Origin of the sequence: Sphingobacterium thermophilum (genome assembly GCF_039541675.1) — a bacterium.
Lineage (GTDB): Bacteria > Bacteroidota > Bacteroidia > Sphingobacteriales > Sphingobacteriaceae > Sphingobacterium > Sphingobacterium thermophilum.
On sequence record NZ_BAABGR010000044.1, the window covers coordinates 1 to 57671 of the forward strand.

A 57671-nucleotide genomic window follows, 5' to 3' on the forward strand; every position below is an offset into this window, starting at 1 on the left:
TAAAATCTGAACTATTCTATCTCAAAAAGTACCATGAAATCGATGAACTTAAACGGGATATAAAGAACTACATTGAATACTATAACAACGATCGAATAAACCTCAATCTAAAAGGAATGAGCCCGATAAAATATCGAGCTCATCACATAGACAATTAATTTTTAACTTTGTCCAACTTTTAGGGTGCACTTCAATCAGCTTTACCTCTCTTCATATTGAAATACTACAAAATTACTCTTCTGAAGCAATCTCCTCATCCACAATGATGCGACCGCAGTGCTCACAGATAATCATCTTCTTGCGCAGACGGATTTCAGACTGCATCTGTGCTGGGATTTTGTTGTGACAGCCAGAGCAGCTATCACGCTCGATAGAAACAACCGCCAAACCGTTACGAAACGAACCGCGAAGCTTGTTGTAAACTTTGAACAAACGCTCTTCAATATTTTTGCTTGCTTCCTCCGCTTTTTGCAACAAAGCATCTTCTTCGATTTTAGTCTCAGCAGTGATAGTCTCTAACTCTTGCTTTTTGACTTCCAATTCTTTTTGAGCGAACTCTAAGTTGCTTTGTGTCTTTTCGTAAGCTTCAGTCTTGTTTTTGATCTCGAATTCTGCTTCACGGATACGTTTTTCACACACCTGAATTTCAAGACCCTGGATTTCTATTTCTTTTGAAATAGCATCATACTCACGGTTATTTTTAACCTCGTTCAACTGTGCTTCGTATTTTTTGATCGCCGCCTGAGCGTCTTTGATCATATTTCTACGCTTCACAATTGAATCTTCTAAATCATCTAATTCCGTTCTGATTTTACCAAGACGAGTTTCTAACCCAGCAATTTCGTCTTCTAGGTCAGCTACTTCCACAGGCAATTCGCCACGTACTTGACGGATTTTATCTATTTTGGTGTGGATCGATTGTAATGCCCACAACGCTTTTAATTTTTGTTCTACGGTTTGTTCCATTAACTGTAGTATTTTATTGGATTTGTATCTATCTCTGTCAATAGGACAGCAAAGTTAACAAATTTTTTCCGAATTATATCCAATAATAATTCTTGTGTAAATTGTTCTGACTCAAAGTGTCCTATATCGGCAATGATAATATCATCTTCTGCGTCGAAGAACTCGTGATATTTGTAGTCTGCCGTTATGAAAATGTCGGCGCCAGAACGTTTGGCCTCTCCCAGAAGAAAGCCTCCAGCTCCACCACATACAGCTACGCGGCTTATTTTTTTGTTCAGCAGCTTGGTGTGGCGTATGACCTTAAGGTTGAGCTTCTGCTTCAGGTAAGCCAAGAAATCTTGTGCATCCACCGCTGTCTCTAAGTTTCCGATCACGCCGGCTCCCACATATTGTAATTTATTGTCCAGCGTAACGATATTGTAGGCTACCTCCTCATAAGGGTGAGCCGCCAACATGGACACCACAACTTTACGTTCGATATGTTGTGGAAAAACTACCTCAATTTTAGTCTCTTCGACACGCTCCTGAGTACCCACCTCTCCTATTGCGGGATTCGCGCCCGCCAATGGTCTAAAGGTTCCATAGCCCGCTGTATTGTAACTGCACTGATCGTAATCACCAATACTGCCGGCCCCTGCTTCGAAGAGCGCCTGACGCACATCCTCCACGTTTGCACGTGGAACATATACAGCCAGCTTCTTCATAATGCCTGATTTGGGGCTCAAAATAGCTGCATTTAAAAGCCCTAGCTTTTCGGCAATCTTTGTGTTTACTCCACCTAAGACATTATCCAGATTAGTATGGATAGCATACAGCGCGATATCGTTTTTTATAGCTTTAATAACCGTGCGCTCTACATAGGTTCTGTTGTTGAATCTCTTCAATCCTTTGAATACTATAGGGTGATGAGAAATGATAAGATTACATCCCTTGCGGATGGCTTCATCTACCACTTCCTCCGTACAGTCCAAGGAAATCAAAACCTTATTTACCTCATCGTCTGGATTTCCTACGATTAAGCCCGAGTTGTCATACGACTCTTGATAGGCTAAAGGCGCAACACTCTCCAGATAGGATGTTATATCTTTTATCTTCATGCAATCTACTTTAACTTATCCTTCTTCTACACCATTTCTCAACAGTTCGCGATGTTCTTTTACTTTAAGGAAATAAAGAAAAAGAGCGACCATGTTTAAGATAAAAAGCACAAACCCAATGAACATGGGTAGCGGAAAATTGTAAACTAAAAACGTGCCAGCAAAGAAAAAACCCATCTTCTGGGTCGGATTCTCTTCTACTGCCTGCTTTCTGTCGTAAAATTCATTGTTCAACGAATCCGTAAGTCTCCTTACTACCACGAAATTCCAATATATATTGAAAAAGGGGAGCAACAGAAACCACACCTGCCCACGAGCAAGACATCGGTTTTCTTCTTTAATCAGCTGCAATGTCGAATCTGCCATCATGCAGAAAAGAATTAGCAGCACCAATCTTATCACAAAAGCCAAAAAAATGTAAGGAGCGTAAGGTAATATAGCTTGAAATTCGGGACTATTGAGTATCTCTTCCATTACTTCTCTTCTAACAATATAGCTACTAACTCATTAAGCTTATCAATCTGCGGATTATGGGAAGCTTCCAACTCCACTATTTTCCAGTTTCTTTCTTTTGCCTTCTGATAAAAACGATAAAATTCGTCTTTTTCTTTACCTCCCTTATCGGATTCGTAAGTGAAAACATATGTTATGGGAAGTTTAGAAAGTCTGTCCATCGAAAAGTTCAGCGGCTGAATGAAACTTGCCAGGGGATGAGGCACATCGCGTGGTGTTTTTGTCGTATCCCTAACCCAAGCTGGAACGACTCTACCTCCTTCTATGGCAAGGGAACGCTGGGTATTGGATTCATCCATGCCCATGCTCTGCACTAATGACTGCCCTTCGCCAGGAACAACAGCGTCCAGATATACTATCTTTTTTATCCTTTCAGGGATGCTGTCCGCCACCCCGGTCACCACCATACCGCCATAGCTGTGTCCCACGAGGATTACCTCTTTGAGATCTTCAAAAAGAATGGTATTTACCACATCTTTAATGTGTGTTTTAAGATCTACAGACTCCGTATAAAGGTGATGTCTTTCGCCAAGCCCTGTCAAGGTTGGTCTGTACACCACCTGCCCTGCTGCTTGCAGTTGCTGCGCAGTTTTCTTGAACTGCCAGGCGCCACCCCATGCGCCATGCACGATAACATAGGTAGACTGTCCCTGAGCCCCTCCCAAGGTTACAATCATCAACACCAGGGTAAGAAAATATTTTAAACGCATAAATAAAAATACAAATACTTATGCAAACAATAAAAATATCGCCGGAATCTTATGTAAATCGACACTACTACTTTTCCATTCTGCTACCGTCTTTGTTAAGATAGTTTGATTGGGAGCGGTAAGGTTGGCTGCCACACACAATTTGGTAGAAGGCTTGGCCACACGCAAGAGCTCCGCTAACAGTTGATTGTTTCGGAAGGGTGTTTCAATGAATATCTGCGTCATCCTTTCTCTCATGCTTTGTACCTCGAGTTCCTTGATTTTACGTGTTCGTTCCCCCTTATCGATAGGCAGATATCCATGGAAAGTGAATTTTTGTCCATTGAAGCCTGAAGCCATCAAAGCAAGCAGAATAGAACTGGGTCCCACCAAAGGAATTACCTGTATCCCCCGGCGATGGGCCTCCATAACCACCTCTGCTCCCGGATCTGCTACAGCAGGACATCCGGCTTCCGACATAAGGCCTAAATCTTTACCTTTCAACACGTTGGCAAAAACTTTATTATAATCCACCCCCTCACGGGCATGCTTTCCATAGTCATGCAGGATAAGCTGGCTTTGAGGGATGGCCAAGCCCGCAGCTTTCAAAAACTTACGTGCCGTCTTCTCATTCTCTACAACATATTCGTCAATCTTATTGATGATGTCATGGTGAATAAGCGTATAGGACAGTTTCTCCGCCCCTTCTGCCAAGGGCACCGGAATTAAATAAAGTTTGCCTTTTTGCATAATATGCAAACCTAAAAAGAAATATCGACAAATGAGGGTTAAAAATATTTGGGTTTGGTAAAAGGTGTGGCTTTAGTATGTCCAAAAGGAACTCCAATGGAAAGCTCATGTGTCCCGCCATTCATCCCCGCAATCCTGTTAAGATTGTATTCAAAAGAATAACCTATCCGCAGCTTCGAAGGGGTATGAAACTGCAACAACAAAGCTATAGAACGGAATGTGCTGAACTTCGATAAAGTCTCTTCACTGTAATTACGACCGAAGAGTTTGGTTCTTGTACGATATGCCATGCCCACCCAAAATTTCTCATCAAAAATGGCCATAACGTTGACATCTAAGGACGTAGGGGTCTCCAAGTCATCTTTTATCAACAAACTGGGTCTGAACACCCACCCCGCATACATAGGAAGGGCTGCTCCCACCATAAAATAGGCGTGCGTATTCCTATACAGCCCTTCTAAAGAATTTTGATTGAACACAAAGTCCTCTCTGCTGTCAGCATCAGAAAAGAGGTCATACACCGCTATACCAACATACCACGATGGACTATAATAGAACGCTCCTAGCCGAATGTCGGGTCTCCATGTTGTGATAATTCCTTGCGGAACATATGGATCTTCTTCATCTATATAGGTTAATTCCCGACCATTAAGACTATATTGTGTCCATCCTCCTGCGAAGCCCAGACTTAGCCTTTGGGAATCTTCGGCATCAACCTGCAGGCGTAGAGCATAATTCACAAAAAAAGACGACGCCGATTGTACTCCTATCTTATCGTAGCTTAACACTACCCCTGCTCCATGCCGCTTATATTCTCTATCCAGAATGCCATCTACCGACAGGTAACCCGACCGTGGTGCACCCTTCACGGAAGTCCACTGGCTTCTCAATCCCACCTGTCCGTACCAATCTTCCTTATACCCTGAATATGCAGGGTTAACACTTGAGGCATTAAATACATGTTGTGCAAAAGGAATATACTGTTGTCCATTTCCCGACTTTGGAAAGGATAACAAAACAAGAATGCCACAAACCGCCAGCCCCAAAAATCTCATGAATACTTAGTTTATAATTGATATACTATCAAATATACTATTATTACAGCAAGATTGGTAACAAACAAAAGCGGCAGTATCTTGATACTGCCGCTTCGTGTATGAATGGTTTTTACTTTTATGCATAAGCTTCTACAGGAGGACACGAACAGATCAGCATACGGTCTCCCTGAGATTCATTCACACGACCTACCGACGGCCAGAATTTGTTAACCTTCAAATAAGGAAGTGGATAAGCCGCCAACTGGCGTGAGTAAGGACGATCCCACTCGTCCGCAGAAACTACCGCTGCTGTATGTGGTGCATTTTTCAATACATTGTTTTTCTGATCTACCTCTCCGGCTTCTACGGCCGCGATTTCTTGGCGGATAGCGATTAAGGCATCACAGAATCGATCTAATTCGGCTTTGGATTCAGACTCTGTAGGTTCTATCATCAATGTTCCGGCCACAGGGAATGAAACTGTAGGCGCATGGAAGCCGTAATCCATAAGACGCTTAGCAATGTCAGCCACTTCGATACCTACATTTTTGAATGCCCTACAATCCAAAATCATCTCATGTGCACAACGCCCGTTTGCTCCTGCATACAATACAGGATAATGCTGCTCCAAGCGCGCTTTGATATAGTTAGCATTCAAAATCGCTGTTTTTGTTGCTTCTGTAAGTCCTTCTGCGCCCATCAAAGCAATGTAGGCATGCGAAATCAACAGAATAGATGCAGAACCGAAAGGAGCTGCCGACACCGCTGTGATTCCTTGTTCCGAAGAAACGTTAACCACGGCATGGTTTGGCAAGAAAGGAACAAGATGCTCAGCCACGCCTATAGGACCCATACCAGGACCACCACCACCATGAGGGATACAGAACGTCTTATGTAGGTTCAGGTGACATACATCGGCACCGATAAATCCTGGACAGGTAAGACCTACCTGTGCATTCATATTGGCACCGTCCATATACACCTGACCGCCATTTTCATGGATGATATTACAGATTTCTATAATAGACTCTTCAAATACGCCGTGAGTAGATGGATAAGTAACCATCAATGAGTTAAGGTTGGCAGCATGCTCTGCAGCTTTAGCTTTCAAATCCTCCACATCGATATTACCTTTATCATCTGTCTTTACAACCACTACCTTCAATCCTGCCATAGAGGCCGAAGCTGGGTTTGTTCCGTGAGCTGAAGCAGGAATCAAACATACGTTACGGTGACCTTCTCCACGGCTTTCGTGATACGCACGAATCACCATCAACCCTGTATATTCTCCTTGTGCTCCCGAGTTGGGCTGGAAAGACATCTTAGCAAAGCCAGTGATTTCACACAACCAGTCGTTCAACTCATTGATAAGCTGCATGTAACCCGACACCTGATCTACCGGAGCAAAAGGATGCAACCTTCCGAAGCGTGCCCATGTTACAGGAACCATTTCCGTAGTGGCGTTCAGCTTCATAGTACATGATCCCAAAGGAATCATAGAATGACACAACGACAAATCTTTGGCTTCTAAAGATTTGATGTAACGCAACATCTCGTGCTCCGAATGGTACGAGTTGAAGACAGGGTGTGTCAGATAAGAAGAAGTACGAATCAATTCCGCAGGGATCGAGGATCCTAACTCTTTTTCTAAGCTTTCCCAATCCAATTCATCCAAGGTTTTTCCTTTGATTTTGGCAAAAACCTTAACAATAGTCTGAATATCTTGGTACGTCGTTGTCTCATCGATAGATATTCCTACCACACCATCATTGTAGTAGAAGTTCATCTCATTATTGAGTGCTTCAGCCTTTAACGTTCCTGCTTGCTCTCCAACATTGAAACGTAACGTATCGAAATAAGTTTTATTAGTTTGTTCGTAGCCCAAAGCTTGAATGGCTTTGTCTGCTAGCTTTGTCAAGTCGTTGATACGTGTGGCGATATTTTTTATGCCTTCTGGGCCGTGGTAAACAGCGTAGAAAGAAGCCATGATGGCCAAGAGAGCCTGAGCCGTACATATGTTTGACGAGGCTTTATCACGGCGGATATGCTGCTCACGTGTCTGCAAGGCCATACGCAATGCATAGTTGCCACTAGAATCTGTCGTCACGCCGATAATACGTCCTGGAATATTTCTCTTATAAGCTTCTTTCGTAGCGAAAAATGCGGCATGAGGACCTCCGAAGCCCATAGGAACGCCGAAGCGCTGCGAGTTGCCTACCACTACGTCAGCACCCCATTCTCCCGGAGGAGTCAACAAGGCCAGCGCCATCAGGTCGGCAGCAACACATACAGTAATATCTTTAGCATGTGCAGCTTCCGCTAAATTTTTATAATCGGAAATGGTACCGTCTGCTGCAGGATATTGCACAAAAACAGCAAACACATCGTCCGCCAAATTGGCTTCCGCAACATCTGCAATACGCAATTCAATACCGAAAGGAACCGCTCTCGTCTTCAACACATCTAAAGTTTGCGGGAACACATTCGGCGACACCAAAAACACATTAGCATTTTTGTTTTTGCGTGCAGCATAAAGCATATACATAGCTTCCGCCGCCGCCGTAGCCTCATCCAACAGTGAGGCGTTGGCTATCTCTAAGCCGGTGAAGTCTGAAATTACTGTTTGGAAGTTGAGTAATGCTTGTAATCGTCCTTGCGCAATCTCCGCCTGATATGGCGTATATTGGGTGTACCACCCTGGGTTTTCAAACACATTACGCTGAATAACTCCAGGCAATACGACATCATAATAGCCCTGACCAATGTAAGATTTGAAAATTTTATTTCTTTCTGCGATTTGGGCAATCTTCTCTAGGTAAGCTACCTCACTCAGTGGCTGAGGAAGATTCATCGCTTTTCTTCTGATTTGAGCCGGAACAGTCTGTTCGATCAACTCTTCTAAAGAAGCTACACCAATGACCTTTAACATTTCCTCGGTCTGTGCAGCGTCCGGACCATTATGACGATCCTGAAATTTTTCTTGATAGTGTACGTTACTCATTACGCTTTATAATTGCAAGAACTTCTATTTAACTCTCTGAAAACAAACTATTTTCTTTTGAAAAGAATTTTATTGAATGCGCAAAGATACTCATTTTTAGACACTTTTCCGGACGATAAGTTCTATAACCAAATATTTTACAGAGCTATTAACCACTCTCCGATTTTATTATAAAAAATTTAGGGCTAAATGGGCATTTTTTAAAATATTTTACGCATTCCTTCCTTCTATAGAAAGGTTTTCAATTCTTTCCTTATAAGAAAAAAATATAGCGTTAATTACGTAATTTAGTGATATCAGAAATACCGATTATATGCTTAAACTTAACGTAAAAAATGAAACATCAACCCTTAAGAAAGTTGTTTTAGGCATTGCTAATAGCAATGGACCTACACCTACACCCGAAGAGGCTTACGATCCAAAATCGCTCGAACATATCTTAGCTGGCACATATCCTCTGGAGCAAGATATGGTAGCGGAAATGACAGCCTTTGAGAAAGTATTGAAAAAATATGGTGTTGACGTACTGCGCCCTAGAATTATCCCCAATCTCAACCAAATCTTTACCCGAGATATAGGCTTTGTCATCGACGATTGCTTTATTAAGTCCAACATCTTACCGGACAGAGCTGAAGAATGGAACGCCATAGATTATATCATAGAGCAAATCGATAAAAGCAGGTTTATCATCCCTCCTGAAGAAGTACATATCGAAGGAGGAGATGTCATCCTTTGGAATGAATATATTTTCGTGGGATGCTATTACGGAGAAGATTATTCATCCCTAAATACTGCTAGGACCAATCGTGCGGGGGTAGAGTTCTTAAAAGAGCTTTTCCCTCACAAAAATGTAATAGACTGCGACTTGATAAAATCTATGACCGACCCAAGGGCCAATGCCCTACACCTCGATTGTTGTTTTCAGCCGGTAGGATACGACAAAGCCATCGTCTTCAAAGGGGGCTTCAGAGATCAAAAAAGCTATAACATTATCCGGGAAATTTTCGGTGAAGAAAACCTTTTTCATATTTCAGCAGATGATATGTACGAAATGTACTCCAACATTTTCTCCATCTCCCCACAAGTGGTGGTTTCTGAAAGAAACTTCCATAAACTTAACACATGGTTAGAAAGTAACGGGTTAATTGTGGAGAAAGTGCCGTACTACGAAATAGGAAAGCAGGAGGGACTATTACGCTGTTCTACTTTACCTTTAGTTCGGGAATCATGAAGCAGACAACATCACACATTTTAATGGTAAGGCCGGGCTCTTTCAGAACCAACGAAGAGACGGCCGTAAATAATTTTTTTCAAGACCAAACAAACGAAGAAAAAAATGCTAATGGATTGGCACAACAGGAGTTCGACAACACGGTAGATATTCTCAGATCTGAAGGAATTGAGGTCTTCGTCCTTCAAGATTCGGGAGAATACGACACTCCAGACAGCTTATTTCCTAACAATATCATTTCTTTTCACGGTGATAGAGCTATTCTCTACCCCATGTTTGCGCCCAACAGACGGCGCGAACATCTCTTACAACCTTTAGCCTTCCTGAAAAGTCAAGGAATCAGCTATTCCGAAGTGTTGGATTACACTCCATTTGTAGAAGAAAACCTCTTTCTAGAAGGTACCGGGGTGCTTGTCCTTGACAGGATAAACCGAATCGCCTACTGCTCACTCTCCGAACGGGCTAACGAAGAGCTCGTACATCTATTCTGCAAAGACAACGAGTATATCCCTATCATATTTCACGCTACACAGCTGATAGATAACAAAAGAGAACCCGTCTACCACACCAATGTGATGATGGCATTAGGGACAAGTTTCTGCGTAATCTGTCTCGACAGCATCTTGGCCGAACAAGAAAAAAGCAAAGTCATACAGGCTTTAATCAACACGAATAAAACCATCATCACTATCTCCGAAGCGCAGATGAATCATTTCTGCGGCAATATTCTGGAGCTACATAGCATTGATGGCCAACCTCTTATAGTAATGAGCGAACAAGCATATAAAACTTTCACCAAAGAGCAAAAAGATCAACTATCTCTCTTTGGTAAAATAGTCACAGCCCCCATCTATACCATAGAACGGCTCGGGGGCGGCTCACTTCGCTGTATGATAGCTGAAATTTTCTAAGCAAATCTTAAGGATTAAGGGGTAACAATTTTATCCAAACCTTTATATAACGGTAAAGAAAGACGTTATTAACCCTTTAAACTTTAAGACTATGAAAAAGATGTTACCAATACTCGGAATTTTATCACTCTTCATCGGATTTGTCTCTTGTTCTAACGACACCGTGACAGAGCCCATCTATTCTCCATCTGGAGAGGCATTAAAAAATCTTTTTGCAAGCAACTTGGAAGCTATAACGCAAGAAGACGTCTTTGATGCGAGTGAATTATATACGTTCACATCCGAAAAAGGAGTAAAAGTAATAATCAATGGAGCCTGCCTCAAAAAACAAAACGGAGATCCTGTAAGCGGACAGGTACAACTCAAATACATTGAAATTTTCGACAGAGGTACCATGTTGGCTACCAACAAACCTACTGTAGGCCTGCTCAACGGCGAACCTCACCTTTTGACTTCAGGTGGAGAATTTCTGGTAAAAGTATATCAGAATGGAGAAGAGCTAATTACGGACTGTGGGTTTACCATCCATGCTCCTACCAGCATCACTGGCGGTACAGACAACGACATGGAGGTTTTTGCCGGAACTATAGATGCCAACGACAACCTGTTTTGGGAAAATATTACTCAAACTACAGATTTTTGGATAGGCTTCAACCAAGCTTCCAACGAGGAAGCCTACAACGCCTTCGTAAGCAATTTCGAATGGTTTAATTATGACAGATTTGTAGACTTGGGACAAGGTTTCACCTACGTTACCTTTCAGACACCTGTGGGCTTCAACAGCAGCAACAGCTATATCTTCATGGCCGCCAAATCTAATCCACATGCCTTGGCTTATGCCAGCACCAAAATGCCTATAGGAACTGAAGTGTACTATATCTTAGTATCGGAATACAATGGTGGCTTCAAATATGCTGTCAAACCTGTAGCGACAATCTCTCCTAATCAGATTATAACCTTCACTTATGCCGAACTGCAAGACGGAAGCATACAACAGGTTATAGATGCCATCAACAATTTACCTTAATGTTCATACATATTCTACACCTAGCACTACGAGACCCCTTCACTGCTTTGCAGCTGGAGGGGTTCTTCCTTCTTCCTGCTAATATAGAATCGTAAACTTGAATTCCAGAGGGTTAAAATGCTTGATTAGCTCTCTTACCAAATCATCACCATATTTAATATAAAGGGTAGCAAAATTTTCTGATCGCTCCTGCAGCCCCCCATTTGGGAACAGCTTATCTTTAAGTCTTTCGATCTGAATTAAAGCCTCTTGATGATTACGCTTATCAGCCTTCAGCAGCTTCTTTTCCAAATTATTAATGGCCTTTTTCAGGCGGGCCTTTACCGCATCCGTACTTGGCGCCAGACTAGCATCAATCTTATGGGCACGCAGCTTTATCTTACCGAAGATAGCGTTAAACTCCATCCATTCATCCCTCAAGTTGAGTCTGTGGGTGGTATGCCTACGCACGTATTCATTTTGGAGTGTGGCGGTAGGTTTAAAGATAGATTTAAAGGTAAGGTCTAGACGATAAATCTTACTTGCCACCGTATCATCCGTAATCATTGCCGAATTTCGGGGAACAAGAATAGGGAAAGGAACCTTATACTGATCAAAGTTAGCTTTGAGCTGCAACCAATATACAATCTCAGCTCCCCCTCCGATATATGCTAGATTGGGCAAAATTAACTCTTGATATAGAGGGCGCATGACCACGTTAGGACTGAACCGCTCTGGATGCCTAAAGATTTCAGCCACAAGCTCTTCCTCTGAGAAAAAGATATCTCGATGCAACACCTCATACCTGCCGTCTTCTCCCTTCACAATACGCTCTCTAAATTCATCCGTCAGATAGAAAAAATTGCATTCACGAGCATGTACCTGTGTGCCAAAACCCTTCTCTTCCAGTAGTGCTGAAGTTTTCGATATCGCATGGAAGCTTTTCTCTTTCAGAATATCTTCTTTTATAATCGGAGCGAAAAGCTCTTTGAGCTCTTTACGATCGGCATCAACAATGATTAATCCGTACTCTTTGAATAGAGCGTTTACTAATACACGAGTGGCCTCTGCCAGGCTGCGCCCTCGAAGATAGGCCTCTTCTACAATAGAAGCGAGCTTCAAAGAGTTAGGAGAAAGTCCCAGCATACCAATATATTGACGCACTACGGCCTCCATAGTATCGGTCTTCATTCTTCCGGTAGCTGAAATACCAGGAACATCCCACACTATCTTTTTGTTATAAACCCGCGTATTGTTTATCTCCTCGAAGTCATGATCTTCCGTGGCCATCCAATATACGGGCACAAATTCCTTCTCAGGAAACTGCACCTTCAGATCCTTTGCCAGACGAATGGCCGTGACAATCTTAAAGATAAAATATAGAGGTCCGGTAAAAATATTTAGTTGATGTCCTGTCGTAACAGTAAACGTGTTGTCTTGAGCAAGCAACTCTATGTTTTTTGCCACTTCAGGAGAATCCTTCAGCAACTCTCCGTATTGATCTTTTAGGGAGGAAACCAAAAGTTGTCGGTTAGCGAAAGAAGACTTACGTTTCATCTGATCGGCAAAGCCGTCAAAATTAGGCGCATTGCCATAAAACTCTTTCAGGCCTTCATCTGCAGCCAGATAAGCTAATAACGTTTTCGAAAAACTATTGGTATCCTTATAATCAATGTAAGTTGCTTTCATCCGAAATTTTTATAATCTCAACAAAAGTATAGTGTTTTGGTATAGAATTTACAGAAAATTGCAAAAAGTACTTCTTTCTATAGAAATTATAGCGAAGATTTGACAAAAAAGCCTTCGAGAGATTATCGTCGAAGGCTTTCTTTTTCAGGGTGAATACCGCTACACGGTCTTCACATATCTTTCGTCATAATTTTCTATATCTACAATGTATTTGTTCTGTATAAGGAAGTCGTATAATGGCTTAGCTTCCTCTGACACTTTAAGATTTTTTGCTGTCACAATCTTATTTTCCTTCTTATTCAGATAAGGATAAGCATATAGCTTTACGTTGGTGCTGAACATACCTGAAATGTAAGACAGCAATTCGTGCGTATAATTATCTTTGTTGTAATTATCCGAATTAAAGATATTTCTGAGGTTGGAAACGTTGGTAGCAATTCCCACATTCCCCGGTTTGAAGTTTTTGAAAAATTCCGCTAAGTGATTATTTCGGCGGAAGTTGGACACCAAAATGTTGTTTCCTGTAGCGCACAGCTCTTCGGCTCTGTCGGCAAAATATTTCAGATCATCGATAGTCAAATCCGATTCTTCATCCAGCACATTGCCCATCAGTACCTCAATAAGTACAACGGTATTTTCCTGCGTTGCCCCTGCATCCCTTTTAAACTGCTCCACAGCAAGGTTGAACAGATCGAAGTTAGGCAGCGATTTCTGACGGTATTTGGTTCGCAATACAACGATATTTTTTTTGTATAAGAAATCTTTAATCTGTGCCGCTTTGCCATCCGGCTTAAACAGAGCTGCTTTTGAGAAACCCTTAGCTATAAGATATAAGTTTACCAATCGTTCGTTTACATTTTCGAAAACAGGACCTGTAAGCTTAATAAGGTCTATTTCCACTGCTCCTACGGACAGATTGTCCACCAACGATTCGATCATGGTTTGTGGGTCATGGGCATAATAGTATGCCGCAAAGACAAGGTTAACCCCCAAAATACCAAGCACCTTAGCCTGAAGGCGGTTGTCGGAGTCCAATAAGCGGACGTGCATGATGATATCATTTGTAGGACCTCCCACTTCTGACTGAAAACGTATGCCTAGCCAGCCGTGCGGATCATTGGTTTTTGTAAAGTTTAGGGTGGTTACAGTGTCTGCAAAGGCGAAAAACTTTTTGTCTTTGTATTTATCAGTATTCAGCCTTTCGGTAAGAAGAGAAAATTCGTGTTCTAACATTTTACGAAGACGCGTACGGCTTACATATCGTCCAGATTCTTCTGCCCCGTAAATAGCATCCGAAAAAGCCATGTCGTATGCGGAGATGGTCTTTGCAATAGTCCCCGAAGCAGCCCCCGCCTCAAAGAAATTTCTCGCCACTTCCTGTCCGGCCCCAATCTCTGCAAAAGTTCCATAAATCGCCGGATCAAGGTTAATTTTCAAAGCCTTGCGCTTCGTTTCGAATATCTCTCTTGCCATGGCGCAAAGATAAAAAATAAGCGCCAATTTGTGCTTATCGCAACAAAATTAGCGCCTATTTATAGGTAATATATAGATTCTAGCTCTTAATAAACCGGTTCTCTTGGAGTAGTATTAGCATCCCAGTTTTTGTTCCTTGTACATCTCACATTCATAAAGTTTGATGAAAGAATATTAATCCCTAATAAATCCAATTCAGCTAAAGCTCCTACACCTACAACAGCATAAGATCTGCCTGTTAAACTTCTAGACCCATGATATGACCACGCGCCTACACTGGTATTCAATAACGGAACATCTAGCAAATCTTGTCTAGTCCACATTCCCGACATCGTATTATAAGAGCTACCCAAATTCAAAGAAATCAAGGAGCCGTTAACGAAATTTAAAAGGTCTACTACCACATGTTCTCCATTAAACGGGAATTGAATGTTATTTGCTGCCGCAGAAAAATTAGAGTTGCTTGGAGCATTAACATCGGTATATTTTATATATCTTCCGCCTGGAGTCTCATTCGATATCTGGGTATAAGAAGGTGTGTTAGTTAGTATACTTCCAATGTTGGTTAATAAATTTGTCAATAGCCCAGAAGAGGCAGTTATGACATCATATTCCTGCTGAGTTGCTGTTTTCCATCTTCCAGCCGGATAAATCAATGAACAAGGATCTTTAGGGTTATTATCTCTTTCTGCAAGACGTAAAGGAATATGTCCTTTAAAAGAAAAGAAGGTGGCAGGATCTTTAGTCTGTATATTGTCAGGATACAACCTATATCTATGATCACCACTGTTAGCATGCATATATAGGTTCGATCTAGCCCATTCAATAGGAGTTCCGCCAACACTTCGATAAACAATACCCGACTCTAATAAATCCACTTTCAGCAATACACTTTTTCCTGCTTCAAGAGTATTATTGAAAGAAAAAGAAATAATTTTACTTGGTGATGCTAAGTCTCTTGTAACCTCTAAAGGAGATATTGTCTCACCAGGTAGCGCCGCAGAAAATAAAGAAGGATTGTTACGTACCTTAATCTGCAATCCATTACTTTGAATGGAAGCTACCGGTCCTGTCACAACAGTATGAAAGAATTTACTTCTCTTCCGGTATGGACCATTTACATCTTCGAAATCATCTGTGGTTAGTACAGGAAGACTTACATCCGTGGCGGTTCCCTCTATAGTTCCACTTTGTAGGTTGAAGTTAGCTGTTTTCACTAGACCTGATGGAAGAGTGATACTTATAGCAGAAATTTCATCCGCATTAGCCCCGCGTCCATCTATTTCTAGTTGGATTCTGGCTGTTTTACGCTTAAAGCTAATATGAATAGGTTTGTTGCTAGTAAAATCTACTGTGATTTCTCCAGAATCATACATAAAGTCCTTATTTTCACCCATAGGAACCTCGACCTCTCCTGGAGCTGTAGCAATAGGATCCGGAGTATTATAGGTATAGGCATACCATTTATAAGTACCACCATACTCTACACGTATTGTATCTGTTGGCGAAACGGCCTGGCCGGACTCCCTATCTAATGATTTTACATGAATCTGGTTTCCACTTTCAACTTTAAATACTTCTATACGGTACTTCACATTCTGCTCTAGCGGTGTTGCTCCCTTCTTGCCTTTACTATCTGCTGCCGGAAGAATATTATCCTCTACAGAAGTTAAAATTTCATACTCTCCATATGAAGTAAGCTGAACTTTATCCTTTTTGTCTTGCTGTGCAGACGCTAATAAGGAGGAACCCTCATCGATGCCGAGGACATCAAAGAATATAGCGCTTTCCCCATCACTATCGAGTGATTTATTTTCCTTTCTACAACTCCATGTTGTAACAGTCACCCCGAAAACTGCAAATAAAAAGAAAAGACTTCTTAGGGGCTTTAATGTCTTAGAATTCATAGTCATGGTTATTTGTTTCTTCATTCCAGTCTTCCGTTTCAGGTTGATAATTTGTGTTAGGGTTTCCAAAACCAATGGTAGATGATGTACTGGCTATATTATCCTCTAAGTGTACAAGATAATACGCAATGTCGGGCTTTTCATAAAGCCGCTTTTCCGTCTTATTAGTCATAATTAGTTACTTTAAAAAACAAACCTAATTTATACAACTGATTAATACGTTTTATTAATAATAAAAACAGTCTCTGCTAAAAATAAACTTGGTTAGCTTGAATAATATTTAAGTTTTTTCAATCGGTACTTTGTATGTAAACAACTCAACAAAAGAATTGTTTGTCTAATATCATTAATCAAAACAACTTTTGTTGATTTATGGTATAAAAATATTAAGTTTAAAGCAATTACACAAACGAAAAACAACAATTTTTTATTTATTATTGAAACGCAACAAAATATTGCTGTTCCTCAAAAAAAACGATAAGCTTAGTTAAAGTAACCTAGTGTATGGAGAGTATAAAATAGAGCTGAGCAGTGGAGAGACTGGCCAATCTTATTATCCCACAACATCTTTTTAACCTCATCGACTGAAAGTTCCACCACTTCAATATCTTCGGAACTGTCCAGTTGTTGCTCTTGCACCTTCTTACCTCCTTGGAGAAGGTAAGTATAAGTTAAGTTGCCGCTTGTTGCCGGGTTGGCATACAGCTTACAGATATACGTAATAGTATCGAAGGCGTAGCCTGTTTCTTCTAACAACTCTCTTCTGGCCGCCTCTTGTGGATTTTCACCTTCCTCTACGACTCCTGCCGGAAGTTCCAGCATGATTTGCTGAGCGCCATGACGGTATTGCCTCACCATTAAGATTTTTCCATCCTCCGTGAAAGCAACCATATTGACCCAGGAAGGATACTCCAGAACATAATATTCTTCTTTCACGTATCCGTTGGGCAACTGTACTTTATCTACCCGTAAAGTTGCCCAAGGCCGTTGAATAATATATTTAGAATCGAGTATTTTCCACTTCTGCATGCTTATTCTTTCACGATATCAGCCATTATGTTTTCCACCTTTTGTTCCAATTTGGCTGCTACTGACTCATACTGTGATTTATCAAGTAGGCTTTCTTTTACTGAACAATAGAACTTGATCTTTGGTTCTGTTCCCGATGGCCTGGCAGAGATCACATCTCCATCTATCGTAATAAACTGAAGCACGTCGGATTTTGGAAGATCTATCTTTGTGATTTCATTGGAGTTGAGGTTCGTTGCTTCCAAAGCCAGATAGTCCCTAATTTCTGCTACTTTCACCCCACCCAAGATTTCAGGCTTATTTTCACGCAGATTTTTCATCATCTGCTTGATCTCATCGGCCCCTGCTTTCCCTTTTTTGGTAAGTGAAATTAATTTCTCTTTATAAAACCCATATTGAACGTATAAGTCTAGAAGCACTTCAAAAAGCGTTTTTCCTTGATTTTTGAAGTAGGCCGTCATCTCTGCAATAAAAGCACAGGCATTGACCGCATCTTTATCTCTTACAAGGTCTCCCACCAAAAATCCATAACTTTCTTCTCCCCCTACGAGATAGTTTTCCTGTCCCAGCTTTTGGGTCATCACCTCCCCGATATATTTAAAACCTGTCAGGGTTTCGTACGACTTCACGTTGAAGCTTTCGCTGATATCCGTAATAAGGTTTGTAGTAACTATGGTTTTAACGATATAATCGTTTTCCTTCAATAAACCCTTATCCTTATACGAAGAAAGAACGTAGTACGTCAACAAGCTACCGATCTGGTTGCCGTTGAGCAGCTGGTATTCTCCATTGCTATTGCGTACCGCCACGCCAACGCGGTCGGCGTCAGGGTCTGTAGTCATGATAATATCTGCTCCTACTTCCTGACCTTTTTTCTTAGCAATAGACATAGCTTCTTCCTCTTCCGGGTTCGGATACACTACTGTAGGGAAATTGCCATCGGGAGTTGCCTGCTCTTCCACCACCGTAACGTTGGTGAAGCCCCATGTTTTCAACATTTTAGGTACAACAGTGATTCCTGTCCCGTGAATCGGCGAATAAACGATTTTCAAGTCTTTCTGCGCGGCTACCGCCTCAGGATGTATACTCAGACGCTTGTTGGCTTCCACATATATATCATCGAAAGACTCATCTATCAACGTTATGTTCTCCGGAACTCTTTCAAATTTTATTTCCGCAACGGATTGGATGGCATTGACTTCAGCAATGACATTTTTGTCGTGTGGAGGTACCAGCTGTCCGCCATCATTCCAATAAGCCTTATAGCCGTTATATTCCTTCGGATTGTGTGAAGCTGTCAACATCACGCCGGCATGGCAACTGTAATGTCTTACGGCAAAAGAAAGCATAGGCGTAGGACGCAGCTGCTCAAATAAAAAGACATGGATACCATTAGCCGAAAAGACATCGGCAACCAGATGGCCGAAACCTTGCGAATTGTTGCGGCTGTCGTACGATACCGCAACCTTGATCTGTTCGTTCGGAAATTGCTTTTTAAGATAATTGGAAAGTCCTTGTGTGGCTTTTCCAATAGTATATTTATTCATGCGGTTGGAGCCTACTCCCATTATTCCTCGCAGTCCTCCCGTTCCAAATTCAAGCTCTTTATAGAAAGCGTCTAACAGTTCTGATTCCTGGTTGTCGTCAATCAGCTTTTGAACTTGTGCGACTGTTTCTTCATCATATTCATTAGTCAACCAACTATCAATACGAGATTGGGTCTCTTTATCCAATATACTCATGACCTTATTTTTCTTTTTCGATACAAACTAAACAATAAAAATAGATTTCTCCGATTTATAGAACGAAAATTTTATGCATCGCACCCTGCATAGGCTCGATCCAATGTTGTGACGTACCATTTACCTTGGTATTTTCTCACATGAAAGATTAGCGGCTCTGTGGTTGTCAATATCACACGATAGCTTTCTTGCTCTCCTTTTTCCAATATCACAAGGTCTTCCTCCGAAAATTTATCTTCATCAAATTCATCTTCAAAAGCCGCAATATTGGATAGCTGGTTAGGATGTGATGTGGTATCGCAGAAAAAGCCTGTCTTATCCCATTTTTCTGTTCCACAGTCGAAAGTAGGAAGCTTCTCATAGGTCAACACATAATCATAAGTTATGTCTGGATAATCAAACACTTCGGGCACAGGCCTCGAAAAATCAAGGCTATCAAGGCGAACGAAAGTGTCGGCAGCTCCTGGTCTGTAGATGATATAAATACCTAGGTCAGGATGTATCAACGCATTAGCTTTTGCATTGTCCTTGCTAGCATAAGCTCTTACAAAACGGGTAATGACATCCGAAAGCTCATTTTGCTCTTCTACCGTTTGAGGTGACACCACAGTCACAGAATCCTTTTTCTCCTCCTGACTTTTATTTCCTTTCTGGTTACACGCACCAAGTACAAAACTTAATATAGAAAGTCCTACTATCCAGTTTTTTATCATTTTATCTATTGTTTTGACGTATTGTACGTTCTATCTGATCCCACATTTCGGCGGTAATAGCCTCCATACCGTTCATCTGACCGGCACCTTGCAACCATTCTCCTCCGTCGATGGTAATGATTTCCCCATTGATATATGTTGCAAAATCCGACACCAAAAATGCGGCCAAATTTGCTAATTCCTGATGTTCTCCCACACGTTTTAAAGGAACTCTATTTTTAAAATCAAACTTTTCGGCTAGATCTCCCGGCAGCAGTCTGTCCCATGCCCCCTTTGTCGGGAAAGGTCCCGGCGCGATAGCGTTGCTGCGAATGCCATACTTCCCCCATTCGGCGGCCAGTGAGCGCGTCAGGGTCAAAACTCCCCCCTTTGCTACTGCAGACGGTACGACATACCCTGAACCCGTGAAAGCATAAGTCGTTATGATATTCAAAATGTTGGCCGGCAGCTTTTTTTCGATCCATTTTTTGCCGAACGTCAAAGAACAGTTGACCGTCCCCTTCAGCACAATGTCAATGATCGTAGAAAAAGCATTGGCCGACAGCCGCTCTGTCGGAGAAATGAAATTTCCGGCGGCATTGTTGACCAATACATCCACAGCACCAAAATTATCTACACTTTCGGCATACAGCCGTTCCACCTCTTCAATGTTCCGAACATCACAGCTTACGGCCAATACCGAATTATGGGTCTTCTCCTCGATTTCTTTGGCCGTGTTTTTCAGAACCTCCAGTTTCCTGCTTGTAATGACAATGTTTGCTCCTAACTCCGAAAAGTAAGTCGCCATAGCCTTGCCCAAGCCTGTTCCTCCTCCCGTCACCACGACGGTTTTTCCCTTAAGGGCATTTTCCTTTAACGCTCCCTGTACCATGTTAATTCTTTTTATGGGTAAGATTATCGATTATTGTCTTCATGATGGATCGCGTAGTTGGACGCCACCATTGTTCCAATACTTGATTGACCACTTCCGTCTGGTCCTTAGAAAACTCTTCGATAAGCTGACTTCTGAGGTTCAGCTTTGAAGACCTCCAAGACTGCTGTTCATATTGTGTCAATGATTTGATTTTCTTTGCGGCAGCATTCTGTATACGGTTGAACGCCACCACTTCATCCACCAATCCTATTTCCAGAGCCTCCAAAGGCTTGAACAGCTTACCTTCCAACAGATTTTGATAAGCTTTTCCTTCCCCTATCCAAAAGCTGTATAGACGGAAAATGCTGTAAGGAACAACAATCCCTACCGGTATTTCGTTGAGACCGATGATAAAATCGCCGTCCGCCATAATGCGATAGTCCGAACATAAGGCCAATACACAGCCACCAGCAGGACTATGACCTGTAATCGCCGACACCACGGGCTTAGGAAATGCCACCAACTGAGCCACCAAAGCGATAAACGCATTCCAAAAATCCCTCATTTGCGCTTCGTCATATTGATAAAGTGTAATCAAATCCAGACCTGAGGTAAAAAAATTCTCTTTTCCACTGAGAATCAATCCCTCCACGGAAGTGTCTCGAGCAGCCTCCTCCAAGGCTTGTGCTATTTCTTGAATCATCTCCAGGTGCATGGCATTAGACTTGCCTCGGTCCAGCATAAGATGATAAATATGATCGTCGATTTTGGTTCTGATAAAGTCCATAAGTTTATAATTTTTATACAAAATACATAAATTTTAGCAATTAGTCCCGCTCTTCATTCCCTATACAAAACATATCGTTTTACAAAAAATGAAAAATTAAACTAATAATTTTTGAATTTTATTTACCTAATTTCCAATTTTTTATATTTTAGCTAGCCAAACCAAAAAATGTCAGCGAAAAAAATAAATGAGGCCCAACTGATTCCTCTTTTGAAAAAAGGGGATGGCAGTGCTTTTGCCCTCATTTATGAATATTACGCCCCTGTGTTATGGAGCTTTCTCGAAAAGTTTAACCTCCCTCATGTCGACATTGAAGACAGCATTCAAACCACCTTTATCAAGCTATGGGAGAACAAAGAGAAAATCGAAGAAGGAAAACCGTTAAAAAACTTCCTCATGACGCTGGCTAAAAATGACATCTACAACAGGGTGAAACGTAATATCATCGCACAGAAGTACCTCAACAACCTTATTCCGGAAGAAGAAACGGAAATGGACAATTCCAAGGAATTGCAAATGATACTACTTAGAATTCTGGAAAGCCTTCCCGAAAAAAGGGCTACCGTTTTCCGGATGAGCCGTCTGGAAGGTCTTAAAAACGATGAAATAGCCAAAGAGCTGGGCATTTCCAAAAGTACCGTAGAAAATCATATCAACAACTCCTCTTCCCTCATTAAAAAGATTTTAAAAAACTTGGGATTCAACTTGTTGTGTCTTTTTTCATTTTTTTCTTAGGTGCAAATCCACTTTCGATTGTATAGTGTATAGATAGCAAAGAAAGAAAACGTGGAAAAACAACTGTTGGATAGATATTTTTCCAATCAATGTACGGAAAAAGAGAAGGAGCTTGTAGAAAATTGGATTTTAAACAAAGATAACCAAGCCCCATTTGAGCAGTATATCCAAGACCGCTGGGACACTTTCGATATAGCAGAAACTGTTACTTCCACGCCGGTGTTTTCGCTCAGAAAAACCTTACTTAAAGTCGCTGCCGTAGTTGCAGTTTTAGGTTTTACAGGTTTACTTTCCTATAAAACACTGAATAACAACCATATTGATTCAAAACATTTACATGTAATAAACACATCTACCAAACCATTAACCCCGGAAACGGGACCTAGTACTTCTCCTCAAAAGGGAGAAGTACTTTTTTTGCCAAAAGAAGAAAAGAAAGTCATTGCCAAAACAAAAACTATCAGTAAACCTAACCTTCAAAACCAAGACCATAAACCTTCAAAAGATGATAGTGTAAAGGTAGCTTCGCTAAAGGCAACAAAAATCCAGTATATAAAAATAAACGAAAAGCTACTAAGCGAATTGAGTTCACAGATAGACTCGAATAAGCTTGTACTAACCATGAATATGAACGAGGAGCGGTTTAAAGAAATTTCTACCCTTCTAAAAGACAAATATCACATTGTCCTAGTGCCTGTATCCGAAGGAGGAGAGAAAAATCTGTATGCCGCAAGATTTGAAAAAACCGATATCGCAGATTTATTGAAAACCATGCAAACAAAAATGGCTTTTACTTATGATTTGAAAGACTCTGTCTTGTTTATTAACCTATAATCTGTCATCAATCTACAAAGATTGTCCTCATATAATCACCTAAACAAAAACCTAAACAGTATTACGAATGAACAAACTATTCAAATCGAGAATTGGAGGAAGTGTTTTAGCCGTAACATTGCTATCCTCTTCCCTTTTGGTTCCCGAACGTCTTTACAGTCAGGTTCCTATGACGCAGGTAAAGGCAATGACAAAAATTATAGGAATTGTCCTGGACGAAAACAAGGTTCCTATTCCTAATGTGTCGGTAACTGTAAAGGGCGATGCAAAAACAGCTACTATCTCTAATGACAAAGGAGAATTTATTATCTCTCCTACGCAAGACAATGTAACTTTAGTGTTCAAAAGTGTGGGCTACGCCACCAAAGAAGTGGTGGTAAACGAAAAGACAAAGCTGCCTTTGGTAGTAATCCTACTATCTGCAAATGAAAAAATCGACGAAGTGGTGGTTACTGGTTATAGCAGACGTTCGAAAGAAAGCTTCACGGGCAGCGCCTCGACTTTTTCTAAAGAAGACCTATTACGTGTAGGAAACAAAAACGTGCTGCAAAGTCTCCAAAATCTAGACCCTTCTTTTGTGTTGTCCGAAAACCTATCCTTAGGATCAAACCCTAATGCTTTGCCGGAAATACAGCTTCGCGGACAAACGGGTCTTGACGACATCCGCGGGGAATATTCGGGCAACCCCAACGAACCTTTGTTTATCCTTGACGGTTTCGAAGCGAATCTGCAGAAAATCTTCGACCTCGACATGAACCGCGTGGCATCTATCACCATCTTGCGCGATGCTGCCGCAAAAGCTATCTACGGTTCGAAAGCCGCCAACGGCGTCGTGATCATTGAGACTATAGTCCCTGCAGAAGGAGCTATGCGTGTCTCCTACAACGCCAATTTCAACATCGAAGCGCCGGATTTGACCTCTTACCATCTAGCTAATGCCAGAGAAAAGTTGCAGGTGGAGCTCAATGCCGGTCGCTACACCTCATCCCAGCCGGTTTATCAACAGCATCTGAGAGAACAATACAATGCCATCCTTGCTGACATAGAATCCGGAGTAGACACCTATTGGCTTTCGCAGCCACTGCGTGTAGGCTTGGGCAACAAACATACCTTAATGCTGGAAGGCGGTTCTCCTTCCTTACGCTATGTGGTAGACTTCTCCTATAACAATAATATCGGCGTGATGAAAGGATCCAACCGTCAAAATACTGGAGGCTCAGTCAACTTATCATATCGCAGTGGAAAATTCAACTTCCGTAATATTTTAAGTGTCAATTTCAACAAATCAAACAACTCACCGTATGGTTCCTTCTCGGAATACACCTCTCTCAACCCATATTTCTCTCCATATGATGAATATGGAAATATGAAAAAAATCCTAGGAAACTATACGGCCACACCTAGCAGCTCGCCTTTCTATTATTATAATCCGCTGTATAATGCAACTCTCAACACCAAAAACTTCTCTAAATACAACGAAATCACGGAGAACTTCTATGCGGAATGGCAGGCTACTTCGGCGTTGAGGCTTACTGCACGTGTGGGCTTTACCTATAATGGCAACAACGCTGAAATTTTCCTTCCTGGCGACCACACACAGTTCGCCACTTGGACAGGAGAAAACTATTTCAAACGTGGCTCCTACTATATGAGCGATGGCGAAAGTTCCTCGCTAAGTACAGACGTCATCGCCAACTACACCAAGATGTTTGGCAAGCACCAACTCTTACTTAATGCCGGATGGAACCTCGCTTCCTTCGACTCACAAACTCACGGCATGACAGCATGGGGATTCCTCAACAACCGCGTAGATTTTATCACCTTTGCCAAACAATACGAAGAAAATGGTGTTCCTTCCGGCTCAGAAAGCATTCGCCACGAAGTGGGTATAGTATCTTTTGCTAACTACTCGTACGACAACCGCTACTTGGCAGACCTCAGCTACAGGACCAATGCCTCTTCTGTCTTCGGAGCCAACAACCGATGGGGTAACTTCTGGTCTTTCGGCTTGGGCTGGAACATCCACAACGAAAGTTTCTTGAAAAACAACAGAACCATCAATCAATGGAAATTGCGTGCTTCTTTGGGTTCCACAGGTAGCCAGAACTTCAGCCCTTACCAAGCTATGGCAACCTACTCTTTCTTTACACAAAGTACATATGACAACATCGCAGGTGCGTTCCTGAAAGCTTTAGCCAACAACGACCTTAAATGGCAGGAAAAATTCGATTATAATGTGGGTACGGATTTCCGCCTGTTCAACCGTATCAACGGTCGCTTCGACTACTATATTAGCAACACGAACAATCTGTTGATAGACTTTTCTTTACCTCCTTCTACCGGTTTTGCTTCCTATAAAGAAAACCTTGGCAAGGTGCAAAACCGCGGCTTCGAAGGATCTCTTAACTATGTAGTCTACAACAAGCCTCAAGCACAGTCTTATTTTGCTCTCTTCGGAAATTTTGCCACCAACAAAAACAAGCTTTTGACAATTTCTGATGCGTTGAAACAAATCAACAAAGAGCAAGACGAACTGGGACAATCTGAAACACTGTATTTACCGAAAATACGGTATGAAGAAGGCAAGTCGGTAAACGCTATATGGGCAGTACCTTCCTTAGGTATAGATCCTATCACTGGTAGAGAAGTGTTCCTGAAGAAAGATGGATCACAAACATACGTTTGGAGCGCTGACGACCAAATCGCCGTAGGAGTTACCGATCCTAAGCTACGCGGAAACTTCGGATTTAACATGGAATACAAAGGCTGGGGGTTGAGCACATCCTTCCGTTATACTTTAGGAGAAGATTATTACAATTCTACGCTGATTAACCGCGTGGAAAATGTAAATGTAGCATATAATGTGGATACCCGCGTGTTGAACCACACCTGGCTGAATCCCGGAGATCAGGCCGTTTTCAAAAGGATTACTGCCTCTCCGACAAAGACAAATCCTACCTCTCGCTTCTTACAGAAAAAGTCGGATTTGACCTTGTCCTCTATCAATGCCTATTATGATTTCAAATGGAAAAAACTAGCCAAATATCATCTTAAGAACCTGAAAGTAGGTTTCTACATGTCTGGAGCTTTCGTCCTATCGACTGTAAAGACCGAACGCGGAACAGATTATCCATTTGCAAGAACGTTTTCTTTCACCCTTCAAACCACCTTCTAATCATGATAAAGCATAAATTTCTATATATACTATTAGCAGCAGGCCTTCTACTCAACACCAGTTGTGAGAAATGGCTGGACGTGCAGCCTAAATCGCAGGTAAAGGTGGATGAGCTCTTCGAAACGGAAGCCGGTTTCAAAGAAGCGCTAGCCGGAGTCTATACTATCCTTACTGACAAAGCTCTCTATGGAAGAGAACTTACCTACGGTATGATGGGGGTCTTGTCCCACGAATGGACAAGCTACTCCACTACTTACAAAGATGATGGCGAATATAATTATCAATCATCTTTAACTAAGGCTCGCGTGGACGCTATATGGAACAATATGTACAAAGCTATCTCCAATGCCAACATGATTTTGGAGAATATTGATTCCAAAAATGTATTCACCGGAGACAACAAAGCTATCATCAAAGGAGAAGCTTTGGCTTTGCGTGCTTTTGCGCATTTTGACTTGCTGCGCTGTTTCGGAGTTAACTATATTACAAACCCTAACCAAAAAGCTATTCCTTACGTCGAGCAATACACCTCCAAACAGACCAAGCAATATACAGTAGATGAAGTTTTGGGCAAGATTATTACGGATCTCCAACAAGCGGAAGAGCTGCTCAAAGTTGACCCTATCTTTACAGGCAGAACAGTAACCGAAGTTGAAGACCGCGGCTATTTGATAAACAGACAACTGCACTTGAATTATTATGCCGTCAAAGCGCTGATGGCTAGAGTATATCTATACAAAGGAGATTACCAAAATGCCAAAGCGGCAGCCCTAAGTGTAGTTAACAGCAACAAATTTACTTTCTCCACACAAAAGAACATTGCTGATAAGGTAGATTTATCGGGAGCTCCTGAGCACATTTTCGCCCTTCAGATTAACACTCTGCATCAGGATGCCATTACTCACCTTACACAGAGTGGCTCCGGCCCTATCTTTTCTTTAGGCGCATCAACCGCAGAAGCTTATTTCGGAGCGCAGTTTACCAACGACTACAGATATATGTATCTACTGGCTGACGGCACACAGGCCAACGCCACACAAAAGTACACGCTGAAGTTCTCGGAGCCTGCGACGAACAACTCTATCAGCTATCCCGAATATTACCGTCAAAAGATGCCTATCATAAAACTGGCAGAGATGTACTTCATACTCGCCGAATGTGCCGAACACGAAAACACGGATCCATTGCAATATATGAATAAAGAGCTTACAGCTCGCGGCCTCACGGGATTAACGAGCTATGCCGATTTCCGATCGCTGATGACCAACGAATTCCGAAAAGAATTCTTGGCTGAAGGACAGCTGTTTTACTACTTCAAACGCACCAACCAAGAACATATTCCAAACTATTCGGAAAATATGGTTGCCACAAAAAACTATACTTTCCCTATACCGGACTCGGAATACGAATTTGCTGATCGTGAACCTAACAAATAAGAAAATATGAGATCGATATACATATATTTAGTCGCAATAATAGCTTTATCCGGCTGTAAAAAGAATGAGGATTTTCTTTTTGATCCGAACGTTAAAGAAATAAATCTATGGTTTGGCAATGCCAATGCGCCTTCCGATAGTACGTCGTACAACTTCGCTTATATTCTCAGCGGAAAAGACTCGGTAATGTTCAACTACAGACTGATGGGCTATCCGCTGGATAAAGACCTAGACTTTGAGCTGGAAGCTGTGGACGGCGACACCGACAAAGTACAATACGAATTTGGGAAATACACCATCAAAGCAGGGCAATACCAAGGTTCTTTCCCTATCTACTTTTTCAAGCCGGAAGGTTTTAGCGAGTTTACCGAAACACCGGGAAGGATAAGATTCCGCCTGAAAGAATCCAATGAGCTCAAAGCTGGGGTAAAAGAACTTAGCACCCTCAACATTAAGCTTCAAAACGGCTTAGTGATGCCAGAACATTGGAACACGCAAGTTCTTTATTACCTGCGCCTCAGCACCTATTTCGGTACATACAGCACCGTAAAACACACCTTGCTGATCCAAGTTAGCGGCAAGACCGTATTCCGAATCTATCAAAACCGTGCTGCTACCATCGACGATACGGAAGCGATGAGTATTGCCGAAGCTACAAACTATGCTAACATGTGTAAAAAGATCCTTCTGGAATATAAAGAACAGAACGGACATCCGCTTTTAGATGAAAATGGCATTGAAGTAACATTCCCATAACCTTCAAATTTTGAACGAATGAAAAGATTAACTCTCTATATAGCCTTGATATGGGTAAGCTTTGTCGCCCTTCAATCTTGTTATAAAGACAAAGGAAATTATACCTATACGGAATTGGATAAGGTACTGATAGATACCTCTAATCTGGGGATACAGGCGACCTATTCCTTAGATCGCTATGATACACTCACTATAGCACCCAAACTTTTTATTAATAACCAAGAAATCACGGATTTCGAAAGCATAAAAAGTCAATACTCTTTTACTTGGAGTATTTATCAGGCTGTAACGGGCGGAACCGTATATAGCAGGGATACGCTGTCGCACAACTTTATCCTTCGTGCTCCTATAAGCAAACCCGCAGGAACATGGAATCTCGTCCTAAGTGTTAAGAACAACCAAACACTGGTAGAAGCCTACCAAAAGTTTAGCGTAGAAGTCAATGAAGCTATATCTGATGGCTGGGCCGTATTGTATGAAAAAGAAGGACGTACGGACGTAGGACTTATCATAGATGAGAGAAGCAAACTAGGAGCAACAAAGACGAACATCTTCACGGATCTTATTAAATCTTCTAATGGGGAATCCCTAGAAGGTAAGCCTATAAGCTTCTTGCATTCAGCAACACCACTCAACAGTAGAGAGGTACTGGTCGCTTCACAAAAAGACCTTCAAGCTTATAACCATACCGACTTTGCTTCCCTCTTTCAGTTTCACAACTTGTTCTATAGCGTTCCGTCGATCAGAAATATCCAAGCTCTAAGCACCAACAACAACCGCAAAGAACTCATCATCAACAACAACGAAGTACATGTAGCTAACTTCACCTTGGGTAATGCTTTGGACCGTACGGTATACTTTGGTCCTTCATTGCTGGGAAATAACGGAGAATTGGCGTCCTGGCTTCCTACCTTCATCGCGCAAAGTTATGACGCAGTAGTATACGATGCCTCCAATAAAAAGTTCTTATACTCCGTAAGCAATTCAATGCGTCTAACAGAACTGCCGGAACAACTTCCTACGGCAGAATGGGATCCGAACAACGTGGGACTAGATTTAGTTGCCAGCGACTACGGTTTTCCAAACACCCCTCTGGCAAACGAGTACCTCATCATGAAAAATGCTTCCGAAACTTATCTGTTGACAGCAAATTTTGCTTCTCCGGTAGCCAATGCCATAGCCCAGAAAAAATACAATATGTCGACTTTACCGCAAGTAAGCAACATCTCAGCAATGGCAGCTTCCTCAACAGGTGCTTATATCCTTTACGGCGCAGAAAACAATCTCTATACTTTTAGATACCAAATCAACGAAGTAGAAAATGTATGGACGGCACCAGCAGGAGAAAAAATCACCTGTGTAAAATTTTTGAAGTTCTACCACACAGCCGTAGGTGCCGTAAAACTTACTCCTCTAGGTGTAAATGAATACATTTACGTAGCAACATACAATGAGTCGACAAAAGAAGGAAAAGTCTATAATCTAAAGATTAACATCACAAACGGGGTGGTAGACAAAACTTCACAAAAACAATATACCGGTTTCGGTAGAATTACTGATATGGGATACAAATGGAATTTATAATATTAAAATAACTACAGATCATCATGAAAAAAATAAAATTATTTGCCACTTTATTAAGTTTTCTTCCGTTGATGGGATTAGCGCAGGGAAAGAAGGTGTCTATTCAGGGAGAATTCAAAAATATTCAAGGAGATTACGATAAGCTCTACCTTTTCTATAAGTTTGATGGAAAGCAATTTATCGATAGTGCCAAATTAGAGAAAGGTAAATATCGCTTTGAATTTAATTTGGAAGAACCTAATGTGCTAGCACGTATCATCGTATTCAAAAGTGTGCCGGGAAGACCGGGTGCCGGTATCAGCAATCCCTCGAATACGGCAGCCGTATATATAGAACCAGGAAAAATTAAGTTGGTGAGTGATGGCACTTTCTCCAACATGAAGGTCGAAGGATCTAAAAGCCATTTTGAATACGAGAAATTAAATGCGTTGACAGCACCATACAACGAGCAGATGATGTCCTTATACCGCAAGGTACAAGACAAAAGCATTTCTGCCGAAGAGAAAAAACAGATTCACGAACAGGTGCTCAACACGCAGAAAGAGCAGAAAAATGTGTTCTTGAAATATATCGATGAAAATCCCGATTCACCGATGTTGTTTTATGCTTTGCAGCGCTACGCCGGAAACTCCAAAGAAGACATGATCAAAGTTTTGGAGCTATATAAGAAACTTCCTGCGGAACAACAAAATTCATCGGAAGGGATGGCTTTCTACAAACGTATTCAAGGACAGCTGGCCATCAGTATAGGCAGCATAGCTCCCGACTTTGCACAACATACTCCTGACGGCAAGCTGGTGGCGCTTTCTTCTACACGTGGCAAATACGTACTGCTAGACTTCTGGGCTAGCTGGTGCGGCCCTTGTCGTAAAGAAAATCCTCATGTGGTAAGCGCTTACAACAAATTCAAAGACAAAGGATTTACCGTATTCGGTGTGTCGTTAGATCGTGAATCACAAAGACAAGCTTGGATAAAAGCCATCAAAGATGATGGTTTAGACCAATGGACCAATGTATCCGACTTGAAATTCTGGAACAACGAAGCCGCGCTTCTATATGGGGTGACCGCCATCCCTCAGAATTTCCTCATAGACCCTTCGGGTAAAATTATAGCCAAAAACTTACGCGGCGAAGAGCTGCACAAAAAACTGGAAGAACTGCTCAAGTAAGTTTTCATATTCCAGATTATTTTTTAGCCTTAGCATTTTCGTGCTAAGGCTTTTCTTTTTTCTAAGAAGTATACTTTTTTCTTAATCTATATTAATAATTAACGAACTTCAGGGCTTTAACTTTGTTACAGAAAGGAAAACAAGATTATGTTTGAATTAGGAATAAGCATGTTTGGAGATTTGAGGGTTGATCCTACAACCGGAAAAATCCAATCTGCTCAACAAAGATTACAGGAAATCATTGAAGAAATCAAACTCATGGATGAAGTGGGTTTGGACTTTTTCGGCATAGGAGAGCATCATCGCGCAGATTATGCCGTAGCCTCTCCTGAGATAGTGTTGGCAGCAGCAGCCACCGTAACAAAAAACATAAAACTGGGATCGGCCGTATCGGTAATAAGCTCTGCAGATCCTGTAAAGCTGTATAAAGACTTCGCTACGGTAGATTTGATATCTGGTGGTCGTACCGAAATTATGGCCGGTAGAGGTTCCTTTATAGAATCTTTTCCTGTTTTTGGATACGATTTAAAAGACTATTCAGAACTTTTTGAGGAGAAACTGGACTTGTTACTGAAGCTGCGTAGCAATCCCGTAATCAACTGGACCGGAAAGTTCAGAAAGTCGCTGATAAATCAGGAAATATTTCCTCGAGCTACTGAAAACGGCCTACCAATATGGATAGCCGTGGGGGGAACCACCTCTTCGGTAATACGTGCCGGCAGATTAGGTCTTCCCGTGATGTTTGCCATCATCGGTGGAGCATGGGAACAGTTCAAACCTCTTTTCGAAGTGTACCGCCAAGCGTATGAAGATTACGGACATGATATAAGCAAATTTCAGGTAGGTGTTCATATGCATTCCTTCTTCGGTGATGACAGCCAAAGCATAGCCGATAGTTATTATCCTATTTATGCTGCACAGATGAACAGAATAGGTGCTTCCCGAGGCTGGCCTCCTTATCAACATACGCAATACGACTTTGGGCGCTCTTCCTTAGGACACCTAATCGTGGGCGCCCCTGAAGAAATGGTAGATAAAATCCTGAAAATCAAAGAAACTTTCGGTCTGACACGTTTTGCCGCCCATATGGATGTAGGAAGTCCTGCCCATAAGGATATGATGAAATCCATAGAAATATATGGAACAAAAATAGCTCCTAAAATAAGAGAAGCATTGAATAATGCTTAATCAGCCCTAAAATAAAGGACTTTGCAAAAGCAAAGTCCTTTATTTTAATTATTACCAAGATTTGAAAGGTTTAAATTGTTGGCTATACCCATCAATTCTTCATAGGTAAAACCATCACCTTCCAATTTGATGATAAATCGGTCTTTAAAAAGCCATTCTATTTCGGATTCTACGTTATTATCATCTTTCTTTTGCTTGATTACAGCTCTTCCGTCCTTGAAGTCCACTACTTTTTCAAAGCCCGTGTCGGTTTCCTTTTCACGATCCATTTTCAAAGCCATAAACACCATAGAAAACATAGCGCTTGCCGTCTCTCCTGCGCCATCTAATATTTCTAACTTCAGCTTCTTCCTTTCATCGACATCTTCATATTTGGCTTTGGCCGATTTAATATTCAAAACCGAAGCATCTCCGACAGCAAATTCCTTCCTTTTCAATCCTCCTAAACTTTCCGGCAGTACCGCTTTCAACACTTCATTGGATACCGGAGTTTGGGATTTCAGCTCCTCAATCACCTTCTCCATATCCTTTACTTTGTCTTCCAAGGAAGATAAATTTTTTACTCCTGCTGTTTCGGATACTTTATCTATAATACTAGGTTCCGAATCCTCAGCTTTGGTCTCCTTACTTCCTCCCGAACAGGAAAGAAGGCTTCCCATAGTAAGCCCGAGAATAATAAGTATACTTGTTCTTTTCATAATCCTTATAAGGTTAGGTGTTTTTCAATGCCTTATATTAAAAATAATATAATTTTTTCATATTCAGATGCTTGTCCGTTATGATTATTAACGTTTTGTTCTTAATTTTGATTAGGACATATGATAAAAGAAACTACTTGTGGCATAACCGTTTGGGTAGAATGTGAATATCAAGCCGAATATTCCAATCCTGCTAATATGCATTATATGTTTGCTTATCGTATTACGATAAAAAACGATTCGGATTATACCATACAACTTTTAAGCAGACATTGGGATATTTTCGATTCCTTGGGAGAATACAAATGTGTAGAAGGTGAAGGCGTTGTAGGTCAACAACCTATCCTCGCCCCTGGAGAATCGCATCAGTATGTTTCGGGATGCAACCTTAAGACAGAAATGGGCTACATGCAAGGCTATTATACTATGGTTCGACAGCTTGACGGGCAAGAATTCAGGGTGAAAATTCCTCGTTTCAACCTAATAGCCAAATTTAAGCTAAACTAATTTACATCTTCCTGTAAAGTATTTAGTTTTTCCACAATCTAAAAATATTATTTACGTATTTTTGTATTTGGATAGCTATGTCAGATACAAAATATACGGCTTTAATTCTAGGAGCAACAGGTCTTGTCGGCAGTAATGTTTTGGATTTATTATTGAAAGATAATAAATACGGGCGCATATATACTGTATCCAGACGAAAGATAGCTATAGAACACGACAAGCTTATACAGATTATTTCTGAGATAGACGACATTGAAAAACATATAAAAAATATTAACATCACCCATATCTTCAGCTGTGTTGGAAGTACGGCAGCAAAAACGCCAAATCAGACGGACTATTACAAAATTGACTTGGAATATCCTTTGAAGGTAGCTACAACATTGAAAGATACGTGTAAGGTTTTTAGTCTAGTCAGCAGTATTGGAGCAAATCCTTCTTCCAAAAACTTTTATTTAAAACTTAAAGGAGAAGTAGAAGAAGCTATTCAATCTGTAGGAATAGAAACCGTTCATATCTTCCGTCCTTCACTCCTATTGGGAGATAGAAAAGAATTTAGATTAGCTGAAAAAATAGCCCAGATCTTATCTCCGATAATAAATTTATTGTTATTCGGTAAATACAAAGATTATAGAAGCATACGTGCACGTGATGTAGCTTCAGCAATGGTAAATATGGCCGCAGGCGATAAGAAAGGGATACACATTTACCAAACATCACACATAAAAGAAGTAGCGTGAGTATAATTAGTACAGAACAATTAGGTCATTCTTTCAATGACCGCTGGTTATTTAAAGACCTACATTTCGGCCTTCAAAAAGGCGACAGGGTTGCTCTTGTCGGTATCAACGGAACCGGAAAGTCTACTCTACTCAAATTATTGGCTGAAGAATTTCCTCCACAAGAAGGTAGGGTAGTAAAAGAAAGAGGGATACGTACAGGCTATTTACCTCAAGAGCCAGACTTCACAGGGATAAGTACCATCAATGATTTTATCTACTCCAGCGAAAATGAGCAACAACAGCTTATAAAAGAGTACGAACAATTACTGGAATCCAAAAATATTGACACAAAAAAGCTGGAACAACTTACCGATAAAATAACAGCTTTAGACGCTTGGGAATATGAACAAAATATAAAAACTATCCTAAGCCGTCTTCAGATTACAAATTTTGATCAACAGATAAGCACGCTTTCGGGTGGTCAAAAGAAAAGGTTAGCGCTAGCGAAGCTGCTTATTGACGAACCGGACGTTTATATTCTCGATGAGCCTACCAACCATCTCGATATAGAAACTATTGAATGGTTAGAAAAGCTGTTGACTACAGGTAGCAAGACCGTCCTACTCGTTTCTCACGACCGCTATTTCTTGGACAACATATGCACGCAAATCCGGGAGCTAGACAAAGGCAAGCTTTATACCTATAATGGTAACTATGCCTATTTTCTGGAGAAAAAAGCCGAGCGTGAGTATAATGACATTCTTGCTGCAGAGAAAGCACGCAACCTCTTACGAAAAGAATTGGAATGGATGCGTCGTCAACCTCAGGCGCGCGGCACAAAGGCTAAAGCCAGAATAGATGCCTTTTACGATCTGGAAGAAAAGTCTAAAGGTCCCCGAGCGCAAGACAAGGTTCAGCTGAGTGTAAAAGTATCACGCCAGGGATCAAAAATTCTTGAAGTACACAATATAACTAAAAGATTTAACGAAAAAACGGTTATAGAAAACTTTTCCTATGTTTTCAAAAAAGGTGATCGCATAGGATTATCGGGAAGAAATGGTTCTGGAAAAAGTACTTTTCTAAACCTCATAACAAACACCCTTCCTCCTGATGAAGGGTATGTCGTAATTGGCGAAACCACAAAATTCGGGTATTATAAACAAGGAGGACTAGACTTCAAAGAAGATGAAAAGGTGATCGATATTGTAAAATCCGTAGCCGACTATATCCAGATGGCAAACGGAGACATTATTACAGCATCACAGCTCCTCACCTTATTTCTCTTTCCTCCCGAAAAGCAACACGGTCTGGTTAAAAAACTAAGTGGTGGAGAAAAGAAAAGACTTCAGCTTATGCGCGTGCTGATGGCAAATCCAAATTTCCTTATACTGGATGAGCCTTCAAACGACTTGGATATAGATACACTAAATGTGTTAGAAGACTTCCTTCTATCCTATTCTGGGGTTTTGATTTTAGTCTCACACGACAGATATCTTATAGACAAACTCACCGACCAACTTTTCATTTTTGATGGATCAGGAAAAGTAATCATCTATAATGGAAATTATGCAGACTATAAATTTGAGGTCGAGCAAAAACTAAAAGAACAAAAAGAAGCTGAAAGAAAAACAAAAGAATCCAAAAACAAACAAGAGACACAATCAAGCACAAAAAAGAAACTCTCCTACAAAGAACAAAGGGAGTTTAATGAGTTAGAAAATAAAATTAGTGAATTAGAAAATTTAATAAAAGAAAAAACTGAAGAATTAAACTCAACAACAGATCATATCCTTCTAGCAAATCTAGCAAAAGACATCGAAGCATTGCAGGAGGAGTTAGAAGAAAAATCAGAACGTTGGTTAGAATTAGCAGAATATATTTAAAAAAGTTTCACGTGAAACCCGATTAAAAAAATAAAGTTTCACGTGGAACAGCAGATAAGGATATGTTTGAAAAATATAATATTATTGTAGTAGGTGCGGGACATGCAGGCTGTGAAGCTGCAGCTGCCGCTGCGAACTTAGGATCTTCTGTGCTACTCATAACTATGAATATGGGTGTGATTGCACAGATGAGCTGCAACCCTGCTATCGGTGGTGTAGCCAAAGGACAGATAGTTCGCGAAATAGATGCTATGGGTGGATATACCGGAATTATAGCCGACAAATCCACTTTACAATTCCGTATGCTGAACCGTTCTAAAGGTCCAGCGATGTGGAGTCCACGTACACAAAATGATAGAATGCGTTTTGCAGAAGAGTGGAGACTTCAACTAGAAGCCATACCTAATCTGGATATCTGGCAAGATACGGTAAAGGAAGTAATCGTAGAAGGTAATACGGCTAAAGGTGTAGTGACATCTTTAGGAATACGTATAGAGTCAGATGCTGTAGTATTAACGAACGGAACTTTCCTCAACGGCATTATACATATAGGGGAAAAAAGATTTGGTGGCGGACGTACTGGTGAGAAAGCAGCTACAGGTTTAACTGAACAACTCGTATCCTTAGGCTTTGAATCCGGAAGAATGAAAACAGGAACTCCTCCACGCGTAGACGGCAGAAGCCTCAACTATGCTGTGATGGAAGAGCAATGGGGAGACGAAGAGCGTGGGAAATTTTCCTATACAAATGTCGAAAGTCCGAAAGAACAGCGTTGTTGTTGGATTACCTACACCAATAATGAAGTTCATGAAGTATTAAAGACGGGCTTTGACAAATCTCCCATGTTCACCGGACGTATAAAAGGATTAGGTCCTCGTTATTGTCCTTCCATAGAAGATAAAATCAATCGTTTTGCAGAAAGAGACAGACATCAAATCTTTGTAGAACCAGAAGGTTTCAAAACGGTAGAAATATATGTTAACGGATTTTCTACTTCACTGCCGGAGGATGTACAACTAAAAGCATTGCGTTTAATACCAGGATTTGAGAATGCAAAAATGTACAGACCTGGATATGCTATAGAATACGACTACTTCCCTCCTGTCCAGCTGGACCTAACCTTAGAAACTTTCCGTGTAAAAAATCTATTCTTCGCAGGACAGATTAACGGAACTACTGGTTATGAAGAAGCCGCTGCACAGGGATTCATTGCCGGGGTAAATGCACATCAGAAAATAAACGATCAACACGAACTAATACTCAAACGTTCGGAGTCATATATAGGCGTACTTATCGATGATTTGGTGACCAAAGGTACCGAAGAACCTTATCGTATGTTTACCTCCCGTGCAGAACATAGATTACTTCTACGTCAGGACAATGCTGATGTACGCCTCACTCCTATTGCTCATAAACTAGGATTGGTTTCCGATGAACGATTAGAAAAAGTAAATAAAAAAGTAAAAGATTCCGAAGAGTTAGTTCAATATCTCAAAGAACGTTCTATTGAACCAAATAGCATGAACCCTATCCTAAGCGAAGTGGGATCAAGTGAGCTATCGCAAAAAACAAGAATGTACAATATCCTCACAAGACCACATATCAATATAGAACACCTAGCTAAAGCAGATCAAGAGTTCAAAGCATATATCTCAAAATATGATAAAGAAACATTAGAGCAAGCTGAAATAAAAGTGAAGTACGATAGCTATTTCGAAAAAGAAATGGAAATCGTCAATAAAATGAAGAAGATGGAAGAAAAAGAAATCAATCCTGACTTCGATTATACCAAACTTACTTCACTCTCTATAGAGGCTAGGGAAAAATTGATTAAAATAAAACCAAGAACCTTAGGACAAGCATCCAGAATCTCAGGTGTGTCCCCAGCCGATATAAGCGTTCTTATGGTTCATATGAGTTAAAACACATATATTAGCGATATAAGAAATTGTTATGATGAAATACTGGAAACAATCGAAAACATCCTTTAGTTTAACAAACAACTTAATAGCTATATTACTCTTTCTTATATCGCTATTTTGCATTCGCTGTGCCAATATGCAAGCTCCTACAGGAGGACCAAAAGATAGCATTCCTCCCAAATTATTGAATGTTTCTGTACCGAACCTGACGCGAAATTTTGATCATAAAGAAGTAGTATTCGAATTTGATGAATATATTAAGCTTAACAACCATTATAAGGAATTCAGTATTTCTCCAGATGTAGAGAAACAACCGGATTATAAAATCAAAAAGAAAAAACTCATTATTACGCTTCCAGATTCCTTAGAAAAAAATACTACTTATACCATTAACTTTGGTAATGGTTTGGTTGATTTCAACGAAAGTAATCCCTTTAAAAATTATACATATGTCTTTTCAACAGGACCCGAATTGGATTCTTTAACCATTTCTGGAAAAGTATCTAATGCCTTTACCAAAGAATTTGATCCGAAAGAAGATCTCTCTGTACGTGTTCTGCTCATTCCTACCAGACAAGATAGCATCTTCGGCAAGAAAAAAGCCAATATATTTACAGGTGTAGATAGTTCAGGTAATTTCAAATTTCAAAATTTACGTGCGGATACATATCGGATTTATGCTATCAAGGAAGAAAATAATGACAGAATTTACAATCATCCGCATGAATTAATAGGTTTCTACGCATTAGATACGATTCGCTTGGATAAAAATATTGAGAACATTTATATAGAATACGCAAAAGGAAAACCTAAAGAATTCAAGATTCAGGATAGGAAAATCCAAAAGGACAGCCGTATTACGCTTAGCTTCAATCAACCATTGGACTCCCCTGCAGTGCGGATTATAGACCCGGAAGAACTCAACGAAAAAGCTTATGTTAAGTTTAGTGAATTAAAGGATTCCGTAAATATCATGCTGGAAAAGCTGGAGTTTGATTCCATCAAGTTAGTAATTTCAGATTATAATAAGGATTTGGATACAACACTAATCCGTCGTTCTAAAAATGAAAAATACGACAGAGAACTTATTCCTCAACTGAATATTACCAATAAGGTAAACAAAGTAGAACATATTACCATAACCAGTACCTTCCCTATTGAAAGCATAGATAAAAACAAGATTATACTCAAAGAGGATACTTTGTCCAGAAGAAATTTCCAGCTACAGAAAGATACGCTAAAAGATAATCTCTATCATATACGTTTCAACTGGAAACCTAAAAAGTCATACGAATTAACCATTCAAGAGAGCGCTATAAAATCTATATTTGGCGATACTAATAAAGAGTTTAAAGCTGCATTTGCTTACGATGAAGCGGAAAATTTCGGCGATATGATTTTCAAAATAAACGGGTTGGATTCCAATGTTTATTATATTGCTGAAATCATTGATGAGAAAAAAACGAAGGTTTATGACAGAAAAATCCTGTACAACAGTAATACACTTCATTACACTAAATTCCCGGGAGGAAAGTATTTACTCCGAATAATTAAAGATATAAACGGCAACGGACGCTGGGATGGTGTAGACGTATACAATAAAATACAACCAGAACCTATCTGGTATCTCGATAAACCATTCGTTATACGCTCAAACTGGGAACAAAACGAAACGATTACACCAAAATTTGAATAATGCTATTTTTCCGTAAACCAGCTAGAATATAACACATAATTGTGTGGAAGATTTTTCAATAAAGCCATTTGCTCTTCTGTAAGTGGCTTTATTTTTTTTGCCGGCACACCGGCATAAAGATATCCACTCTCGCATATCGTATTTTCCAGTACTACAGCTCCAGCAGCAATAATAACATTGGACTGAATAACAGCTCTATCCATGACTATTGCTCCCATGCCTATAAGTACATAATCTTCTATTATACAGCCATGTACTATAGCATTATGGCCTATATTGACATAATTACCTATATCAGTACCGTTTTTCTGATAAGTACCATGAATGGTAACATTATCCTGGATATTTGTATAATTACCTATTCTAATATAATTCACATCCCCTCGCACTACAGCATTAAACCAGATAGAACAATGTTGTCCGATGGTTACATCGCCAACAATAGTACAATTCGGAGCAACAAAAGTATTCTCTCCGATAAATGGATATGCTTCCTTTACAGGTAATATAGTAGCCATACGCTATAAAATTGTGTCAGTTAAAATGTCTGCGTGATTTGGATAATCCGTAGTGTAATGAAGTCCCCTACTTTCTTTACGACTCATAGCCGACTTCACGACCAAATAAGCTACTTGAATTACATTACGTAACTCACACAGCTTCACCGAAAGTTTGGTATTTTTATAGAAAGATTCAGTTTCTTCGTATAATAGGCCCAATCGGCGCATAGCACGCTCTAAACGGAAATCCGAACGCACAATGCCTACATAATCCGACATAACCTTTTGAGTCTCACGAAGATTATGCGTCACCAAGATATCTTCGTTCATCAATTGAGTATTAGAATCATCCCAATCCGGAATATTCTCTTGATAACTTATAGAACCGATCTTACTGCTGGCATCTAAGAAAATACGGTGCGCATAGACAGCAGCTTCCAATAAAGAATTGGAAGCCAGACGGTTAGCGCCATGCAGCCCTGTGGAAGAACATTCGCCGCATGCATATAGATTTTTGATGCTGCTAGCACCATACTCATTTACCATGATTCCACCACACAAATAATGCGCTGCAGGAGTAACCGGAATGTAATCTTTGGTCATATCCAAACCTATGGAAAGGCATTTCTCATAAATGTTAGGGAAATGAGCCAACAATTCTTCCTTACTCCGATGGGTAATATCCAGATAAACATAATCTAATCCAGACTTTTTCATTTCCGTATCTATCGCGCGGGCTACAATATCTCTAGGTGCTAACGATCCACGTGGATCGTATTCCTCCATAAAAGATTCACCATTCGCACGACGAAGTATGCCACCATATCCTCTGACAGCTTCGGAAATCAAAAAAGCAGGATACTCACTGGGATTATACAGAGACGTGGGATGGAACTGAATAAATTCCATATTACGCACTTTTCCTTTAGCCCTGTAAACCATGGCAATGCCATCTCCCGTAGCGATAGTAGGATTTGTTGTGCTAGAATATACATGTCCAGCTCCTCCTGTTGCCATCAACGTTATTTTGGAAAGAATTTTTTCCACCTGGTGCGTATGAGTGTTCAAGGCATAAGCTCCATAACACTCTATATCCGTCGATTTTTTGTCTACATGCTTTCCCAGATGATGTTGCGTGATGATATCAACAGCAAAATAATGTGTTAAAATCTCTATATTAGGATTTTCATGAACTTTGGCTAACAAGGCACGCTCGATTTCATATCCCGTGATATCCTTATAATGTAGAATTCTATGAGCAGAGTGTCCTCCCTCTTTTGCCAAATCATATTCCCCGGACTCTTCTCTGTCGAAAGAAGTGCCATAAGCTATCAACTCAGCGATACGGTCTGGTCCCTCTTTGATGACGTTTTCCACAATTTGTGGATTACACAATCCATCACCCGCAATCAGGGTATCTTGGATATGATTTTCGAAGCTATCTGCCTGATCTGTAACTACTGCAACACCTCCCTGCGCATATTTTGTGTTGGATTCATCCTCGTTGGATTTTGTAATTATTAACACTTTACCAACACTAGCAGCCTTTAAAGCAAAACTTAAACCCGCAATTCCAGAACCAACAACCAAAAAATCAACTTTTCTTTCCAACATATAACCTGTCGATGCTTAAAAATTGAAACAAATTAACAAATAATGTGGAAAACATGTAAACAAAACGTGAATTAAATTTTAAAACTATTTTTTATTCCACATCCCTCCAAATTTTCACACATATGGCGACCCATTTTCCGTAAAAATCCATATAGAAATTCACATTTTACACGCAGAATTTTTTTCACAAAAAAATATGGAAAATGAAATTCGTCAAATCTAACATCTTTGAAAATCAAGCTAAAAACGGCAATTCGCTGTGGAAAACTTGTGGATAAAGAAGAAATAACTAAAAAATAAAATTTAAAATCATTCATTTTTCCCCATTTTCCACACCTTAACAAACAATAAGATTCCTTTTTATAAAAAAGATTGTTGTTTATTGAAAACAGGGAATGTGGATTTCGTTTGAATTTCTTTGTTTACTTTTGTGTTGTTGATTAGTCAAAGTGATTAACCAAATTACTGAAGAGATAATGAATATTACATTTGAAAGAGATTTAGAAGCGAAAGGTTTTATTGATGTGCCGGTTGACCCTAGTTTGGATCTGGTACAGGAAATCCTTCGATTGAAAAAGGAAAAAAACGCGGTCATTCTGGCGCATTATTACCAGGACGCTGAAATTCAAGATTTAGCAGATTATATAGGGGATAGTTTGGGGCTTTCTCAGCAGGCTGCAAAGACGGATGCCGATGTGATTGTCTTTGCCGGTGTGCATTTCATGGCTGAAACCGCAAAAATCCTTTCTCCGGAGAAAAAAGTTTTGCTTCCCGATCTTAAGGCGGGATGTTCATTGTCGGATTCATGTCCTCCACACCTATTTGCAAAATTCAAAGAGCAATATCCGGATCATTTGGTAATCACCTATGTAAACTGTACTGCGGAGCTTAAAGCTCTATCCGATATAGTATGTACTTCTAGTAATGCGGTGCAAATCGTCGAATCACTTCCGGCTGATCAAAAAATTATTTTCGGACCGGATCGCAATCTTGGCGATTATGTAAAGAAAAAGACAGGCAGAGATTTGGTATTGTGGAACGGTGCGTGCATGGTTCACGAGATTTTTTCACGTGAAAAAATAGAAAAATTACGCGCCGAATATCCGGGAGCTAAATTCATCGCCCATCCCGAATGTGAAGAACATATTTTGGCGGAAGCAGATTACATTGGCTCTACTTCAGGCATGCTCAAATTTACTATTGAAGATCAGGCTTCTACTTACATTGTTGCTACAGAGTCGGGAATTATCCATCAGATGCAGAAGGCAAGTCCGCACAAAACCTTTATTCCGGCACCACCGAACAATGCTTGTGCATGTAATGACTGTCCGCACATGAAGCTCAATACGTTGGAAAAACTCTACAACTGTATGAAATACGAACTTCCTGAAATTATACTTCCGGAAGATGTTATACATCGGGCTCAAAAACCTATTGAAAGAATGTTGGAAATTTCAGCAAAATTAGGTTTATAATGTGTTTCACATGAAAACCATTTTTGTTATGCAATATTCATAATAGGGCAATTTTTAGATTGCCCTATTTTATTCTGCAAGCCTTTGCAATATTTATATGTATCTTTGCTGGTAAATAAATTATATGTTTGATAACGTTAATAAAACAGATATTAAGGAGTTAGGTGAATTTGGTCTTATAAAGCACCTTACACAGGCGGTAGAATTGAGCCAGGAAAGCACCAAAAAAGGTATTGGTGATGATGCTGCCGTGCTGGACTTTTCGGGCAAACGTACGTTGATATCAACTGACTTGCTGCTCGAAAATATTCACTTCGATTTGCGCTATACTCCCCTTAAACATCTGGGTTACAAGGCAGTACAAGTAAATCTTTCGGATATTTATGCGATGAACGGCATAGCTTCGCAGATAACTTTTTCTATAGGCCTTTCTTCCAAATTCCCGTTGGAAGCGGTTGAAGAACTCTATGCCGGTGCTTTGATAGCCTGTAAAAAATATGGTGTAGACCTTGTTGGAGGTGATACATCGGCATCAGTGCAAGGCTTAATTATCTCCGTAACTAGTATAGGATATGCCGATGAAGACAAAATTGTCTATCGCTCAGGAGCACAAAAAGGCGATCTCCTCTGTGTATCAGGTGATTTGGGAGGTGCCTATGTAGGACTTCAGCTTCTAGAAAGAGAGAAAAGAATCTTTTTGGAAAATCCTAATATTCAGCCGGATCTGGAAGGAAAGGATTATATCGTCGAGCGTCAGCTAAAACCGGAAGCACGTAAAGATATCGTAGAACTCCTTAGAGAATTGGATGTAAAACCTACTTCCATGATCGACGTATCTGACGGTCTTGCTTCGGAAATCTTACATATCTGTGAAGCATCGAATGTGGGATGTAAGCTGTATGAGGAGAAAATTCCTATTGATCCGATGACATATGATACGGCTCGCGAATTTGGATTGGATCCTACTGTATGTGCGCTGAGTGGTGGTGAAGATTATGAGTTGCTATTTACCGTACCACAGTCGGATTATGACAAAATCAAAGGTCATCCCGACATTACTGTAATTGGCTATATTACAGAACCTTCTGAAGGGAAAGATATGATTTCGAAATCAGGAAAAGTACACCAGCTCAAAGCTCAAGGCTGGAATGCTTTTATCCAAAATAAATAAGTAATTTCTCAAAATATTAAAAAAGCCTGACATTGTAGGCCAGGCTTTTTTGCTTATCTAAGAAGCATTTCATTTTCAGGCTGCTTTTTGTATATTTAGTTTAGACCAATCTATAAACTTATGGCAGCCTTATGGACTCCTTCAAAACAATATGCTGAAAGCTCCACTTTATATGCTTTTCAAAAGTTTGTAGAACAAAGATATTCGGTTCACTTTGCTGATTATCAAGGATTTCATGCATGGTCTATAGAACATATCGAATCTTTTTGGGAAGCTATTTTACATTTTTTCAATATCTCCTACTCCGGAACATACAATAAGGTTTTATCTTGGAATGCTAATGAGAAAGATTTTATCGGAGTAAGATGGTTTGAGGGTATAGAACTTTCGTATGCTGAACATATTTTTAAATCTTTTGATGCGAATAGCATAGCCATAAAATTCTGTTCTGAATACGAAGCATATAAGGAAATTACCTGGCAAGAGCTCGAAAGCAAGGTAAGTATGATACAGCAATTTCTAATGGATAGAGGTATCCGGAAGGGAGACCGAGTAGTAGGTGTACTGAATAACAGGGTAGACACGGTGGCTATTTTTTTAGCAGTAAACAGTTTAGGAGCTATCTGGTCGTGCTGCTCTCCCGATTTTGGGGATAGAGCTCTTGCCGAGCGTTTTGAACAGATAGAGCCTAAACTTCTTTTTATAGAAACCTCCTACCAGTATAACGACAAGATTTTCTCCAAAAGGGATACTTTGGAGATGTTGAAAAACAGCTTGAAAACATTACAAGAGGTTGTAGATCTTAACGATAGCATGTGGAATTCCTCTATAGAGAATTATACGCCGCAACCTCTAACGTTTGTAAGAGTTCCATTTGCACATCCCATCTGGATATTGTATTCTTCCGGCACTACGGGAAAACCTAAAGCTATTACCCATAGTACAGGAGGTAATTTGCTGGAACATTATAAAGCTTTGGCTATACACCAAAATGTTCAAAAGGGTGAGAATTTCATTTGGTATACTACCACGGGATGGATGATGTGGAATTATGCTTTATCTTCTTTGCTGTGTAGTGCTACATTGTGTATGTTTGATGGTATTATAAATCATAATGGACACAGAACTTTTTGGGATTTTCTAAAGCGAGCAAAGGTGCATCATCTCGGAGCAGGTGCCGTCTATTTTACCTCTATAGAGCATTTGGAAATAAAGGATTACCAACCTAAAGTCATAGGCTCAACAGGGTCACCTCTACCTGCTTCTACTTTTGAAGCGTTACAAGCTAAATTTCCGGATGTACATATTATATCCTTAAGTGGAGGCACGGACGTTTGTTCTGCTTTTCTTTCAGGAAATTCTATGCTACCAGTATTTGCTGGACAGCTTCAATGTAAAACCTTGGGTGCCGACATTGCCGCTTATAATGAAGAAGGACATTCCGTAGAAAACGAAGTAGGTGAACTTGTAATACGGAAACCTATGCCTTCCATGCCCGTTTACTTTTGGAATGACGAAGAAAATAAAAAGTATAGAGAAAGCTATTTTGATAAGTTTCCTCATGTATGGGCACATGGAGATTGGATAAAGATCATATCCGGGGAAGGAATTATTATCTACGGACGTTCAGATGCTACATTGAATCGTGGAGGCGTACGCATTGGTACAGCTGAAATTTATAATGGGGTACATTCTTTGAAAGAGGTGAAAGATGCTTTGGTCATTACCGTGGATAAGGTTGATGGCAGTTCGAAGATGGTGCTTTTCGTACAGCCCGAGAAGGATGTTTTGTTGGATGAGAAGCTTACAGTACAGATAAAAAATACATTACGTACACAATATAGTCCACGCCATGTGCCGGATCTTATCTTTCAGGTACATGATATACCTTATACGCTTAGTGGCAAAAAACTGGAACTTCCGGTAAAAAAGATATTTTCCGGAAAATCTTTAGAAAGTTCCGTATCACGAGATATCATGCGCAATCCAGATAGTATAGCCGAATATTTTAAGATTTATAAAGAAAAGTTTTTATAGGCTGTTACGTCTGGATTACGCCAACGTTATATCTTGGAATATCGGGGTTATGGTTGGCTGCTTCTATCCCCATGGAGATTATTTTTCGGGTCTCCTTAGGGTCTATTACGCCATCTACCCACAGTCTCGCTGCCGCATAGTAGGGACTTAGCTGTTCGTTGTATTGCTTTTCTATATTTTCTAGCAAAGCTTTTTTATCCTCTTCGGAAAGGGAAACACCTTTGGCTTTAAGTGCTGCTTCCTGAATTTGGAGAAGCGTTTTTCCGGCAGAGGCGCCACTCATCACAGCGATCTGTGCAGTAGGCCAGGCGTATATGAGTCTAGGGTCGTATGCTTTGCCACACATAGCATAGTTGCCGGCACCATAGCTATTTCCCACGATGAAAGTGAATTTAGGAACTACAGAATTGGCCATGGCATTTACCATCTTAGCTCCATCTTTAATGATGCCCCCATGTTCGGAACGTGAACCTACCATGAAACCCGTAACATCCTGAAAGAATACCAGAGGAATTTTTTGTTGGTTGCAGTTCATGATAAAACGGGCGGCTTTATCTGCAGAATCTGAATAAATAACGCCTCCCATTTGCATCTCTTGCGTACCTCCCGGCTTTTTGGCTTTTACGATTTCTCTTTGATTGGCTACAATGCCTACTGCCCATCCATCGATACGTGCCAAGGCACAGATAAGCGTCTTGCCATAATCTTTTTTGTATTCTTCAAGAGAATCTGCATCCACGATAGCTTCCAGGATTTTACGCATGTCGTAAGGTTTAAGCCTGTCTATAGGCAAGGTGTTGTATAGTGATTCTATATCTACTTTAGGCTTACGAGAATCTATTCTCGAAAATCCGGCCGTAGCAGAACTTCCCATTTTGTCTATGATATTTTTTATGGCATCTAGGCAGCTTTCATCATTTGGATATTTGTTGTCTACGACACCCGAAATTTCGGTATGTGTGATTGCACCTCCCAAAGTTTCGTTGTCTATCTGCTCGCCTATAGAAGAACGTACGAGATATGAACCCGCCAAAAATACAGAGCCTGTGCCTTCCACGATTAAGGCGTAATCCGACATAATAGGAAGATAGGCACCTCCGGCTACGCAAGAGCCCATGATGGCAGCAATCTGTGGTATTCCCATGGACGACATCTTGGCATTATTACGAAAGATTCTACCAAAATGTTCTTTATCCGGAAATATTTCATCCTGCATAGGCAGATAAACACCGGCAGAATCCACCAGATAAATGATAGGAATTTTGTTTTCCATGGCTATCTCTTGTGCACGGAGGGTTTTCTTTCCTGTGATAGGAAACCAAGCTCCAGCCTTCACCGTGGCATCATTGGATACAATAATGCATAATCTACCTTTGACATATCCCATAACGACCACTACCCCACCGTTGGGACATCCTCCATGTTCGCTATACATTCCATCTCCAGCGAAAATACCTATTTCTGTGTAGGGCTTACCCTCATCCAAAAGATATACAACCCGTTCCCAGGCCGTCATTTTTCCCTTTTCTTTGTGCTTCTCAATTTTATCTAGCCCTCCGCCGATAAGAAGTTTTTCGTATTTCGATTTTAATATTGTCAGTAAGGATCGCATATAATTATTATATAATTGGTCTTTCAAACTTTCCTAATATTCTTTAAATTATAAATACAGTAAAACAAAATTTGTTTTGCTATACTTATATATAGTATAAAAACAATTATAAACTTAAGCAAAAATTATGATGTACTATAAGGAGTCCGAACAAATGGCTCTGGTGCGTGAAAGTGCACGAGAGTTTTCCCGTACGCACATAAAACCTCATGTTATGGAATGGGATGAGCAGCAACATTTCCCTAAAGATCTGTTCCATAAGATGGGTGAATATGGGTTTATGGGAATTTTAGTACCGGAAGAGTATGGTGGTGCAGGATTAGGCTATCAGGAGTATATCACCATTTTGGATGAGATATCGAAAGTATGTGGATCTATAGGTTTGTCTGTGGCAGCACATAATTCGCTCTGTACAAACCATATTCTTTCTTTTGCCAATGAAGATCAAAAACGCAAGTATCTTCCTAAGCTGGCTTCAGGCGAGTGGATAGGTGCTTGGGGCCTGACAGAAACGGAGTCGGGTTCTGACGCTGGTGGGATGAACACTACTGCCGTGCAGGATGGAGACTATTGGATTATCAACGGATCAAAAACTTTCATCACGCATGCTATTAGTGCTGAAGTGGCAGTGGTCATCGTACGTACTGGGCAAAAAGGTGATAAACATGCCATGACAGCCTTTATCATCGAAAAGGGAACAAAAGGTTTTTCGGCAGGTAATAAGATGAACAAGCTGGGGATGCGTGCTTCAGAAACAGCATTCCTATATTTCGATAACTGCAAGGTACATAAGGATCAGGTCATCGGTAACGTTGGAGAAGGATTCATACAGGCTTTAAAATTACTGGATGGAGGTCGCATTTCTATAGCCGCCTTGTCGCTGGGAATAGCGCGTGGTGCTTACGAATGTGCTTTGCGCTACGCCAACGAGAGAAAGCAGTTCAATAAGAAAATATATGAATTTCAGGATGTTTCATTTACCCTTGCCGAAATGGCTACCAAGATAGATGCCTCTGAACTATTGATACGTAGGGCAGGATATCTCAAGGATACAAATCAAAAGGTGACAAAAGAAAGTGCTATGGCCAAATGGTATGCTTCCGAAGTGGCCGTAGAGGTGGCTAACCATGCTGTACAGATTCATGGAGGTTATGGTTTTACAAAGGATTATCCAGCAGAAAAATATTTCCGCGACGCTAAGTTGTGCACCATAGGTGAAGGAACAAGCGCTATACAGAAGATGGTAATCTCAAGAGAGCTTATAAAAGATGTCTAAACATATACTTTTGGTAGAATGTACAAGGGATGCTATCCAAGGCATGCATAAGTTTATCCCTACGGAAAGAAAGATACGGTATATCAATGAGCTAATAAAAAGTGCTTATTTTGAATATATAGATTTCGGATCTTTCGTTTCACCTAAAGCCGTGCCACAGATGCAAGATACAGCTGCTGTGTTGGAAGGTATTGAGAAGGTTAACGAAACGAAGCTGTTGGCTATAATAGCTAATGAAAGAGGAGCTATCACAGCAGCGCAATATGGAAAGTTGGACTTCGTAGGCTATCCTTTTTCTATTTCAGAGACGTTTCAGCAACGCAATGCGAATTCCACTATTGCCGAATCCTTAGAAAGAGTGAAGAAGATAAAAGAAATTTTAGCACCTACCCGCATTGAGCTGGTCATTTATATTTCTATGGCATTCGGAAACCCTTATGGAGACACGTGGAACGAAGAGCTTGTACTGCAATGGATTGAAACGTTGCATGCTTTGGACATCAATCGATTTTCTATCGCCGACACTACGGCGGAAGCTACTCCTTTAGCTATTAGTTCATTATATAGAAAAATTACTGTGCAATTTCCTAATTTAGAGTTGAGCATTCATCTTCACAGTCCTCCACAGAATGCGCGTGAGAAGATTGATGCAGCATGGAAGGCGGGATGCACAAGATTTGAGGGGGCTTTGGCAGGATATGGTGGCTGCCCCTTTGCGAAAGATGAACTGGTGGGAAACATTCCTACGGAGCTTCTATTAGAAAAATTCGGCATAGGCACCACAGCATTAACAAACCGACTGAAAGCGGATTTTCAACAAATGATAGGATAAGATGTACAAGTATATTCGTACCGAAAAGGATGGTCATGTCTATGTATTGACGTTAGACCGAGCGGAAAAGAGAAATGCCTTTACACCCACCATGGTCAATGAGATCCACCATGCTTTTCAGCAGGCAAATGAAGACGAAGACATAAAGGTGGTTGTTGTAAAGGCCGAAGGACCTATATTCTGTGCAGGAATGGATTTGAAAACCTTTGAAAATCCGGATTTAGACATACCAAATCCTTACATTGAGAACCAAAATATTTCGCTTGGCGAAGTATTTGACCGATTGTACAAACCTTCCATAGCTGTTGTGGAAGGAAATGTCATTGCCGGAGGTTTTTTGATTGTCTTAGGCTGCAGTTATGTTTATTGTAGTAGGTCCGTGCAATTTAGACTGCCGGAATTGGAAATAGGGCTTTTTCCCTTTCAGGTGATGGCTAGTCTTCTAAAAGTTATGCCCGAGAAAAAAGTTCTACAGCTGTGTTTAGAAACTCAATATTTTGATGCTGAAAAAGGTAGAAACTATGGTATTGTGGATGGATTTTTGGAAGAAACCAACATTGAAACATTAATTTCTTCCTTTGCTAATAAATCTACAAAAGCCATGAAACAGGGTATTCAAGCTTTACGAACTTTACCCAAGGTAGATTATTCTGAGCGTTATAAATTTTTGAAAGAGGTTTTGGATAATCTTAAAATGGAAAAATAATAAATCTTTTTCTGTTCGTTATTTTTCCATAATCTCCTCTTCTTTATCCTCTAACATTTCTTCTTCTACTGTTTCTTGATGGTTCGGATCTCGGTTGGCAATAGTGAAATTATTGAATCCCATCCCCACTTCTATTTCTAATAATTTCTGTTGAAGCATTTCTAGGATTGCAAGGAAATTGAATACAAACTGTACTCTGTTTTCCGAATTTTTAAGGATCATCTGGAAATCCAGTTTTTTGTTCAGCTCTAATAAGGTGGCGATAGCCTCTTTTTGCTGCTCTATGGTGTAAGGGAATTTCACTACTGTATGCGTTACCGGATTCACACGATGGGTAAAGTTATACATCAGCTTTTCGTACACCATCATGAGCTTATACAAATCAAAAGAAGAGAGTTCTTCTTCGGTGACTTGTCTTTTGGTGTGTTTGAGATCGTAAGCTATATTCCCCCGGCTATGTAGCTTTTCTCTTTTTTCTTCGAGTACTTTAAGCTCTTCACATACATCTTTAAACTGTTTGTAAAGTATCAGCTTCTGTACAAGTTGTTCTTTTAGGTCAGGACCGTTTTCCTCTTCCTCAGCTTCCGGACGAGGAAGCAACATTTTGGCTTTGATACGCATCAATGTGGAAGCCACGAAAATGAATTCTGAAGCAAGCTCTATGTTGAGCGAGTGCATCTGTTGGATATAATCCAAAAAGTCGTCCGTAATCTTTGAAATAGGAATGTCGTGAATGTTCAGTTCATCGCGTTCGATGAAGAACAACAATAAGTCGAAAGGACCTTCGAATTGTTCGAGTTTTATTTCGTAATTTGTTGCTTCCATAAAAGTTTATCAAAAATACGATTTTGAGCTATAATATTCATTTTTAATAAAAAAGTAAAACATAGATATCAGATTTTTGTATATATATACATTAGGTAAAAGAATTAATTTGTTACTTTGTAGCGTGTTTTGAAACATATTTAAGGTATGCAAATAGAAGCAGGAGCACTTTTAAAAAACATTCTATATCCGTCGGATTTGCGCAAGCTTAAAGAATCGGATCTAGAACAGGTTTGTAAGGAGCTCAGACAATTTATTATAGATGTTGTTTCTGTCAACGGAGGACATTTTGCGGCGAGTCTTGGCGTGGTGGAATTGACAGTAGCATTACACTATGCGTTGAATACACCTTATGATCAGGTGGTATTTGATGTGGGGCATCAGGCCTATGGACATAAAATATTAACCGGAAGAAGAGATAAGTTTCATACTAATAGAATTTTTGGGGGGATTTCAGGATTCCCTAGAAGAAGCGAAAGTGAGTATGATGCTTTTGGTGTTGGACATTCTTCGACATCCATCTCTGCGGCATTGGGGATGGCTGTTGCCTCCGCTTATAAAGGAGAAACAGATCGTCAGCATGTAGCTGTCATAGGTGATGGCGCTATGACGGGAGGTATGGCTTTTGAAGCATTGAACCATGCCGGAATAGAAAAGTCCAACCTCTTAGTCATCCTTAATGATAACTGTATGTCTATAGACCCTAATGTGGGGGCACTCAAAGAGTATCTGACCAGCATTACGACATCCAAAAGTTATAATAAATTTAGAGATGAGCTGATTGCCGTATTGGCCAAGATTTCCAAAAATGGTCCCGATGCATATGGTTGGGCGAAAAAGATAGAGCAAAGTATCAAGGGCACATTGCTTAAGAATGCGAATCTTTTCGAGTCACTCAATTTCCGCTATTTCGGTCCGGTGGACGGACATGACGTAACCAAGCTTGTCAAGACTTTAAATGATCTTAAGTACATCAACGGTCCGAAACTACTTCATGTGGTTACCGTCAAAGGTAAGGGCTATGCCCTAGCCGAAAAAGATCAAACCAAGTGGCATGCTCCTGGCATGTTTGATAAAATCACAGGAGAAATCAAGAAGACGGTTTACGATAAACCGCAACCTCCAAAATATCAGGATGTGTTCGGACATACATTAGTGGAGCTGGCCGAGCAGAACGAAAAAATCATGGGTGTTACACCTGCCATGCCTACAGGCTCTTCGATGAACATCATGATGAAGGCTATGCCCAACCGAGCTTTCGATGTAGGTATTGCAGAGCAACATGCCGTGACCTTCAGTGCCGGCTTAGCTACTCAAGGGCTTGTTCCTTTCTGTAACATCTATTCTACCTTCATGCAGCGCGCCTACGATCAGGTAATCCATGACGTAGCTTTACAGAATCTCCATGTGGTGTTCTGTTTGGATAGAGCCGGCTTGGTAGGAGCTGATGGTCCTACACATCATGGTGCGTATGACATAGCTTATATGCGTTGTGTGCCTAATCTTACTGTAGCCGCACCAATGAATGAGGAAGAACTGCGTAATCTGATGTATACGGCCCAGCTGGAAAACAAGGGGCCTTTTGTGATTCGCTATCCTCGAGGCAACGGCGTAATGCCCGATTGGAAAAGACCTTTCAAAGAGATTCCTATCGGTAAGGGAAGAAAATTGGTAGATGGAGAAGAAGTTGCCATATTAACTATAGGTCATATAGGTAATGAAGCTGCTAAAGCCATAGTAGAATTAAATACCGAAGGAATATATCCGGCACATTACGATTTGCGTTTCGTCAAACCATTGGACGAAGAATTGTTACACGAAGTGTTCGGAAAGTTCAACAAAATTATTACGGTGGAAGACGGTGCTCTTCCTGGAGGTTTTGGTTCGGCTATTCTCGAATTTATGTCGGATCATAATTATAAAGCTGAAGTGGTGCGTCTAGGAATCCCGGACGAAATCATAGAACATGGTGAGCAGGAAGAGTTATGGCGCCTCTGTGGTTATGATTTTTCAAGCATCATAAAGGTATGCCAAAAACTATGTAAAGGGCAACCAACAAGTGCTCAGGTAGGATAATTTATATAGATAAAAAATAGGGAAAGAGCTACAAATTTTATGTAGCTCTTTTTTATTTATTATATAGATATTTATTTCTTAAATTAGAGGAAGAAAGTTTTCCACATCTAAGCCTATAACGGTTGTCAGAGAAACAAAAAAAACAAAATTTTATCACGAAATACAATGTGTGGAAAAAAATGATTTGACATCTATTTATGAACCTTAAAAAGGATAAAATTTTTGTAAAATATTGATTTATAATGAATTGTATTTTTTTGATTCTTTCGCTTTTATAGCTCGGAAATTTTTATCATCTTCGTTGAAAGGGAAAGTTTTAAACAATTTTTTTATCAATAATTGGTTATCAAGTTATTAACAATTTAAGAATGGAAAAAACGTGTACAAGTGTTTGGAATAGTTGTCTTCAAGTAATCAAAGACAACATTCCGGCACAAAGTTTTAAGACATGGTTCGAGCCGGTGAAAGCCGTTCGTTTGGAGGAAAACGTTTTAACTATTCAAGTACCTAGTTTATTCTTTTATGAGTGGTTGGAAGAGCATTACGTAGGTATCCTACGTAAGACGGTGAAGAAGTTTTTGGGAGAGCAAGGTAGATTGGAGTATAACATTGTCGTGGAAAAATCTTCGACGAATACGCCTTATACTACTAACCTACCTTCTAATGGTAATGGTGCCGAAGGTAAGAAGCAATCTATTCCTGTTCCGGTTGCATTAAATAAGAACATAAAGAACCCTTTTGTCATCCCTGGATTAAAAAAGTTGCAGGTAGATCCGCAGTTGAACCAAAACTACACATTTGAGAATTTTGTGGAAGGTGAATGTAATCGCCTTGCCCGCTCTGCAGGATATGCCGTAGCAAACAAGCCGGGAGGAACTTCTTTTAACCCCTTAATGATTTATGGGGATGTTGGTTTAGGAAAGACGCACCTTGCCCAAGCTATTGGTAATGAGATTAAGAAAAACTTACCGGATAAATTAGTGATTTATGTTTCTTGTGAGAAGTTCTGTCAGCAGTTCGTGGATTCCCTTAAAAACAATACGATCAATGACTTTGTGAACTTCTATCAAGCGATGGATGTCATCATCATGGATGATGTACACAACTTCGCCGGTAAGGAAAAAACTCAGGATATCTTCTTCCATATTTTCAATCATTTGCATCAATCCGGCAAGCAGATAATCCTTACATCGGACAAGGCTCCTAAAGATCTTTCGGGATTGGAAGAAAGATTGTTGAGCCGATTCAAATGGGGCTTGTCGGCAGACATTCAGGTGCCTGACTTGGAAACAAGGATGGCTATTCTGAAAAAGAAAATGTATTCTGACGGTATAGAATTGCCGGAAGAGGTAGTTGAATACGTGGCTACGCAAATCGACAACAGCGTACGAGAACTGGAAGGCGCATTAGTCTCGTTGTTGGCACAAGCAACTTTAAACAAAAAAGAAATAGACTTGAATCTGGCCAAGTCTATGTTAAAGAACTTTGTGAAAAATACACACAAGGAGATTTCTATGGAATATATCCAGAAATTAGTATGTGAGTATTTCGAAGTGCCAGTAGAAATGGTGAAATCTAAAGTACGTAAACGTGAAATAGTTCAGGCTCGTCAGATTTCTATGTATTTGGCTAAAAATCACACCAAAGCTTCCCTGAAATCTATAGGTAACTTCTTTGGTGGTCGCGATCACTCGACAGTGATTTATGCTTGCCAGACCGTAGAAGATTTGATAGAGACCGACAAAAAGTTCAAATCTTACGTGCAAGACATTCAAAAGAAATTGAAATCGTCATAACCGCCTAGTTCTACTATAGTTTTACTGAATCAAAAAAGGCGAGAAAAATATTTTTCTCGCCTTTTTGCATGATTAGGGATTGTTAAACCGTTTATCTAATAAATTGCATGAATTATGAAAAGTTATTATTGCTGTACTTCGCCTTCTTCTTCTTTCTTCGCGTTTTTCTCTTCTAAATATTTAAGGAATTTCTCTTTTTGTTCGTCAGTAAGCTGTTCTGCAATTTTTTGATTAGCAGAATTTTTAATTCCTTCTAGCTGTTCCTGAGCGGCAGCAGCCTCCAAAGTAGTGTCGGCCTTAATGGCTTCCATGGCTGTTATTTTTTCCAAAACTATCGTGAAGATGGAAGCTTTTTGATCATCGTTCAACGTAAGAACTTCAGTTAATTTTTCTACTTTTTCTTGAGCTTTAGTTTCTGGATTAACATCCTGAGCAAAAGTTAAAGTAATTGCGAATAAGAAGCTTAGACCTGTTAAAATTAATTTTTTCATAGCATTTAAAGTTTTAGTGAACACTTATTATTGAATTCTTCTGGTACTATAACTGTCAAATGCTATGATTTATTGTGTGAATTGTATCGGGTTTGTTACAATTTAACATGTTTTAACAAAAAAGCCTTATTTCACGTGAAATAAGGCCTGATTAATATGAAAAGCACTAATAATATTTAGTTGTTGCCTCTGCGGCCTTCTCCTCTGTTTGGTCTTTGTTGCATTCTTTGTTTTTGGATTTCTTCGTATTTCTTGGTTTGCTCTTCATTCAGGAAAGATTTAATTTTTAGATCTTGCTTTTGACGAAGCTCTTGCATGGCCTTCATGGCTGCCTGTCTATCATTATTGTTTTCTTGGAAAACCTTGCGTTGCTCTGTGGCTGTAGCCAATACATACTTATAAATGGAATCTTGTTGCGACTGACTTAGATTCAGTTCTTTGGTCAATCGTTCGGTTTGCATTTTGGCCATATCCTCAGGGTTTCTTTGCTGCATACGACCTCTGTCTTGTGCATGGGATATGGTTATAGTAGCAAATAAAATCAAAACGGATGCTAATAAGTTTTTCATAAGATATAGAATTTTAGATTTATAATTTCTTTTTTGACCGGAGCAGCCAACAAAGGTTTAACGCATTCGGGAAGAAATATAATTTTTTATAAGTAAATCGAATTCTTCCTGTTTTTGATCCAAGAATTGGATACGTATAGGGATATAAAACAGAGGCATTTCCTTGAATAAGGTAGTATCAATACGCTGTATATCTTTTTCTGTGGTTAGAATGATTTTATCCTTACCTTTCATCTGCTCGAATCTGCTCAAAATCTGTTTGTAATCTTTCTCTTCGTATTGGTGGTGGTCGGGAAAAGAAAGCAGTTCTATACGGCAGCCTTGAGCTGTCAGATAATCCGAAAGCGGCTTAGGATTGGCTATTCCGCTTAGTAGGAGCACGTCTGTTCCGTTTAGGTTGAGCTGGCTTTCGTGGCCTGTAAGATCCTGCGCCATGTCATAAGCAATGGTGCTGTAAAAAAGAGGTGCATTACTATACTTTCTCAGTTTTCTTTCTATTTGTTGTCGCTGGAAATCTGATATTTCGGTAGGACACTTTGTGATAACGATGCAGTCGGCTCTTTTGGCCGAGGAGAGCTCATCCCTGAAATTGCCTGTAGGAAGCATCAAAATTGGATTCATTAAAGATTGAAAATCAAACAGCAAAACGGAGAATCCCGGTTTGAGTTTCCTATGTTGAAAAGCATCATCAAGCAGGATGACATCACATGACGCTTTTATCTGTTCTATACCGTAACAGCGATTTTCACAGACATATACCTGAATATCCGGAAATTTTCTTTTGAACTGCAGCGGCTCATCCCCCACCTCTCTTGCGGAGGAAGATGTGTCTACCCTGCGGAAACCTTTGGTTGTGCGTCCATATCCACGGCTAAGGGTGGCAATACGTGTATCTTTCTTCAGAAGGCGTATCAGATATTCGGTTAGAGGGCTTTTGCCAGTACCTCCTACGGCAAGGTTTCCTACCACGATAGTAGGAATGTCGAAAGACT

Annotated in this window: 49 protein-coding genes (1 of these 49 running past the window's edge); 25 read left to right on the top strand and 24 right to left on the bottom strand. The window is 40.3% G+C overall.

Annotation, left to right across the window (positions count from 1 at the left end; translation table 11 throughout):
* The coding region (locus ABD873_RS13340; RefSeq protein WP_345069258.1) for an IS3 family transposase at positions 1 to 158 on the top strand (158 nt) is incomplete at its 5' end.
* A gap of 73 nt (positions 159 to 231) precedes the next feature.
* Here the strand turns inward: ABD873_RS13340 and ABD873_RS13345 are convergent.
* From ABD873_RS13345 to gcvP, 7 genes are all read right to left on the bottom strand, one after another.
* Positions 232 to 966, bottom strand: a complete 735-nt coding sequence (locus tag ABD873_RS13345; protein WP_039053428.1) for a zinc ribbon domain-containing protein — start codon at positions 964 to 966, stop codon at positions 232 to 234.
* On the bottom strand, positions 966 to 2063 hold the full coding sequence (locus tag ABD873_RS13350; protein WP_345069104.1) for a Nif3-like dinuclear metal center hexameric protein: 1098 nt from the start codon (positions 2061 to 2063) through the stop codon (positions 966 to 968). Before ABD873_RS13350 ends, ABD873_RS13345 begins: the two co-directional genes overlap by 1 nt.
* A 15-nt stretch (positions 2064 to 2078) precedes the next feature.
* Positions 2079 to 2537, bottom strand: a complete 459-nt coding sequence (locus tag ABD873_RS13355) for a hypothetical protein (protein ID WP_052258703.1) — start codon at positions 2535 to 2537, stop codon at positions 2079 to 2081.
* A complete protein-coding gene (locus ABD873_RS13360; RefSeq protein WP_345069106.1) occupies positions 2537 to 3286 on the bottom strand; it encodes an alpha/beta hydrolase in 750 nt (249 codons plus the stop codon). Before ABD873_RS13360 ends, ABD873_RS13355 begins: the two co-directional genes overlap by 1 nt.
* A gap of 18 nt (positions 3287 to 3304) precedes the next feature.
* A complete protein-coding gene (locus tag ABD873_RS13365) occupies positions 3305 to 4015 on the bottom strand; it encodes an SAM-dependent methyltransferase (RefSeq protein WP_345069108.1) in 711 nt (236 codons plus the stop codon).
* A 38-nt stretch (positions 4016 to 4053) separates the two neighbouring features.
* Positions 4054 to 5070, bottom strand: coding sequence for a PorP/SprF family type IX secretion system membrane protein (locus ABD873_RS13370; protein ID WP_345069110.1), 1017 nt, complete (start codon positions 5068 to 5070; stop codon positions 4054 to 4056).
* A gap of 118 nt (positions 5071 to 5188) precedes the next feature.
* Entirely contained in the window at positions 5189 to 8053 is a 2865-nt protein-coding gene (gene gcvP / locus ABD873_RS13375) for an aminomethyl-transferring glycine dehydrogenase (protein WP_345069113.1), read from the bottom strand.
* Positions 8054 to 8366: 313 nt separating this feature from the next.
* Here gcvP and ABD873_RS13380 point away from each other — a divergent pair, with 313 nt between their 5' ends.
* From ABD873_RS13380 to ABD873_RS13390, 3 genes are all read left to right on the top strand, one after another.
* Complete coding sequence (locus ABD873_RS13380; protein WP_345069115.1) at positions 8367 to 9284, top strand: dimethylarginine dimethylaminohydrolase family protein; 918 nt, start codon at positions 8367 to 8369, stop codon at positions 9282 to 9284.
* On the top strand, positions 9281 to 10195 hold the full coding sequence (gene ctlX, locus ABD873_RS13385) for a citrulline utilization hydrolase CtlX (RefSeq protein WP_345069117.1): 915 nt from the start codon (positions 9281 to 9283) through the stop codon (positions 10193 to 10195). The genes ABD873_RS13380 and ctlX overlap by 4 nt, the downstream gene beginning before the upstream one ends.
* Before the next feature lie 91 nt (positions 10196 to 10286).
* Positions 10287 to 11222, top strand: coding sequence for a hypothetical protein (locus ABD873_RS13390; protein WP_345069119.1), 936 nt, complete (start codon positions 10287 to 10289; stop codon positions 11220 to 11222).
* 78 nt (positions 11223 to 11300) lie between these two features.
* On the opposite strand, the gene bshC is transcribed toward ABD873_RS13390, so the two are convergent.
* The 9 genes from bshC to ABD873_RS13435 all read right to left on the bottom strand — a co-directional run bounded on the left by bshC (position 11301) and on the right by ABD873_RS13435 (position 21394).
* Positions 11301 to 12890 (bottom strand): bacillithiol biosynthesis cysteine-adding enzyme BshC, encoded by a 1590-nt coding sequence (gene bshC / locus ABD873_RS13395; RefSeq protein WP_345069121.1) that lies wholly within the window; start codon positions 12888 to 12890, stop codon positions 11301 to 11303.
* Positions 12891 to 13049: 159 nt separating this feature from the next.
* On the bottom strand, positions 13050 to 14363 hold the full coding sequence (locus ABD873_RS13400; RefSeq protein ID WP_345069123.1) for a nicotinamide mononucleotide adenylyltransferase: 1314 nt from the start codon (positions 14361 to 14363) through the stop codon (positions 13050 to 13052).
* 86 nt (positions 14364 to 14449) lie between these two features.
* Entirely contained in the window at positions 14450 to 16294 is a 1845-nt protein-coding gene (locus ABD873_RS13405; RefSeq protein WP_345069125.1) for a fimbrillin family protein, read from the bottom strand.
* Positions 16260 to 16442 carry a hypothetical protein gene (locus ABD873_RS13410; RefSeq protein ID WP_345069127.1) on the bottom strand — a complete coding sequence of 61 codons (183 nt, stop codon included), beginning with the start codon at positions 16440 to 16442 and terminating at the stop codon, positions 16260 to 16262. The genes ABD873_RS13405 and ABD873_RS13410 overlap by 35 nt, the downstream gene beginning before the upstream one ends.
* 311 nt (positions 16443 to 16753) lie before the next feature.
* On the bottom strand, positions 16754 to 17299 hold the full coding sequence (locus ABD873_RS13415; RefSeq protein ID WP_345069129.1) for an NUDIX hydrolase: 546 nt from the start codon (positions 17297 to 17299) through the stop codon (positions 16754 to 16756).
* A 2-nt stretch (positions 17300 to 17301) separates the two neighbouring features.
* Positions 17302 to 19041, bottom strand: coding sequence for a phospho-sugar mutase (locus ABD873_RS13420; protein WP_345069131.1), 1740 nt, complete (start codon positions 19039 to 19041; stop codon positions 17302 to 17304).
* A 71-nt stretch (positions 19042 to 19112) separates the two neighbouring features.
* On the bottom strand, positions 19113 to 19754 hold the full coding sequence (locus tag ABD873_RS13425) for a hypothetical protein (RefSeq protein ID WP_345069133.1): 642 nt from the start codon (positions 19752 to 19754) through the stop codon (positions 19113 to 19115).
* Position 19755: 1 nt separating this feature from the next.
* Complete coding sequence (locus tag ABD873_RS13430) at positions 19756 to 20625, bottom strand: SDR family oxidoreductase (RefSeq protein WP_345069135.1); 870 nt, start codon at positions 20623 to 20625, stop codon at positions 19756 to 19758.
* Position 20626: 1 nt separating this feature from the next.
* Positions 20627 to 21394 carry an enoyl-CoA hydratase/isomerase family protein gene (locus tag ABD873_RS13435; RefSeq protein ID WP_039053911.1) on the bottom strand — a complete coding sequence of 256 codons (768 nt, stop codon included), beginning with the start codon at positions 21392 to 21394 and terminating at the stop codon, positions 20627 to 20629.
* 168 nt (positions 21395 to 21562) lie between these two features.
* On the opposite strand from ABD873_RS13435, the gene ABD873_RS13440 reads away from it, so the two are divergent.
* The 8 genes from ABD873_RS13440 (at position 21563) to ABD873_RS13475 (ending at position 32271) form a co-directional block, all read left to right on the top strand.
* On the top strand, positions 21563 to 22129 hold the full coding sequence (locus ABD873_RS13440; protein WP_345069137.1) for a sigma-70 family RNA polymerase sigma factor: 567 nt from the start codon (positions 21563 to 21565) through the stop codon (positions 22127 to 22129).
* Positions 22130 to 22180: 51 nt separating this feature from the next.
* Positions 22181 to 22963 (top strand): hypothetical protein, encoded by a 783-nt coding sequence (locus tag ABD873_RS13445; protein WP_345069139.1) that lies wholly within the window; start codon positions 22181 to 22183, stop codon positions 22961 to 22963.
* Positions 22964 to 23030: 67 nt separating this feature from the next.
* Complete coding sequence (locus ABD873_RS13450; protein WP_345069141.1) at positions 23031 to 26138, top strand: SusC/RagA family TonB-linked outer membrane protein; 3108 nt, start codon at positions 23031 to 23033, stop codon at positions 26136 to 26138.
* A 2-nt stretch (positions 26139 to 26140) separates the two neighbouring features.
* Positions 26141 to 27574 carry a RagB/SusD family nutrient uptake outer membrane protein gene (locus ABD873_RS13455; protein WP_345069143.1) on the top strand — a complete coding sequence of 478 codons (1434 nt, stop codon included), beginning with the start codon at positions 26141 to 26143 and terminating at the stop codon, positions 27572 to 27574.
* A gap of 6 nt (positions 27575 to 27580) precedes the next feature.
* Positions 27581 to 28330: a DUF4843 domain-containing protein gene (locus ABD873_RS13460; protein WP_345069145.1), complete on the top strand. Its 750-nt coding sequence runs from the start codon at positions 27581 to 27583 to the stop codon at positions 28328 to 28330.
* A gap of 18 nt (positions 28331 to 28348) precedes the next feature.
* Positions 28349 to 29914, top strand: coding sequence for a PKD-like family lipoprotein (locus ABD873_RS13465; protein ID WP_345069147.1), 1566 nt, complete (start codon positions 28349 to 28351; stop codon positions 29912 to 29914).
* 23 nt (positions 29915 to 29937) lie between these two features.
* Positions 29938 to 31083, top strand: coding sequence for a redoxin domain-containing protein (locus ABD873_RS13470; RefSeq protein ID WP_345069149.1), 1146 nt, complete (start codon positions 29938 to 29940; stop codon positions 31081 to 31083).
* A 147-nt stretch (positions 31084 to 31230) separates the two neighbouring features.
* On the top strand, positions 31231 to 32271 hold the full coding sequence (locus ABD873_RS13475) for an Atu2307/SP_0267 family LLM class monooxygenase (protein ID WP_345069151.1): 1041 nt from the start codon (positions 31231 to 31233) through the stop codon (positions 32269 to 32271).
* A gap of 44 nt (positions 32272 to 32315) precedes the next feature.
* Here the strand turns inward: ABD873_RS13475 and ABD873_RS13480 are convergent, their stop codons facing one another.
* Positions 32316 to 32969, bottom strand: coding sequence for a hypothetical protein (locus ABD873_RS13480; protein WP_345069153.1), 654 nt, complete (start codon positions 32967 to 32969; stop codon positions 32316 to 32318).
* 120 nt (positions 32970 to 33089) lie between these two features.
* On the opposite strand from ABD873_RS13480, the gene apaG reads away from it, so the two are divergent.
* The 5 genes from apaG to ABD873_RS13505 all read left to right on the top strand — a co-directional run bounded on the left by apaG (position 33090) and on the right by ABD873_RS13505 (position 39699).
* Entirely contained in the window at positions 33090 to 33476 is a 387-nt protein-coding gene (apaG, locus tag ABD873_RS13485) for a Co2+/Mg2+ efflux protein ApaG (RefSeq protein ID WP_345069155.1), read from the top strand.
* A 77-nt stretch (positions 33477 to 33553) separates the two neighbouring features.
* Positions 33554 to 34216, top strand: a complete 663-nt coding sequence (locus ABD873_RS13490) for an NAD-dependent epimerase/dehydratase family protein (protein WP_039054431.1) — start codon at positions 33554 to 33556, stop codon at positions 34214 to 34216.
* A complete protein-coding gene (locus tag ABD873_RS13495) occupies positions 34213 to 36081 on the top strand; it encodes an ABC-F family ATP-binding cassette domain-containing protein (protein ID WP_345069159.1) in 1869 nt (622 codons plus the stop codon). Before ABD873_RS13490 ends, ABD873_RS13495 begins: the two co-directional genes overlap by 4 nt.
* A 62-nt stretch (positions 36082 to 36143) precedes the next feature.
* Entirely contained in the window at positions 36144 to 38003 is a 1860-nt protein-coding gene (gene mnmG / locus ABD873_RS13500) for a tRNA uridine-5-carboxymethylaminomethyl(34) synthesis enzyme MnmG (RefSeq protein WP_345069161.1), read from the top strand.
* A gap of 136 nt (positions 38004 to 38139) precedes the next feature.
* On the top strand, positions 38140 to 39699 hold the full coding sequence (locus ABD873_RS13505; protein ID WP_345069163.1) for an Ig-like domain-containing domain: 1560 nt from the start codon (positions 38140 to 38142) through the stop codon (positions 39697 to 39699).
* Between the two features lie 2 nt (positions 39700 to 39701).
* Here ABD873_RS13505 and ABD873_RS13510 read toward each other — a convergent pair whose 3' ends face one another.
* On the bottom strand, positions 39702 to 40217 hold the full coding sequence (locus ABD873_RS13510; protein ID WP_039052894.1) for a gamma carbonic anhydrase family protein: 516 nt from the start codon (positions 40215 to 40217) through the stop codon (positions 39702 to 39704).
* Positions 40218 to 40220: 3 nt separating this feature from the next.
* Positions 40221 to 41813, bottom strand: a complete 1593-nt coding sequence (nadB, locus tag ABD873_RS13515; RefSeq protein WP_345069165.1) for an L-aspartate oxidase — start codon at positions 41811 to 41813, stop codon at positions 40221 to 40223.
* A 476-nt stretch (positions 41814 to 42289) separates the two neighbouring features.
* Here nadB and nadA point away from each other — a divergent pair, with 476 nt between their 5' ends.
* From nadA to ABD873_RS13530, 3 genes are all read left to right on the top strand, one after another.
* Positions 42290 to 43288, top strand: a complete 999-nt coding sequence (nadA, locus tag ABD873_RS13520) for a quinolinate synthase NadA (protein ID WP_345069167.1) — start codon at positions 42290 to 42292, stop codon at positions 43286 to 43288.
* A gap of 124 nt (positions 43289 to 43412) precedes the next feature.
* Entirely contained in the window at positions 43413 to 44459 is a 1047-nt protein-coding gene (gene thiL, locus ABD873_RS13525) for a thiamine-phosphate kinase (protein WP_345069169.1), read from the top strand.
* A 120-nt stretch (positions 44460 to 44579) separates the two neighbouring features.
* Positions 44580 to 46496: an acetoacetate--CoA ligase gene (locus tag ABD873_RS13530; protein WP_345069171.1), complete on the top strand. Its 1917-nt coding sequence runs from the start codon at positions 44580 to 44582 to the stop codon at positions 46494 to 46496.
* A gap of 4 nt (positions 46497 to 46500) precedes the next feature.
* Here the strand turns inward: ABD873_RS13530 and ABD873_RS13535 are convergent, their stop codons facing one another.
* Positions 46501 to 48108, bottom strand: coding sequence for an acyl-CoA carboxylase subunit beta (locus ABD873_RS13535; protein WP_345069173.1), 1608 nt, complete (start codon positions 48106 to 48108; stop codon positions 46501 to 46503).
* Between the two features lie 127 nt (positions 48109 to 48235).
* Here ABD873_RS13535 and ABD873_RS13540 point away from each other — a divergent pair, with 127 nt between their 5' ends.
* The 3 genes from ABD873_RS13540 to ABD873_RS13550 are packed head-to-tail and all read left to right on the top strand — an operon-like array spanning position 48236 to position 50922.
* Complete coding sequence (locus tag ABD873_RS13540; RefSeq protein WP_345069175.1) at positions 48236 to 49384, top strand: acyl-CoA dehydrogenase family protein; 1149 nt, start codon at positions 48236 to 48238, stop codon at positions 49382 to 49384.
* Positions 49377 to 50216: a beta/alpha barrel domain-containing protein gene (locus ABD873_RS13545; protein ID WP_052258868.1), complete on the top strand. Its 840-nt coding sequence runs from the start codon at positions 49377 to 49379 to the stop codon at positions 50214 to 50216. Before ABD873_RS13540 ends, ABD873_RS13545 begins: the two co-directional genes overlap by 8 nt.
* Position 50217: 1 nt before the next feature.
* Positions 50218 to 50922, top strand: coding sequence for an enoyl-CoA hydratase/isomerase family protein (locus tag ABD873_RS13550; protein ID WP_345069177.1), 705 nt, complete (start codon positions 50218 to 50220; stop codon positions 50920 to 50922).
* An 18-nt stretch (positions 50923 to 50940) separates the two neighbouring features.
* On the opposite strand, the gene ABD873_RS13555 is transcribed toward ABD873_RS13550, so the two are convergent.
* Positions 50941 to 51747 carry a segregation and condensation protein A gene (locus tag ABD873_RS13555; protein WP_345069179.1) on the bottom strand — a complete coding sequence of 269 codons (807 nt, stop codon included), beginning with the start codon at positions 51745 to 51747 and terminating at the stop codon, positions 50941 to 50943.
* A gap of 147 nt (positions 51748 to 51894) precedes the next feature.
* Between ABD873_RS13555 and dxs the strand changes: the two genes are divergently transcribed.
* A complete protein-coding gene (gene dxs / locus ABD873_RS13560; RefSeq protein ID WP_345069181.1) occupies positions 51895 to 53823 on the top strand; it encodes a 1-deoxy-D-xylulose-5-phosphate synthase in 1929 nt (642 codons plus the stop codon).
* Positions 53824 to 54191: 368 nt separating this feature from the next.
* The gene (gene dnaA / locus ABD873_RS13565) at positions 54192 to 55619 is read left to right on the top strand and encodes a chromosomal replication initiator protein DnaA (RefSeq protein WP_345069183.1); all 1428 of its coding nucleotides are present in this window, start codon (positions 54192 to 54194) and stop codon (positions 55617 to 55619) included.
* 125 nt (positions 55620 to 55744) lie between these two features.
* Here the strand turns inward: dnaA and ABD873_RS13570 are convergent, their stop codons facing one another.
* The 3 genes from ABD873_RS13570 to lpxK form a co-directional block, all read right to left on the bottom strand.
* Positions 55745 to 56110 (bottom strand): hypothetical protein, encoded by a 366-nt coding sequence (locus tag ABD873_RS13570; protein ID WP_156138358.1) that lies wholly within the window; start codon positions 56108 to 56110, stop codon positions 55745 to 55747.
* A gap of 176 nt (positions 56111 to 56286) precedes the next feature.
* A complete protein-coding gene (locus ABD873_RS13575; RefSeq protein WP_345069186.1) occupies positions 56287 to 56679 on the bottom strand; it encodes a hypothetical protein in 393 nt (130 codons plus the stop codon).
* Positions 56680 to 56736: 57 nt separating this feature from the next.
* Positions 56737 to 57671 carry the 3' portion of a tetraacyldisaccharide 4'-kinase gene (gene lpxK / locus ABD873_RS13580; protein WP_345069188.1) on the bottom strand. It continues 103 nt past the right edge of the window, so only the last 935 of its 1038 coding nucleotides appear in the window; its start codon lies beyond the right edge, outside the window; the stop codon is at positions 56737 to 56739.

What these genes read in the sequence shown, in the direction of transcription:
- ABD873_RS13345 (WP_039053428.1), bottom strand. Translation starts at nt 966, where the DNA reads ATGGAACAAACCGTAGAACAAAAATTAAAAGCGTTGTGGGCATTACAA.
- ABD873_RS13350 (WP_345069104.1), bottom strand. Translation starts at nt 2,063, where the DNA reads ATGAAGATAAAAGATATAACATCCTATCTGGAGAGTGTTGCGCCTTTA.
- ABD873_RS13355 (WP_052258703.1), bottom strand. Translation starts at nt 2,537, where the DNA reads ATGGAAGAGATACTCAATAGTCCCGAATTTCAAGCTATATTACCTTAC.
- ABD873_RS13360 (WP_345069106.1), bottom strand. Translation starts at nt 3,286, where the DNA reads ATGCGTTTAAAATATTTTCTTACCCTGGTGTTGATGATTGTAACCTTG.
- ABD873_RS13365 (WP_345069108.1), bottom strand. Translation starts at nt 4,015, where the DNA reads ATGCAAAAAGGCAAACTTTATTTAATTCCGGTGCCCTTGGCAGAAGGG.
- ABD873_RS13370 (WP_345069110.1), bottom strand. Translation starts at nt 5,070, where the DNA reads ATGAGATTTTTGGGGCTGGCGGTTTGTGGCATTCTTGTTTTGTTATCC.
- gcvP (WP_345069113.1), bottom strand. Translation starts at nt 8,053, where the DNA reads ATGAGTAACGTACACTATCAAGAAAAATTTCAGGATCGTCATAATGGT.
- ABD873_RS13380 (WP_345069115.1), top strand. Translation starts at nt 8,367, where the DNA reads ATGCTTAAACTTAACGTAAAAAATGAAACATCAACCCTTAAGAAAGTT.
- ctlX (WP_345069117.1), top strand. Translation starts at nt 9,281, where the DNA reads ATGAAGCAGACAACATCACACATTTTAATGGTAAGGCCGGGCTCTTTC.
- ABD873_RS13390 (WP_345069119.1), top strand. Translation starts at nt 10,287, where the DNA reads ATGAAAAAGATGTTACCAATACTCGGAATTTTATCACTCTTCATCGGA.
- bshC (WP_345069121.1), bottom strand. Translation starts at nt 12,890, where the DNA reads ATGAAAGCAACTTACATTGATTATAAGGATACCAATAGTTTTTCGAAA.
- ABD873_RS13400 (WP_345069123.1), bottom strand. Translation starts at nt 14,363, where the DNA reads ATGGCAAGAGAGATATTCGAAACGAAGCGCAAGGCTTTGAAAATTAAC.
- ABD873_RS13405 (WP_345069125.1), bottom strand. Translation starts at nt 16,294, where the DNA reads ATGAAGAAACAAATAACCATGACTATGAATTCTAAGACATTAAAGCCC.
- ABD873_RS13410 (WP_345069127.1), bottom strand. Translation starts at nt 16,442, where the DNA reads ATGACTAATAAGACGGAAAAGCGGCTTTATGAAAAGCCCGACATTGCG.
- ABD873_RS13415 (WP_345069129.1), bottom strand. Translation starts at nt 17,299, where the DNA reads ATGCAGAAGTGGAAAATACTCGATTCTAAATATATTATTCAACGGCCT.
- ABD873_RS13420 (WP_345069131.1), bottom strand. Translation starts at nt 19,041, where the DNA reads ATGAGTATATTGGATAAAGAGACCCAATCTCGTATTGATAGTTGGTTG.
- ABD873_RS13425 (WP_345069133.1), bottom strand. Translation starts at nt 19,754, where the DNA reads ATGATAAAAAACTGGATAGTAGGACTTTCTATATTAAGTTTTGTACTT.
- ABD873_RS13430 (WP_345069135.1), bottom strand. Translation starts at nt 20,625, where the DNA reads ATGGTACAGGGAGCGTTAAAGGAAAATGCCCTTAAGGGAAAAACCGTC.
- ABD873_RS13435 (WP_039053911.1), bottom strand. Translation starts at nt 21,394, where the DNA reads ATGGACTTTATCAGAACCAAAATCGACGATCATATTTATCATCTTATG.
- ABD873_RS13440 (WP_345069137.1), top strand. Translation starts at nt 21,563, where the DNA reads ATGTCAGCGAAAAAAATAAATGAGGCCCAACTGATTCCTCTTTTGAAA.
- ABD873_RS13450 (WP_345069141.1), top strand. Translation starts at nt 23,031, where the DNA reads ATGAACAAACTATTCAAATCGAGAATTGGAGGAAGTGTTTTAGCCGTA.
- ABD873_RS13455 (WP_345069143.1), top strand. Translation starts at nt 26,141, where the DNA reads ATGATAAAGCATAAATTTCTATATATACTATTAGCAGCAGGCCTTCTA.
- ABD873_RS13460 (WP_345069145.1), top strand. Translation starts at nt 27,581, where the DNA reads ATGAGATCGATATACATATATTTAGTCGCAATAATAGCTTTATCCGGC.
- ABD873_RS13465 (WP_345069147.1), top strand. Translation starts at nt 28,349, where the DNA reads ATGAAAAGATTAACTCTCTATATAGCCTTGATATGGGTAAGCTTTGTC.
- ABD873_RS13470 (WP_345069149.1), top strand. Translation starts at nt 29,938, where the DNA reads ATGAAAAAAATAAAATTATTTGCCACTTTATTAAGTTTTCTTCCGTTG.
- ABD873_RS13475 (WP_345069151.1), top strand. Translation starts at nt 31,231, where the DNA reads ATGTTTGAATTAGGAATAAGCATGTTTGGAGATTTGAGGGTTGATCCT.
- ABD873_RS13480 (WP_345069153.1), bottom strand. Translation starts at nt 32,969, where the DNA reads ATGAAAAGAACAAGTATACTTATTATTCTCGGGCTTACTATGGGAAGC.
- apaG (WP_345069155.1), top strand. Translation starts at nt 33,090, where the DNA reads ATGATAAAAGAAACTACTTGTGGCATAACCGTTTGGGTAGAATGTGAA.
- ABD873_RS13490 (WP_039054431.1), top strand. Translation starts at nt 33,554, where the DNA reads ATGTCAGATACAAAATATACGGCTTTAATTCTAGGAGCAACAGGTCTT.
- mnmG (WP_345069161.1), top strand. Translation starts at nt 36,144, where the DNA reads ATGTTTGAAAAATATAATATTATTGTAGTAGGTGCGGGACATGCAGGC.
- ABD873_RS13505 (WP_345069163.1), top strand. Translation starts at nt 38,140, where the DNA reads ATGCAAGCTCCTACAGGAGGACCAAAAGATAGCATTCCTCCCAAATTA.
- ABD873_RS13510 (WP_039052894.1), bottom strand. Translation starts at nt 40,217, where the DNA reads ATGGCTACTATATTACCTGTAAAGGAAGCATATCCATTTATCGGAGAG.
- nadB (WP_345069165.1), bottom strand. Translation starts at nt 41,813, where the DNA reads ATGTTGGAAAGAAAAGTTGATTTTTTGGTTGTTGGTTCTGGAATTGCG.
- nadA (WP_345069167.1), top strand. Translation starts at nt 42,290, where the DNA reads ATGAATATTACATTTGAAAGAGATTTAGAAGCGAAAGGTTTTATTGAT.
- thiL (WP_345069169.1), top strand. Translation starts at nt 43,413, where the DNA reads ATGTTTGATAACGTTAATAAAACAGATATTAAGGAGTTAGGTGAATTT.
- ABD873_RS13530 (WP_345069171.1), top strand. Translation starts at nt 44,580, where the DNA reads ATGGCAGCCTTATGGACTCCTTCAAAACAATATGCTGAAAGCTCCACT.
- ABD873_RS13535 (WP_345069173.1), bottom strand. Translation starts at nt 48,108, where the DNA reads ATGCGATCCTTACTGACAATATTAAAATCGAAATACGAAAAACTTCTT.
- ABD873_RS13540 (WP_345069175.1), top strand. Translation starts at nt 48,236, where the DNA reads ATGATGTACTATAAGGAGTCCGAACAAATGGCTCTGGTGCGTGAAAGT.
- ABD873_RS13545 (WP_052258868.1), top strand. Translation starts at nt 49,377, where the DNA reads ATGTCTAAACATATACTTTTGGTAGAATGTACAAGGGATGCTATCCAA.
- ABD873_RS13550 (WP_345069177.1), top strand. Translation starts at nt 50,218, where the DNA reads ATGTACAAGTATATTCGTACCGAAAAGGATGGTCATGTCTATGTATTG.
- ABD873_RS13555 (WP_345069179.1), bottom strand. Translation starts at nt 51,747, where the DNA reads ATGGAAGCAACAAATTACGAAATAAAACTCGAACAATTCGAAGGTCCT.
- dxs (WP_345069181.1), top strand. Translation starts at nt 51,895, where the DNA reads ATGCAAATAGAAGCAGGAGCACTTTTAAAAAACATTCTATATCCGTCG.
- dnaA (WP_345069183.1), top strand. Translation starts at nt 54,192, where the DNA reads ATGGAAAAAACGTGTACAAGTGTTTGGAATAGTTGTCTTCAAGTAATC.
- ABD873_RS13570 (WP_156138358.1), bottom strand. Translation starts at nt 56,110, where the DNA reads ATGAAAAAATTAATTTTAACAGGTCTAAGCTTCTTATTCGCAATTACT.
- ABD873_RS13575 (WP_345069186.1), bottom strand. Translation starts at nt 56,679, where the DNA reads ATGAAAAACTTATTAGCATCCGTTTTGATTTTATTTGCTACTATAACC.